We start from the raw sequence: 57,671 nt of genomic DNA on the forward strand, positions 1-57,671 counted from the left end.
CCGATGGTGATGGCGAACGAATTCGCACCAGAGCTGGAACTGCCTACGGTTCATATCGACAACCTGACCGCTGCCTTTGATGCCGTAAATTATCTGTATGAACAAGGGCATAAACTGATTGGCTGTATTGCCGGTCCCGAAGAGATGCCATTGTGTCATTACCGTCTACAAGGCTACGTTCAGGCACTGCGTCGCTGCGGCATTATGGTTGATCCGCAATATATCGCCCGGGGCGACTTCACCTTCGAAGCCGGAAGTAAAGCCATGCAACAGCTGCTCGACCTTCCGCAACCGCCAACTGCCGTCTTCTGTCATAGTGATGTAATGGCGCTCGGCGCACTTTCTCAGGCGAAACGCCAGGGGCTGAAAGTCCCTGACGACCTTTCCATAATCGGTTTTGACAACATCGACCTGACGCAATTTTGCGATCCGCCGCTGACAACCATTGCACAGCCGCGCTACGAAATTGGTCGGGAAGCTATGCTGTTACTGCTTGATCAAATGCAGGGGCAAACGGTCGGAAGCGGCTCACGTTTAATGGACTGCGAGCTTATTATCCGGGGATCGACGCGCACGTTATCTTAAAGTAAACCTTTAAGGCTTCCGTGACTGGTCAAAGGCCCGCCGCTTAAGTAACATGGCGGGCTGACGAACGAATAAATACAGCGAAACGATAGTGGCACAACGAGATTATGTACGCCGCAGCCAACCGGCACCTTCGCGGCGAAAAAAGAGCACCTCACGGAAAAAGCAACGAAATATGCCTGCGGTTTCTCCCGCAATGGTCGCTATTGCTGCAGCCGTTCTTGTGACCTTTATCGGGGGTCTGTACTTCATTACGCACCACAAGAAAGAAGAGTCTGAGACGCTGCAAAGCCAGAAAGTGACCGGAAACGGACTACCTCCGAAACCGGAAGAACGTTGGCGCTACATTAAAGAGCTGGAAAGTCGCCAGCCGGGCGTGCGTGCGCCAACAGAACCGTCTGCTGGCGGCGAAGTGAAAACGCCGGATCAGCTGACTCCGGAGCAGCGCCAGCTTCTTGAACAAATGCAGGCTGATATGCGTCAGCAACCAACGCAGCTTGCCGAAGTCCCGTGGAATGAGCAGACGCCGGAACAGCGCCAGCAAACGCTGCAACGCCAGCGTCAGGCGCAGCAGTTAGCGGAACAGCAACGTCTGGCTCAGCAGTCGCGTACGACCGAGCAAAGCTGGCAGCAACAGACACGTACGTCGCAAGCCGCGCCGGTACAGGCGCAACCGCGCCAGTCTAAACCGGCTTCTACCCAGCAACCGTACCAGGATCTGCTGCAAACGCCTGCGCATACAACCTCGCAGCCGAAGCCACAGCAGGCCGCACCAGTAGCACGCGCGGCTGAAGCGCCGAAACCAACAGCGGAGAAGAAAGATGAACGTCGCTGGATGGTTCAGTGCGGTTCATTTAAAGGTGCTGAACAGGCTGAGACTGTACGTGCGCAGTTGGCTTTCGAAGGCTTTGACTCGAAAATTACCACCAACAATGGCTGGAATCGTGTGGTCATCGGGCCGGTGAAAGGCAAAGAGAACGCTGACAACACCCTCAATCGTTTGAAGATGGCAGGCCATACAAACTGCATTCGGCTCGCCACCGGGGGTTGAAACCCTCAAAATCTCCCCCATCTATACTTGCATTATGCCCCGCACAATTGTGCGGGGCTTGAATTCTGTATTCCTAACCAAGGGGTCTGCTCGTGACAACTATAGTAAGCGTACGCCGTAATGGCCACGTAGTAATCGCCGGTGATGGTCAGGCCACACTGGGTAACACCGTAATGAAAGGCAACGTTAAAAAAGTTCGCCGCCTGTATAACGATAAAGTGATCGCAGGCTTTGCCGGCGGCACGGCGGATGCCTTCACGTTGTTCGAACTGTTTGAACGTAAACTGGAAATGCATCAGGGCCATCTGGTTAAAGCGGCAGTTGAGCTGGCAAAAGACTGGCGTACCGATCGCATGTTGCGCAAACTTGAAGCATTGTTGGCGGTCGCGGACGAAACTGCATCGCTGATCATCACCGGTAACGGTGACGTGGTACAGCCAGAAAACGATCTTATTGCTATCGGCTCCGGCGGCCCTTACGCCCAGGCTGCGGCACGCGCTCTGTTAGAAAACACAGAACTTAGCGCCCGTGAAATTGCTGAAAAGGCGTTGGATATTGCAGGCGATATTTGCATCTATACCAACCATTTCCATACCATCGAAGAATTAAGCTACAAAGCGTAAGGATCTCCCATGTCTGAAATGACCCCACGCGAAATCGTCAGCGAACTTGATAAGCACATTATCGGCCAAGATAACGCTAAGCGTTCCGTGGCGATTGCACTGCGTAACCGCTGGCGCCGCATGCAGCTCAACGAAGAGTTGCGCCATGAAGTGACCCCGAAAAACATTCTGATGATCGGCCCGACCGGCGTCGGTAAAACTGAAATCGCCCGTCGTCTGGCTAAGCTGGCGAATGCGCCGTTCATCAAAGTTGAAGCAACCAAATTCACCGAAGTCGGTTATGTAGGTAAAGAAGTCGATTCTATTATCCGCGACCTGACCGATGCCGCAGTGAAAATGGTGCGTGTACAAGCTATCGAGAAAAACCGTTATCGCGCTGAAGAACTGGCAGAAGAACGTATTCTCGACGTGCTGATCCCACCGGCTAAAAACAACTGGGGACAGACCGAGCAGCAGCAGGAACCTTCCGCTGCCCGTCAGGCATTCCGCAAAAAACTGCGTGAAGGCCAACTCGATGACAAAGAAATCGAGATCGATCTTGCCGCAGCACCGATGGGCGTTGAAATTATGGCGCCTCCGGGAATGGAAGAGATGACCAGTCAGCTGCAGTCTATGTTCCAGAACCTGGGCGGTCAGAAGCAAAAAGCGCGTAAGCTGAAAATCAAAGACGCCATGAAGCTGCTGATTGAAGAAGAAGCGGCGAAACTGGTCAATCCGGAAGAATTGAAGCAAGACGCTATCGACGCCGTAGAACAGCACGGGATCGTGTTCATCGACGAAATCGACAAAATCTGTAAGCGCGGCGAATCCTCCGGTCCGGACGTTTCCCGTGAAGGTGTTCAGCGTGACCTGCTGCCGCTGGTAGAAGGTTGCACCGTTTCCACCAAACACGGGATGGTCAAAACTGACCACATTCTGTTCATCGCTTCTGGCGCATTCCAGGTTGCGAAACCGTCTGACCTGATCCCAGAACTGCAAGGTCGTCTGCCGATCCGCGTTGAGCTGCAGGCCCTGACCACCAGCGACTTTGAGCGTATTCTGACCGAGCCGAATGCCTCTATCACCGTGCAGTACAAAGCACTGATGGCGACCGAAGGCGTGAGTATTGAGTTCACCGACTCCGGTATCAAACGCATTGCAGAAGCGGCATGGCAGGTAAACGAATCTACCGAAAACATCGGTGCGCGTCGTTTACATACCGTTCTGGAGCGTTTGATGGAAGAGATTTCCTACGACGCCAGCGATTTAAGCGGTCAAACCATCACTATTGACGCAGATTATGTGAGCAAACATCTGGATGCGTTGGTGGCAGATGAAGATCTGAGCCGTTTTATCCTATAATCGCGTTCAATCATTTTCATCATTGTTTGATGGGGCTGAAAGGCCCCATTTTTATTGGCGCGTATTATGACTGAACAACAAATTAGCCGAACTCAGGCGTGGCTGGAAAGTTTACGACCTAAAACCCTCCCCCTCGCCTTTGCTGCAATTATCGTCGGGACGGCGCTGGCATGGTGGCAAGGTCACTTCGATCCGCTGGTCGCTCTGCTGGCACTCATTACCGCCGGGCTATTACAGATCCTCTCTAACCTCGCCAATGACTACGGTGATGCTGTCAAAGGTAGCGACAAACCTGACCGTATTGGACCGCTGCGCGGCATGCAAAAAGGGGTCATTACCCAGCAAGAGATGAAACGGGCGCTCATTATTACCGTCGTGCTCATCTGCCTCTCTGGACTGGCGCTGGTCGCGGTGGCGTGTCATAACCTGGCGGATTTTGTCGGCTTCCTGATTCTTGGTGGGTTATCAATTATCGCCGCTATCACCTATACCGTGGGCAATCGTCCTTATGGTTATATCGGCCTGGGTGATATTTCCGTACTGGTTTTCTTTGGCTGGTTGAGCGTGATGGGCAGCTGGTATTTGCAGGCGCATACGCTGATTCCGGCGCTGATCCTTCCGGCAACGGCCTGTGGTCTGCTGGCAACGGCGGTGCTCAACATTAACAATCTGCGCGATATCAATAGCGACCGCGAAAATGGCAAAAACACACTGGTAGTGCGCTTAGGTGAAGTGAACGCCCGTCGTTACCATGCTTGCCTGCTGATGGGCTCGCTGGTGTGTCTGGCGCTGTTTAATCTCTTTTCACTGCATAGCCTGTGGGGTTGGCTGTTCCTGCTGGCAGCACCGTTGCTGGTGAAGCAAGCCCGTTATGTGATGCGTGAAATGGACCCGGTGGCGATGCGTCCGATGCTGGAACGCACCGTCAAAGGAGCATTACTAACTAACCTGCTGTTTGTTTTGGGAATATTCTTAAGCCAGTGGGCTACATAACTGACAAATATCAATTAACAATTGATGATTTTGCCAACAACCCACATAGCGCGATATACTGAAAATTCTCGCAGCAACTGAATGTTAAGCCTATGAAATACGATACTTCCGAGCTTTGTGACATCTATCAAGAAGATGTCAACGTCGTGGAACCGCTGTTCTCCAACTTTGGTGGACGGGCGTCGTTTGGCGGACAAATCATCACGGTAAAATGTTTCGAGGACAACGGGTTGCTGTACGATCTGCTCGAACAGAATGGCCGGGGTCGTGTCCTTGTCGTCGATGGCGGTGGTTCTGTTCGTCGCGCACTGGTCGATGCTGAACTGGCGCGTCTGGCAGTACAAAATGAATGGGAAGGCCTGGTCATTTACGGCGCGGTGCGTCAGGTAGATGATCTGGAAGAACTGGACATCGGCATCCAGGCGATGGCGGCAATTCCGGTTGGTGCCGCTGGCGAAGGCATTGGCGAAAGCGATGTCCGCGTCAATTTTGGCGGCGTCACCTTCTTCTCCGGCGACCATCTCTATGCCGACAATACCGGGATTATTCTTTCTGAAGATCCGCTGGATATTGAATAACTCTCTGCCATGCGTTAAAAGGGGAATTAAATTCCCCTTTTTTATACATGGACGTATTCATGCAAAATATTATTCTTTTAATTTTATATTTATTTCTTATAGCCGTTAACCATTTCCGCTACAAATTCCTTTTATCTGGCAACACCGGTGAAATGATTTTATATTTTGCTAACGTATTTTTTAACCCACTTGCCCTATCATTTATTATCGCCACAATCATCTGTATAACGATAAAAAAAAGAAGCGGCCGCAGCTTTATTCGCGGCACTTGTTGGTTAATGGGATTATTTCTTATCTATAGCAGCTATACGGTGTGGGAACGACACAGCACATGGGATTATACTTTCTCGGGGCCAGGTATCACCGTCACGGTTCCGAGCAAACAGTGGGTTGCCAATATAGTAAAACAAGGACCAACCCTGGTGACTCGGGATGCCCATGCTATTTTAGCTATTGTTGCCTTCTCACAAAATGAAGTCGGTGTGCATTCAATCGAGGAACTTACCGCGACTCAAAACGGAACTGCAGAAATGCATGTTTGTGATGTTCAGGGATTTGCCTGCGCTTATCAGGAAGGAGTGCAAACAATGAGTGATGGCAAAGTTAGACATGCTATTTTCATGACTCTACTGGATAACACTAATTTGATACAACTGGTCGCAGCCATCGACCCAGATTATTTGGACGAATATCAAGAAGAAGTAATGAAAATGATGCTTTCTGCCCGTCAATGATCTGATTGATATATTATTGATACGAGATGCATTATCTTATTAATACTATAGATATTACTTGTTTTTCTTAGCCATCTTCAGCACAGCAATCTGTGGTACGGGGTCCCTGGCATGGCTGGAAAATATATCAGTTCAGTCTTTCTGGGGTCACTATTACGTCCCGTGCTTGTGTCAGGTCTTTTATGCGCATTCGCTCAAAAACACTGAAGTAAAAAATAAGGCGCCTTGCGGCGCCTCTGCGTGGAAGAGATTAAACCTCTTCCATACGACCCAGCAGGGCCTGCAGACGTTCCTGCCAGCCGTTCTGCTGTTCTTTCAGATGGTTGTTCTCACGCTCCAGCTCTTCGCGCTGATGCTGGGCATTTTGAACTTCCTGCGACAGTGAGTTGTTTTTTTCTTTCAGCTCTTCGATTTCCATCTGCAACAGAGTGATGGTATCAATCGCCTGCTGTACTTTTGCTTCCAGTTTCTCAAACACTTCTAATGACATTGTCATACCTCTCCTGAATTGCAAGGCGTTGATGGATAAAAATCCTCGTCCCGATTACCGGTGACGCCTTAATAAATACGAGCGCATTTTAGTTAGCTCCGATTGTATGAAGCCGCGCCATCGCTGTCCAGCGGCACGCCTTGTAGATTACGGTTTGCCACACTTTTCATCCTTCTCCTGGTGACATAATCCACACCAATCGAAAATGTTAACAAAATTGTTGCGCGAATGATCTAACAAACATGCATCATGTATAAACAGATGAAATAAATAGCGCGATAACGCTCATTTTATGACGAAGCACACACATTTTAAGTTCGATATTTCTCGTTTTCGCTCGTTAACGATAAGTTTACAGCATGCCTACAAGCATCGTGGAGGTCCGTGACTTTCACGCATACAACAAACATTAACTCTTCAGGATCCGATTATGAGTCAAACATCAACCTTGAAAGGCCAGTGCATTGCTGAATTCCTCGGTACCGGGTTGTTGATTTTTTTCGGTGTCGGTTGCGTTGCTGCACTTAAAGTCGCTGGCGCGTCTTTTGGTCAGTGGGAAATCAGTGTTATTTGGGGGCTGGGGGTGGCGATGGCCATCTATCTAACCGCAGGGGTTTCCGGCGCACATCTTAATCCAGCTGTCACCATTGCGCTGTGGCTGTTTGCCTGTTTCGACAAGCGCAAGGTTATTCCTTATATCGTTTCACAAGTCGCCGGAGCTTTCTGCGCTGCGGCATTAGTTTACGGGCTTTACTACAATTTATTCTTCGACTTCGAGCAGACCCATCATATTGTTCGCGGAAGCGTCGAAAGTGTTGATCTGGCGGGTACTTTCTCTACTTATCCTAATCCTCATATCAATTTTGTGCAGGCCTTCGCAGTTGAGATGGTGATTACCGCTATTCTGATGGGGCTGATCCTGGCGTTAACGGACGATGGTAACGGCGTACCGCGCGGCCCTTTGGCTCCCTTGCTGATTGGTCTACTGATTGCGGTCATTGGCGCATCTATGGGTCCATTAACGGGCTTTGCCATGAACCCAGCACGTGATATCGGTCCGAAAGCCTTTGCCTGGCTGGCGGGCTGGGGCAATGTCGCCTTTACCGGCGGCAGAGACATTCCTTACTTCCTGGTGCCGCTTTTTGGCCCTATCGTTGGCGCGATTGTAGGTGCATTCGCCTACCGCAAACTGATTGGCCGCCATTTGCCTTGCGATATCTGTGTTGTGGAAGAAAAGGAGATCACAACTCCTTCAGAACAAAAAGCTTCGCTGTAATGTGACTACGGGACAATTAAACATGACTGAAAAAAAATATATCGTTGCGCTCGACCAGGGCACCACCAGCTCCCGCGCGGTCGTGATGGATCACGATGCCAATATCATTAGCGTGTCACAGCGCGAATTTGAGCAAATTTACCCAAAACCAGGCTGGGTAGAACACGACCCAATGGAAATCTGGGCCACCCAAAGCTCCACACTGGTAGAAGTGCTGGCGAAAGCAGATATTAATTCCGATCAAATTGCAGCTATCGGTATTACGAACCAGCGTGAAACCACCATCGTCTGGGAAAAAGAAACCGGCAAGCCTATCTATAACGCTATTGTCTGGCAGTGCCGTCGTACCGCCGAGATTTGCGAGCATCTCAAGCGTGACGGCATGGAAGAGTACATTCGTAACAACACCGGTCTGGTGATTGACCCGTACTTCTCTGGCACCAAAGTGAAGTGGATCCTCGACCATGTGGAAGGCTCCCGCGAGCGTGCACGCCGTGGTGAACTGCTGTTTGGTACGGTTGATACCTGGCTTATCTGGAAAATGACTCAGGGCCGCGTTCACGTCACTGATTACACTAATGCGTCTCGTACCATGTTGTTCAACATCCATACTCTGGACTGGGACGACAAAATGCTCGACGCGCTGGATATCCCGCGTGAGATGCTGCCAGAAGTACGTCGTTCTTCCGAAGTGTACGGTCAGACCAACATTGGCGGCAAAGGCGGCACGCGTATTCCGATCGCCGGGATTGCGGGCGACCAGCAGGCGGCACTCTTCGGCCAGTTGTGCGTGAAAGAAGGGATGGCGAAGAATACCTACGGTACCGGCTGCTTTATGCTGATGAACACCGGCGAGAAAGCGGTGAAATCAGAAAACGGTCTGCTGACCACCATCGCCTGCGGCCCGAGCGGAGAAGTAAACTATGCGCTGGAAGGTGCGGTGTTTATGGCGGGCGCCTCCATTCAGTGGCTGCGCGATGAAATGAAGCTGATTAACGACGCCTACGATTCCGAATACTTTGCCACTAAAGTACAAAACACCAACGGTGTGTATGTCGTTCCGGCGTTTACCGGACTGGGTGCGCCCTACTGGGATCCGTATGCGCGCGGGGCCATTTTCGGCTTAACGCGTGGGGTGAACGCCAACCACATCATCCGTGCGACGCTGGAGTCTATTGCTTATCAGACGCGTGACGTACTGGAAGCGATGCAGGCCGACTCCGGTATTCGTCTGCACGCACTGCGCGTGGACGGCGGCGCGGTGGCGAATAACTTCCTGATGCAGTTCCAGTCCGATATTCTTGGTACCCGTGTTGAGCGCCCGGAAGTTCGCGAAGTGACTGCGTTGGGTGCGGCCTATCTTGCTGGTCTGGCGGTTGGCTTCTGGCAAAATCTCGACGAACTGCAAGAGAAAGCAGTGATTGAACGCGAGTTCCGTCCTGGCATCGAAACCACCGAGCGTAATTACCGTTACGCTGGCTGGAAAAAAGCGGTCAAACGCGCGATGGCCTGGGAAGAACACGACGAGTAATGTCAGGCACCTGAACCGATTGCCTGATGCTGATCGCCTGATGCGACGCTTACGCGTCTTATCAGGCCTACGAGCCGATGCCATCTTGTGTAGATCGGATAAGGCGTTCACGCCGCATCCGGCATGTCGCAGACTCTGAAATCGTGCGGGGGCAACCCCCGCACACATCAATAATCCGCTCCCTCCCCTGTGCTACACTTCGCGCCATTCCTTACTGCTTAGAGTTTGCTATGAGACGAGAACTTGCCATCGAATTTTCCCGCGTCACCGAATCTGCGGCGCTGGCTGGCTACAAATGGTTAGGACGCGGCGATAAAAATACCGCTGACGGCGCAGCGGTTAACGCCATGCGCATAATGCTCAACCAGGTCAACATTGACGGCACCATCGTCATTGGTGAAGGTGAAATCGACGAAGCACCGATGCTCTACATTGGTGAAAAAGTCGGTACTGGTCGCGGTGATGCAGTGGATATTGCTGTTGATCCGATTGAAGGCACGCGCATGACGGCGATGGGCCAGGCTAACGCGCTGGCGGTGCTGGCAGTAGGCGATAAAGGCTGCTTCCTCAACGCGCCAGATATGTATATGGAAAAGCTGATCGTCGGACCGGGAGCCAAGGGCGCCATTGATCTGAATCTGCCGTTGGCGGATAACCTGCGCAATGTTGCCGCTGCGCTCGGCAAACCATTGAGCGAACTGACGGTAACGATTCTGGCGAAACCGCGCCACGATGCCGTTATCGCAGAAATGCAGCAACTCGGCGTACGCGTATTTGCTATTCCAGACGGCGACGTTGCGGCCTCAATTCTCACCTGTATGCCAGACAGCGAAGTTGACGTGCTGTACGGCATTGGCGGCGCGCCGGAAGGCGTAGTTTCTGCGGCGGTGATTCGGGCGTTAGATGGCGATATGAATGGCCGTCTGCTGGCGCGTCATGACGTTAAAGGCGACAACGCAGAAAATCGCCGCATTGGTGAACAGGAACTGGCACGCTGCAAAGCAATGGGCATCGAAGCGGGTAAAGTGTTGCGTCTGGGCGATATGGCGCGCAGCGATAACGTCATCTTTTCCGCAACCGGTATCACCAAGGGCGATCTACTGGAAGGTATTAGCCGCAAAGGCAATATCGCCACCACCGAAACGCTGCTGATCCGTGGTAAGTCACGCACTATTCGTCGCATTCAGTCGATTCACTATCTGGATCGTAAAGACCCGGATATGCAGGTGCACATTCTCTGAGTTATTTGATCGATTGAGCCTTCCAGTCCTTCGGGACTGGAATTTTTTTGTTCGGAGAACGAAGATAAGGCAAGTCAATCAAAACAGGAGAAAAACATGGCTGATTGGGTAACAGGCAAAGTCACTAAAGTGCAGAACTGGACCGACGCCCTGTTTAGTCTCACCGTTCACGCTCCCGTGCTTCCGTTTACCGCCGGGCAATTCACTAAACTTGGCCTTGAAATTGACGGCGAACGCGTCCAGCGCGCTTACTCCTACGTTAACTCGCCCGATAATCCCGATCTGGAGTTTTACCTGGTCACCGTTCCCGATGGCAAATTAAGCCCGCGACTGGCGGCGCTAAAACCGGGTGATGAAGTGCAAGTGGTTAGTGAGGCGGCAGGCTTCTTTGTGCTGGATGAAGTGCCGGACTGCGAAACACTGTGGATGCTGGCGACTGGCACGGCGATTGGCCCTTATTTATCAATTCTGCAATTGGGCAAAGATTTAGATCGCTTCAAAAACCTGGTGCTGGTTCACGCCGCACGATATGCCGCCGACTTAAGCTATCTGCCGCTGATGCAAGAACTGGAAAAACGCTACGAAGGGAAACTGCGCATTCAGACGGTGGTCAGTCGGGAAACGGCTGCGGGTTCGCTCACCGGGCGAATACCGGCGTTAATTGAAAGCGGTGAACTGGAAAACGCGGTTGGCCTGGCAATGGATAAAGAAACCAGTCATGTGATGCTGTGTGGTAATCCGCAAATGGTGCGCGATACGCAACAGCTGCTAAAAGAAACCCGGCAGATGACGAAACATTTACGTCGTCGACCGGGCCACATGACAGCGGAGCATTACTGGTAAGCGGTTACTTATCGATAAACGGCACGATGAGCAGGTCCGCATTCAACTTATTGATCATCCCGCGGTATGCCGGCATCAAACGGTTGATAAATGAGTGGTGATGACCACAGACAAGGAGGTCGCACTGCTCTTGTTGCATAATTTCCAGCAGTGTTTCCGGCATTTCTCCGCGTTCAATACGCAGTTTGGTCTTCGGCCACTGAATATTTTTCGTCAGTTTATACAGCTTGTTATCTGACTTATCTTTCAATAGTTGAAGAATATCTTCTGTTGCAGGGAAGTAAATGCCCGGATACAACTCGCTTAAGCCATCATCAATATGAATCAATGTCAGGTGAGCGTCATTATGTCTGGCGAGATCCAGGGCTTTGTTCACCAGTAAGGCATCTTCTTCATTTCCGGAAATTGCCACGCCAATGTGTTTATAAGCCATGTTTAACTCCTTCTAAAGCGACTCCATCAAGCTAACGAACGCAGGGATAACTCAAAAATAATCATCTCGGCCTGGCATGAGAAGGTGAAGGCCGCATCAAGCTCAACTTGCCCCTCCAGATCCTTAATCTTATAGGCCACACTGGCCCCTTCATCCGCAGAGGATGCAGTGGCGGCAAGCTCTTTCAGTTTGGTCATAAAGGACTCTGCTTCTTCGCGGGTGGCAAAAAAGCGCGAAAACTTACTGGTACAGTTGTCGTTATCAATCACCGTACCGATATCAATCGCACATCCTTTAGTACTGCATTTATCTACGACATCTTTCATAGGGCACCTCTGTATATTCGCCTCTCTGTCGATTACGACTTAAGAATAATGCGCCGTTAAGAGAAGAACAAACAAGTAATGATCTTATGGATTACCATTTTTTTTGATATTGCTTAAGGTGAGGAAATGAGGAGGATTTTCCGGGCATTGTCATTTCCAGCGTGGAAATAACAATCCCGGAAAAAAATAGCAATAAGAGATATATTAAAGGTTAATTACTTGATTTATTGTCGGCTTTATACTTCACATCCAGAGTATCTTTGCCAAATTTATTTTCGCCCTGCGTACCGACAAATGCGCCAAGATCAATAAGCATCATCACCAGAATCAACGTCGGGACAAAACGCCCCACCGTCCATTGCCAGACGCCCGGTAAAATCGCCCAATTACCCGCCAGCAGCATCCACGCTACAATCATTAAAAATGCCCATGCGCCGGAACGCCCGCGATCGTGCAGTCGTTTGACCGTTACTGCTGCGGTCGGCCAAAGTAAGCACACCAGGCAAAACGCGGCGGTCTGGATATCGAGTAAGTTTTTACCTGCCAGTGAGAAAAGCACCAGCATGCCAACGAACCAGAGGCCAATCCAAATCCAGAAATCACGGCGCCCAATACGCCCTTTAAACGAGAATAACCATTGCTGTATGGTCATGTAAGTTCCTTGATGGTTGTCTTTTCCAGGATTCTACCCTTTTGACAAGGGAGACAGATATCGTTTTAATCGGAGCCAGTCATAACAAAAGGTACTGTCGATGAAGCCAGGGTTTACGCTGTTTTTTCTCTTATGTTCTGCATCAGCCGTTAGCACAACGGTGCATGCACAAACACCAGGTACGGCGACCACTGCGCCCTATCTGCTTGCTGGCGCCCCTACCTTCGATCTCTCCATCAGCCAGTTTCGAGAAAACTTTAACAGCCAGAACCCCAACCTGCCACTGAACGAGTTTCGCGCCATCGACAGCAGCCCCGACAAAGCCAATCTGACTCGCGCCGCCAGTAAAATTAACGAGAACTTGTATGCCTCTACGGCGCTGGAGCGTGGCACTTTAAAAATCAAAAGCATTCAAATTACCTGGCTACCAATCCAGGGACCAGAGCAAAAAGCCGCCAAAGCAAAAGCTCATGAATACATGGCGGCGGTGATCCGCACACTCACCCCGCTGATGACCAAAACACAAAGCCAGAAAAAGCTACAGTCGCTCCTTACTGCGGGGAAAAACAAACGTTATTACACAGAGACAGAAGGCGCACTGCGCTATGTTGTCGCGGACAACGGCGAAAAGGGACTGACCTTCGCTGTTGAACCGATTAAGCTTGCGCTATCTGAATCGCTTGAAGGGTTGAATAAATGACAAAAAGCAAAGCCTTTCCAGTGATGAATCTCTATACTGTTTCACAGACCTGCTGCCCCGCGGGGCGGCCATCTTCCTTTATTCGCTTATAAGCGTGGAGAATTAAAATGCGACATCCTTTAGTGATGGGTAACTGGAAACTGAACGGCAGCCGCCACATGGTTCACGAGCTGGTTTCTAACCTGCGTAAAGAGCTGGCAGGCGTTGATGGCTGTGGCGTTGCAATCGCGCCACCAGAAATGTACATCGATATGGCGAAGCGTGAAGCTGAAGGCAGCCACATCATGCTGGGTGCGCAGAACGTGGACCTGAACCTGTCCGGCGCATTCACTGGTGAAACCTCTGCTGCTATGCTGAAAGACATCGGCGCACAGTACATCATCATCGGTCACTCTGAACGTCGTACTTACCACAAAGAGTCTGACGAACTGATCGCGAAAAAATTCGCGGTGCTGAAAGAGCAGGGTCTGACTCCGGTTCTGTGCATCGGTGAAACCGAAGCTGAAAACGAAGCGGGCAAAACTGAAGAAGTTTGCGCACGTCAGATCGACGCGGTACTGAAAACTCAGGGTGCTGCGGCATTCGAAGGTGCGGTAATCGCTTACGAACCAGTATGGGCAATCGGTACTGGCAAATCTGCAACTCCGGCGCAGGCACAGGCTGTTCACAAATTTATCCGTGACCACATCGCTAAAGTTGACGCTAACATCGCTGAACAAGTGATCATCCAGTACGGCGGTTCTGTAAACGCGTCTAACGCCGCAGAACTGTTCGCTCAGCCGGACATCGACGGCGCGCTGGTTGGCGGTGCTTCTCTGAAAGCTGACGCCTTTGCAGTGATCGTTAAAGCTGCTGAAGCGGCTAAACAGGCTTAAGTCTGACTGGTGCCGGATATCGCATCCGGCACTTAGCTTTCCTTAACAACTCCTCGCTTTAACGCAAAATCTCACACTGATGATCCTGAAGTTCCTCGGCTGAAGCACGATTCAGCGTCAGCAGATTGCGCTGCGTCGCCAGCAATACAAACGAGTTATCACTCTGTCGCACCATTGCCAGCGCGTAACTGCCCATATGTTCCCGTGCCTCTGGTACTTCTTCTGCCAGCATCATAAACGGACTCCGTTTTACCAGCTCGCTTTCAGTTACCCTACGTGCCAGGTATTCATGCCCACGCAGCCCACCGGGCAGCGGTAACCAACGGGTGCTGATATTCGCCAGATTATTATCCAGTTGTTCGCGCACATCAGGACGAATACAAGAGATATGGATATGAAAATGGTTTTGCGTGCGCCCAGTACGGGAGTTAATCGCCAGAGATACCGCGCGATCGGGGACTGGCTGGCCGTATTTTTTGCTCATAAAATCACGCGCCTGCCAGGCTAACCAGAAGAAATTAGGCGTTGAAGGATCGGTTAACAATGGACTTTCAGTGCCGTTAATACGATACGTTGGCATCAACAAATATTGCAGAGGACCGTTAAGGTCTTTTAAAACCACATATCCGGCATTGGGTTTGACTTCCGCACATGGCGAAGGGTTTTGGTTTTGCTGCTGGTTGGGTAAACATTGCTCAAGGGCAATCTGGCGCAACGTGTCCGACTCTTCACCGGTCAATTTCCAGTAACCAATGCCTGCGGCAGCAACAGCGATAACCATCATCGCTAAAAAAAGAAGACCTGCTTTTTTCATCTTTTTTTCCCTGTACCTCAAAGAGATGCAAGGGTAACGCAAAATCGTGACAAATAAAAAACCCGGTCGCGAGATGCCACCGGGTCTGATTGCCTTCAACAAATTAACGTTTGCTGATTTGGTCAAACGTACCGCCGTTAGAGAAATGCTCTTTTTGCGCTTTCGTCCAGCCACCGAACTCTTCATCAATGGTGAATAACTTCAGCTTCGGAAAGGCATTTTCATATTTTTTCGCTACCTGAGGATCGCGCGGACGATAGTAGTTTTTAGCCGCAATCTCCTGGCCTTCTGGCGAGTAGAGATAGTTCAGGTAAGCTTCCGCCACCTCTTTAGTGCCTTTTTTCTCTACCACTTTATCGACAACTGACACCGTAGGCTCTGCGAGAATAGACTCGCTCGGCGTGACGATTTCGAATTTATCTTTCCCCAGTTCATTCGCCGCCAGCAGAGCTTCGTTTTCCCAGGCAATCAGCACGTCGCCAATGCCGCGCTCAACAAAGGTATTCGTTGAACCGCGCGCGCCGGAATCCAGTACTTCGACGTTTTTATACAACGACTGCACGAATTCCTGCGCTTTTGCCTGATCGTTGTTGTTGTGATGCAGGGCGTATCCCCAGGCTGCCAGGTAGTTCCAGCGTGCACCACCAGAACTTTTCGGGTTCGGGGTGATCACCGAAACACCTGGCTTAATCAAATCGTTCCAGTCGTGAATCTGCTTCGGATTCCCCTTACGCACCAGGAAGACAATGGTAGAAGTATAAGGTGCGGAGTTATCCGGCAGACGCTTGATCCACTCTTTATCGATACGACCACGTTCAGCAATGGCATCCACGTCATAGGCTAGCGCCAGCGTGACGACATCAGCTTCTATGCCATTGATTACCGACGTCGCCTGTTTACCCGAACCGCCGTGCGACTGGCGAATCACCACGTTATCGCCGGTTTGCTGTTTCCAGTGGGCGCTGAAGGCTTTGTTGTACTGCTCGTACAGTTCGCGTGTTGGATCATACGAAACGTTAAGAAGCTGAATATCCTTTGCCATAACGCTGGTCGCTGCCAGTAATAAAGTTAACCCTACGCCCCACTTGTTCATCGCCCGGCTCTCTTATGTTGTGTTGTGATGAACAAAGCGTGCCAGAAAGGGATTCAAACATTAAAGAATAAAAAAAGATTGGCTATAACTTGCGGGTATATATGGGGGAGTTAAAAAGGCGGAAGAAATCCGCCTCATATTGTTGACAAAGTGCGCTTTGTTCATGCCGGATGCAGCTTATCCGACCTACAAAAGCTTGCAAACTCAATAGATTGCAGAATTCATGTAGGCCTGATAAGCGAAGCGCATCAGGCATTTTTGCCTCTGTCATCGGTTTCAGGCTAAAGAAATCTGCCTTTTTCCGAAATCATTAATACAGTTTTTTCGCGCAGTCCAGCCAGTCACCTTTGAACGGACGCTTCATGTTTTCGATAGCATCGATGATGTCGTGGTGAACCAGCTGTTCGTTCTGGATACCTACGCAACGACCGCCGTAACCTGCCAGCAGCAGATCGATAGCGTAAGCGCCCATACGGGAAGCCAGAATACGATCGTAAGGCACCGGAGAACCACCGCGCTGGATGTGGCCCAGCACAGTTGCGCGGGTTTCACGGCCAGTTTCTTTTTCGATGAAGTGTGCCAGCTCGTCGACGTCACACATATGTTCAGTGATCGCCACAATCGCGTGTTTTTTACCTTTCGCGATACCGGCTTTGATTTCGTTTACCAGATCGTCACGGCTGAATTCAACTTCCGGAACCACAACGAATTCACAGCCACCAGCAATAGCCGCAGCCAGAGTCAGATCGCCACAGTAGCGGCCCATCACTTCCACCACGGAAATACGTTGGTGAGAAGAAGAGGTGTCACGCAGACGGTCGATAGCTTCAACAACGGTGCTCAATGCCGTGAAGAAACCAATGGTGTAGTCAGTACCTTTGATGTCGTTGTCGATGGTGCCCGGCAGGCCGATGCACGGGAAGCCCATTTCGGTCAGACGCATTGCCCCCATGTAGGAACCGTCACCGCCGATAACCACCAGCGCGTCGATACCACGTTTTTTCAGGTTCTCGATAGCCACGGCGCGGATGTTCTCGTCGCGGAATTCCGGGAAGCGCGCAGAACCGAGGAATGTACCACCACGGTTGATCATGTCAGACACGCTGTAACGGTCTAGCTGTACCATACGGTCTTCATACAGACCCAGATAGCCGTCATAAATACCCATTACTTCCAGACCTTCTGTCAGCGCAGAACGAACAACCCCGCGAATTGCGGCGTTCATGCCTGGCGCATCACCGCCGCTTGTCAACACACCGATTTTCTTAATCATGACTACCTCTGAACTTTGGAATGCAAAATGAAATCTGTTGCCGGAAGTCTTCTTGCACATCGAAGTGATCCAACGAATGTACAAATAGTATAACAATCACTTCCTGCTGAATTGATTCAGGTCAGGCCAAATGGCGGTATTTTATACACAAAATGCGGGTCTGGCTCTCTTTTGTACGGATTATGAAAGCGTAGACCGTTTACTCTCCCTGGGTACGACGGAACAAGGATCTTGATGGATAATCACATCTGAACCTGGAAAACGCCGTAAAATAGCCTGCTCTACCTGATCCGCCACCATATGTGCCTGAACCAAAGGCAGAGAGTCTTCCATTTCCAAATGAATCTGAATAAAGCGGGTCGGCCCTGACTGCCGCGTGCGAAGATCGTGAGCGCCGCTAACTCCCGGCCAGGAAGTCACGATATCAATAATTTCCTGTCGTTCGCCATCGGGCAGCGCGCGATCCAATAATGACTGGACCGCCTCATACCCCATGCGTAACGCGCTATATAAAATATAGATGCCGATTCCCAAAGCAAACAGGGCATCAGCACGATGCCAGCCGTACCAGGACAATCCCAGCGCCAGCAAAATCGCGCCGTTCATCATAACATCAGACTGATAATGTAGCATATCTGCCCGCACTGCCTGGCTTTGCGTCCGGCGAACGACCCAACGCTGAAACGAGACAAGAATAATCGTACAAATTAGCGCCACAATAGTCACGATAACCCCAACACCCGGGTCTTTCATCGGTGTCGGAGAAACCAAATGCTGGATACCGGTCAAAAACAGGAACAGCGCGGAGCCGGAGATAAACATACTTTGCGCCAGCGCGGCGAGCGACTCAGCTTTGCCGTGACCAAAGGAGTGATTATCGTCGGCAGGTTGTAGTGAGTAACGCACGACCAATAAGTTAGTTAATGACGCACCGATATCCACCAGCGAATCCACCAGCGCAGCGAGAATACTCACTGATCCGGTATACCACCATGCAAAAATTTTAATCAGTAATAACAGCGAAGCCATCGCCGTTGCAGCAATCGCCGCCCGACTAACCAGCTGCCCATAAGATTGATTCATAAATACTCCCGCTATCAACTGACGGTAGTATAACGGATGCAAATCATCTGCAATGCATCAAGTAACAGGCAAATTGCGGATAAAAAAAAACCCCCACATCATGTGGGGGAAGACAGGGATGGTGTCTATGGCAAGGAAAACAGGGTTTACTACTGGGAACGTGAGTTGCTACTACTCAATAGCTTCAACGATGAACTTTTTTGCCATTGCGTCACGTCGCGCAACTGTTCCATTCGTTGTTGATGTTTCTTGTTTAAAACCGCTTGCTGCTCCGGCGTTAACAGGCGATACATTTGGTTGCGGACTTTTGCCATCTCAACCTGACGAGCTATTTGCTCGTTCGCCATTTTTTCTGCCTGTGCGCGCACAGCGTTTTCATCAAAATTTTCTGCGGTGACAAGGCGATGCATTGTCTCCAGTTCGCTAACATTAACAGGTGGCTGTTCGTGCCGGGCCTGTTGCATAAGATCTCGCATCTGCTGACGCTGATGTTCGGTTAAACTTATGCCGTCGAACATATGGCTCTGCGTACTGCGCTGCGTAAGTTCTTCTCCCGGATGCCAGTTATCGCCTGAACCGACTTCAGCAGCGTGGCTTAATGAACTGACTGCCAGCGTTGAGGCCATGACGGCAGCGGTAACTATGCGCATCATTTGCTCCCAAATCTTTCTGTCGCGATTCAACGATAGAGAGTTTACGATTCAGGCTGCAAACATGCGTCAGGGGGTGTAAAACAACGTAAAGTCATGGATTAGCGACGTCTGATGACGTAATTTCTGCCTCGGAGGTATTTAAACAATGAATAAAATCCTGTTAGTTGATGATGACCGAGAGCTGACATCCCTGTTAAAGGAGCTGCTCGAGATGGAAGGCTTCAACGTGATTGTTGCCCACGACGGGGAACAAGCGCTTGCTCTTCTGGACGACAGCATTGATTTACTTTTGCTTGATGTGATGATGCCGAAGAAAAATGGTATCGACACATTAAAAGCACTTCGCCAGACACACCAGACGCCAGTCATTATGTTGACGGCTCGCGGCAGTGAACTTGATCGCGTCCTCGGCCTTGAGCTGGGTGCGGATGACTATCTCCCGAAACCGTTTAACGATCGTGAACTGGTTGCGCGTATTCGCGCGATCCTGCGCCGTTCGCACTGGAGCGAGCAACAGCAGAACAGCGATAATGGTTCGCCGACGCTGGAAGTTGACGCCTTAGTGCTGAATCCAGGCCGTCAGGAAGCCAGCTTCGACGGGCAAACACTGGAGCTAACCGGTACTGAATTTACCCTGCTCTACCTACTGGCGCAGCATCTGGGTCAGGTGGTTTCTCGCGAGCATTTAAGCCAGGAAGTACTGGGCAAACGCCTGACGCCTTTCGACCGTGCTATCGATATGCATATTTCCAACCTGCGTCGTAAGCTGCCGGATCGTAAAGACGGCCATCCGTGGTTTAAAACATTGCGTGGTCGCGGCTATCTGATGGTTTCCGCTTCATGATAGGCAGCTTAACCGCGCGCATCTTCGCCATCTTCTGGCTGACGCTGGCGCTGGTGTTGATGCTGGTTTTGATGTTACCCAAGCTCGACTCTCGCCAGATGACCGAGCTTCTGGATAGCGAACAGCGTCAGGGGCTGATGATTGAGCAGCATGTCGAAGCGGAACTGGCGAACGATCCACCCAACGATTTAATGTGGTGGCGTCGCCTGTTCCGGGCCATTGATAAGTGGGCGCCACCAGGCCAGCGTTTATTACTGGTGACCACTGAAGGCCGCGTGATCGGCGCTGAACGCAGCGAAATGCAGATCATTCGCAACTTTATTGGTCAGGCCGATAACGCCGATCATCCGCAGAAGAAAAAGTATGGTCGCGTGGAACTGGTGGGTCCGTTCTCCGTGCGTGATGGCGAAGATAATTACCAGCTTTATCTGATTCGTCCGGCCAGCAGTTCTCAATCCGATTTCATAAACTTACTGTTTGACCGCCCGCTATTGCTGCTGATTGTCACTATGTTGGTCAGTACACCACTGCTGTTGTGGTTGGCCTGGAGTCTGGCAAAACCGGCACGTAAGCTGAAAAACGCTGCCGATGAAGTTGCCCAGGGGAACTTACGCCAACACCCGGAACTGGAAGCGGGGCCACAAGAATTTCTTGCCGCAGGTGCCAGTTTTAACCAGATGGTGACCGCGCTGGAGCGCATGATGACCTCTCAGCAGCGTCTGCTTTCTGATATCTCTCACGAGCTGCGCACCCCGCTGACGCGTCTGCAACTGGGTACGGCGTTACTGCGCCGTCGTAGTGGTGAAAGCAAGGAACTGGAGCGTATTGAAACCGAAGCCCAGCGTCTGGACAGCATGATCAACGACCTGTTGGTAATGTCACGTAATCAGCAGAAAAACGCGCTGGTGAGCGAGACAATCAAAGCCAACCAGTTGTGGAACGAAGTGCTGGATAACGCGGCATTCGAAGCGGAACAGATGGGCAAGTCGTTTACGGTTAACTTCCCGCCAGGGCCGTGGCCGCTGTACGGCAACCCGAACGCCCTGGAAAGTGCGCTGGAAAACATTGTTCGTAATGCTCTGCGTTATTCCCATACGAAGATTGAAGTGGGCTTTGCGGTAGATAAAGACGGTATCACCATTACGGTGGACGACGATGGTCCTGGCGTTAGCCCGGAAGATCGCGAACAGATTTTCCGCCCGTTCTATCGTACAGATGAAGCGCGCGATCGTGAATCTGGCGGTACAGGTTTGGGGCTGGCGATTGTCGAAACCGCCATTCAGCAGCACCGTGGTTGGGTGAAAGCGGAAGACAGCCCGCTGGGCGGTTTACGTCTGGTGATTTGGCTGCCGCTGTATAAGCGGAGTTAAACTCCGCATTTGTAGGCAGGATAAGGCGTTTACACCGCATCCAGCATTTGAGCATGATGCCTGATGCGACGCTAGTCACGTCTTATCAGGCCTACTCTCCGGGGGGTTATTTCCCCCACAACCGCCGTGAATTATCTTCAATCTTGCCGCTAAGTCGGCGTTTCTGCATCGTCCGCGTCCAGCTTTTCGATAGCCCGGCTGCGGAAAGCAAACGGTGATACTGCTCATCATCAAACGGCATATGCCATGCGATAGCGGCAGCCTCCTGCACGGTCACATCGCTGACACGGGAAACCAACTCCAGCGGCGCATCCGCAGACACTTTCCCCGGCGCAATCACGCTATACAGCCAGCCCACTTTACCCGTGTTTTGCATCAACTGCGCTATATCACTGATATCAAAGTGGTAATTGAGTTTGTAGCACGGAGAGCGCGGCTGGGTGACCTGAATCAACGCCTCTCCCCAGCGGAAAATATCGCCAATATAAACATTGCTTTCCGTCAGACCGTCGGTTGAGAGGTTTTCACCAAACGCAGGTGCAACAAACAACTCTGCCTGTTCCGGAAATTCCCGCGCCCAGTAGAGATAATGCTCGCGAGGATAATGACACAGCGCCCTGTCTGGCCCGCCGTGAATCTTTTTCTCTGCCTGTTCGTCGCCTTCCAGCCCCAGTTCTGTCAGCATCAACTCACCATCGACCTGCATTTTCGCAATTGCACTTGGACGGCTTTCCGGATAATCCCGAATTTTGCCTGTGTATACATCAACCGGATATCGCATCTGTTCCCTCTCCACCGAGAAATTTCCCCATTAGACCATATTTATTTTATGTCAGGCGCGCAAAATGAGAGCACGGTTCACATGACAAAACTGTAGACATGTTATCAATGAGATGTTTTTGAAACACCATTTCATTATGAGGAGTTTACCGCGTGGCTGATAAATTACAGTTTTCTGGCGTCTGGTGTCCTTCCATCACGCCGATGGATAAAGACGGGAATGTAGACCTTAACGGACTGAAGCAGCATCTGCAGCGACTCACTGACGCTAACATCGATGTGATATTGCTAATGGGAAGCATTGGTGAGTTTGCTTCCTTCACACTGGAAGAGAGGCTCATGCTTATTCGTGAAGCACGAGCCATGAGCACGCTAAAAATGGTGGCCAACGTCTCGTCCACATGCACGCATGATGTACTGATTATGGCGCAAGAAGCGTATCGCACGGGCTATGATGCAGTGATGATCCTCCCGCCTTATTACTACGGCCAGACGGCGAAGCAATTATTAAGCTATTTCCGCCATCTGGGTCGCGAATTACAGGGCAAATGGTTCGCATATAACTTCCCGGCGCGGACCGGTTGTGATTTAACCCCAGACCTGGTCGCCACACTGGCGAGTGAGTTTCCTGAGTTTGCCGGAATTAAAGATACCGTCGATTGTCAGTCACACACCCGCAGCATGATTCAGGCAACTCAGGCTGTGCGTCCTGATTTTGCGGTGCTTTCGGGCTATGACGAGTATTACATTCCTAATTTGCTGGCTGGCGGCGCGGGGATAATCTCTGGCTTAAATAACGTTATGCCAGAGCTGTTTGTCGAAGCCCGCGAAGCCTTCAAACGCGGCGACCTGGCAGCTTTACAAGATATTCAGCAACAGATTGGTACTTATATGTCCATCTACGCCATCGGTGAAGATTTTGTCACTACCATCAAGACGGTGGTATCACGTAAGTTTGGTTACTGCACAGGAGTGTCGCGCAATGCCGGTGGGGAGTTAACAGAAAGCGAATGTCGGACGATTGATGAGGTATTTGTTATTTAAGGTAAAACGCCGGATGAACGTCAATTCATCCGGCGATGATATGGAAAAAGAGAGATTATTTCACCGTACCCAGAATTTCGATCTTCGCCGCTCTGGCTTTGGCTTTACGTGACCAGACAGAGGTAAGAATTGGCACCAGAATCGAAGTCACAATTACCGCCGTCGCCACCAACGAAGTTGCCGCAGGCGCCATCGGTTTAAAGGCCGGGATCATTTCCGCAATCAGTACCGGCGTTGCCACCGCGGCCCCGGCAGAACTGGAGGCGGCAATTCCGGCAGTGCCATCGCCACCGCCAATCAATTTATCGGCAATAATCAACGGAATACCGGTCACGATAATCACCGCCACACCCAACAGGATCCCCAACAAACCTGTCTGGGCAATCACGGTTAAATCAATGGTATTGCCCAGCGCGAAGGCAAAGAACGGAATCAGCGTCTGCACTGCTTTGCTGAAAAACTCGCGCAATTCAGGATCAAGGTTCCCCAGCGCGAAGCCCACCAGGAACGGCAACACTGCGCCAACGAAAACATGCGGTTCAAACGAAGCAATCCCGGCGGTTCCCAGAATAATCATCGTCATTAGCGGACCAGATTCCAGCGACATCAACACAAATGCCCCGGCCTCTTCTTTGGTGCCGTACTGCTGCATGATAGAGGCATACAGACCGCCGTTGGTCATGTCCATTGCCGCCACCAGCGCCAGCGTTGAAAGCCCGGCAAAAAATCCGACTTCGACACCGTGCTCAGGAATAATGCGCGAAGCAATGGCTGCAACCACCCACGCAACGGCAATTTTGGTTACCACCAGCGTACCGGATTTACGCAACACTGTTCCCGTCGCGCTTAATTTGATAGACGCCCCCATGCAGAAAAACCACACCGCCAGGATAGGCACCGTGCCGGTAATCATCCCGTTAGTGAATGATCCAAAATATTTCCCCGCCCCCGGCGAGAAGGTATGACACAGTGCACCAAGGAACAGCGGGATGAGCATCATCCCCCCCCGGGATTTTCTCTATCGTGCGTTTTATCTGCATTTCCATCACCTGTTGGCATATTTTTATAGGCTGATGCGACGTTCCTTAACGGAGCATCAGTGTTGATGGAAACGAAGATAGACATTCATCATGGCAATAAAAGTGATCAACACCACACCAATTGAAACATCGTTTTAATTTTATAGGATCATTGTTTTTCTTTTGAAATTGATCACAAAAAAACCACCGTTATGCACGATGGTTTGTTTTTTATGCTGACACGAGGCGTCAACGCCTCATTACAGCAGACAAGATGCGATTATTTTTTCGCCGCGAAACGTGCCGCAGCTTCATCCCAGTTCACCACGTTCCAGAACTCTTTGATGTAGTCCGGACGACGGTTCTGGAATTTCAGGTAGTAAGCGTGTTCCCACACATCCAGGCCCACAATCGGGAAGCCGGAAGCGCCAGAAATGGCTTCGCCCATCAGCGGGGAGTCCTGGTTAGCAGTAGAAACCACCGCCAGTTTATCGCCTTTCAGCACCAGCCATGCCCAGCCGGAACCAAAGCGGGAAGCTGCCGCTTTTTCAAATTCTGCTTTGAAGTTATCAACGGAACCGAAATCACGTTCGATAGCCGCTTTCAGATCGCCCTGCAGGGTGGTGCCTTTTTTCAGACCTTTCCAGAACAGACTGTGGTTAGCGTGACCGCCAGCGTTGTTGCGCAGAACGGTTTTTTTGTCTGCTGGCAGCTGATCCAGTTTGGTGATCAGCTCTTCAACCGGCAGGTTGGCGAATTCTGGCAGGCTTTCCAGCGCCGCGTTGGCGTTGTTGACGTAGGCCTGATGGTGTTTGGTGTGGTGGATTTCCATGGTCTGCTTATCGAAGTGCGGTTCCAGGGCATCGTAAGCATACGGCAGGGATGGCAGGGTATAGCTCATATTCATCTCCAGTATTGTCGGGCGGCCGATTGTTAATGCCGCGTAAGCAGTTGGTTCATTATAGTTAATTAAATGATATTGAAAATGATTATCAATGCCGTACTTTTCATAGGGGAATGCCCGGGATGATTCCGGTCAGTTTTTCTACCCAGTCAATTAAAAACGCCAGCTCACGCCGGTGACAAAAGTAAAACTTTCATTACGGTCAATCATTGGGCTGTTAGTAATCTCTTCTGGCAGCTCACTGTATCCGGCACTCGCCATTAATACGACGTGTTCTCCGATGGGGTACTTTGCCGTCAGGCTGACATAAGGCACCCAGGCATCTTGCGCGGTATAACTCGCCAGACCGCTGCGACGAGACTCGCTCTCTGAAATGCCATAGTAATAGTCACTGAAATTCTCGTCATAATAGAGAACGCCAAGAGCAGGTGTCAGCGACAGGCGACCTATCTGCATTTTGTGGAATAACGATAACTCACCTACCCAACCGTTACTGTTATCCAGAACATCAGCCGCCGCAGAAGCTTTCACGGTCCCCCAACGCTCATGGTGATACCAGGCAACTCCCGCCATTGCCGTACTGTCACGCTTATCGAGTTGTTGCATAGCATGGTCGTCATTATCGGCAGGATCAAATTCCAGCGGCATCCAGGATGCGGTCAGGCTAAGTTCATTTTTTTCACTTTGCGACAGAATAAAACCTAACGTCGTCTGGCGGACATAAAAAGAATCGCCCTCATAACTGATCAGCGGAATTGCTTTGGTATTTTCATTATAACCGCGATAAGGCGATTCATTATAAACTGCACCAGCACCAACGGATAATTCTGCAGCAGTTGCACTTGCCATAAAAGGCATAAAAAATAACGCCACAATATTGCGGTTAATTAACATGTCCGACATTCCATTTTAAATTAAGATAAAAAAGAGTCGGCATAGTAATGCTTACAATTTCTCCGGTGCAAGATTCATATTTATATAGTAATATATAAAATCATATATAAATTGGACTGTTGCGATGACAAAATTACAACTCAAGTACCGGGAGTTAAAAATTATCTCGGTAATCGCTGCCAGTGAAAATATCAGCCATGCAGCTACCGTGCTTGGCATCGCGCAGGCCAATGTCAGTAAATATCTTGCTGATTTTGAATCAAAAGTGGGTTTAAAAGTCTTTGACAGAACCACACGGCAACTAATGCTGACGCCTTTTGGCGCCGCACTATTACCGTACATTAATGATATGCTCGACAGAAACGAGCAGCTTAATAATTTTATTGCAGATTATAAGCATGAGAAACGTGGTCGGGTTACCATCTACGCACCAACTGGCATTATTACCTATTTATCCAAACACGTTATCGACAAAATTAAAGATATCGGTGAAATCACCTTATCGCTAAAAACCTGCAATCTTGAGCGCAACGCCTTTTATGAAGGTGTCGAATTTCCCGATGATTGTGATGTTTTAATCAGCTACGCGCCACCAAAAGATGAATCGCTGGTTGCCAGTTTTATTACGCAATATGCAGTAACCGCCTATGCCAGCCAAACTTATCTTGGAAAACACCCCATTAGCCGACCAGACGAACTTGAACATCACTCCTGTATTTTGATCGACTCGATGATGATCGATGACGCGAATATCTGGCGCTTCAACGTCGCCGGAAGTAAAGAAGTACGTGATTATCGTGTTAAGGGAAATTACGTCTGTGACAATACTCAGTCGGCGCTGGAGCTGGCGCGAAATCACCTGGGGATTGTGTTTGCGCCAGACAAAAGTGTGCAGAGCGACCTGCAAGACGGCACGCTGATCCCCTGCTTTCAGCAACCGTATGAATGGTGGCTGGATCTGGTGGCTATCTTCCGTAAACGGGAATACCAGCCCTGGCGGGTCCAGTATGTGCTGGATGAAATGCTGCGTGAAATTCGCCACCAGCTTGCTCAGTCGCAGCAACTGCGGCCTGAACAAGCGGCGGAAAACAAAGATTAATGGTCGAGATAAAGGTAATGCACCCAACTGGTCATGCGTAACAGCACTTTGCGCATAACCGAAACATGGCTGAAATGATCAGAGTAGACCGCCACCTGGGCGTAAATACCGTCTGGTAAAGCGCTCAAATCAGTATGCTCATCCAGCTCAATAGTCGCGATAACGCCATCTGAACCCGGCGCTGTGTTTAACGACTGTAAGGTGCCGGTCGACTGATAAGCCCCGCCGGGAACAGCTGGACTGATGGCTGCCAGTTTACCGCTGAATACCTTACCTGGCAGGGCATTAAACACCACTTCCGCATCATCGCCGGGAGCCAGTCGCAGCAAGGAGTTCTGACGGAACTGCGCCACAATTTGTCGTTTCTGATCGGGTATAAACACCATTACCGGACGCAGCGGCAGAGACGCGGCATACGTTCCTGGACGAATCAGTACCTGAGTCACGTAACCGTCGCTCGGCGCACGCACTACCGTCTGCTCAAGGTTATATTTTGCTTCCGCAAGCTGCGCTTTCAGGCTGGCGATTTGTGAATGTTCACCCAACACCAGGCTATCCAGTTGGCTCTGGATCTGTTTTTGTTCCGCCGCCGAAGACTTCACTGAGCTTCCTGCGCCAGATAATTTTGCCGCGCCACATCGATATCCCGTTCTGAAAACGGGTTTACTTTCGCCTGGCTGCCGCGTGCGTAACGCTGATACTCTTTAGCGAATTTATCCCGCGTGACCTTTGCCTGCTGGGTATTCGCCGCCATCTCATCTAACTCTGCGCCCAATGCCCGCTGCTTATGTTCTGCGGTGACGATATCCGCCATCAGCCGATCTACCCGTGCCTGATAACGCGTCGGGTCCAGTCGGAACAGCACCTCACCTTTTTTAATCAGCGTATTTTTCTTGTCCGTCACTTCAATTACTACCCCCGTCACCTGCGGAACAACCGGAATGGAAATAACCGCTTTTTGCGCTTTAAAGGTGTATGGATGGTTATAGTTCATTAATAGAATTAAGCCGCTGACAATAAATATGCCGCCCAGTGCCGCTGTAGGGATGGTCCATTTATTCACGGGGATTTTAAAAATCTTAAACATTGCCCATGCGAAAGCCACATAGGTCAAAATAATCAGTAAATCCATAAATATTACTCGGTAGAAGGAGCTTTCATGTCGGCGAGCTGTTTCTCCAGCCCGGCAATGCGCTGTTGCAGTTGCATAACGGATGAATCATGGCTTTGCATTCCCCATCCCCGCTCCGGGCGGTAAAGCGTGGCCCAAATCCACAAAAAGGGCCAGATAACGTGCAGCGTAAAAAGACTCACCCAACCAGCAACATGAATGGCGTCGGCATGAGGATGATTACGTTTTTTGGCAATAAGGTAGGGAATATCATGTAAAATAATGATCCCATAGAAGATCACCAGAAATACAAAAATAAGCACTCCCAGTGCAAAATAATCCAGAAACATATTTCCCTCAGAGAATATAAAAAAGAACAATTAACGCATATTATGAAATGCCATGAAGCAGTGCAATTTGCTTATTTATATAACGACATATTGTTTTTTATATACTTTCTGAAATGTGCAGTCTGGTTTTCAACAGAACGAGGCTTATCATATTGAAATAATGGAACTATTGGCCAGACTAATGAATAACTCCAGTAAAACATCCACAGTACAGATTAAGCGTATTAAACCTTCAATTATCTACCGTTTATTATTGATTGGTCTCGGAACACCAATGGTGATTTACGGCCTGGTTTGCCCGCTCACCATCGAAACGCGAGATTAAACTCCTGGCAAAACACGCCCCAGAAACGCACTTCTGTTGGCGTAGTCTGGGTTATTGCGCACGTAGGTTTAAAACGTAAATTGTAACAACGTGCGCTTTGTTTATGCCGGATGCGGCGTGTACGCCTTATCCGGCCTACGGTCAGGTCCCCGTAGGCATGATAAGACGCGTAAGCGTCGCATCAGGCAATGAATACCCGATGCGACCCGTTTTTCACATCAGAACAGCCCCAACGGTTTATCCGAGTAGCTCACCAGCAGACACTTGGTTTGCTGATAATGCTCCAGCATCATCTTATGGGTTTCGCGTCCGATGCCCGACTGTTTGTAGCCGCCAAACGCTGCGTGTGCCGGGTAAGCGTGATAACAGTTGGTCCACACGCGCCCGGCCTGAATGCCGCGCCCCATCTTATAGGCCAGATTGCCGTTACGACTCCAGACGCCTGCGCCCAGGCCATATTGCGTGTCGTTCGCCAGCTCCAGCGCCTCGTCCATCGTTTTGAAGGTGGTTACCGCCAGCACCGGGCCAAAAATTTCTTCCTGGAAAACACGCATATTGTTCTGACCAAACAGGATAGTCGGTTCAAGGTAGTAACCGTCTTTCAGCTCGCCTTCCAGCAGCTTGCGCCGCCCGCCGGTGAGCACATCTGCGCCCTCTTTTTTACCGATATCAATGTAATTGAGGATGGTTTCCAGTTGCCCGTGAGAAACCTGCGCGCCCATTTGCGTCACACTGTCGAGCGGGTTACCGCTACGAATGCTTTCAACACGGCGGATGGCGCGTTCCATGAAGCGTTCGTAGATAGACTCCTGCACTAAAGCACGGCTTGGGCAGGTACAGACCTCGCCCTGGTTAAAAGCAAACAATGCAAAGCCTTCCAGCGCCTTATCGAAAAAGGCATCTTCTTCATCCATCACGTCAGCAAAGAAGATATTTGGCGATTTGCCGCCCAGCTCCAGGGTTACTGGAATAATGTTTTGCGTGGCGTACTGCATAATCTGCTGACCCACTTCCGTTGAGCCAGTAAATGCCACTTTGGCAATACGTTTTGAAGTCGCCAGATATTCACCAATTTCGCCGCCCGCACCGTTGACCACGTTCACCACGCCCGGCGGCAGTAAATCACCGACAATTTCCATTAGCAGCAGTACAGAAAGCGGGGTAAGTCGTGCGGGTTTCAGCACCACGCAGTTGCCCGCCGCCAGCGCGGGAGCCATTTTCCAGCTCGCCATCAGCAGCGGGAAGTTCCACGGGATAATCTGCCCCACCACACCTAACGGTTCGTGGAAGTGATAAGCCACGGTTTCGCTATCAACTTCACTGATCCCGCCTTCCTGCGCCCGAATACACGAGGCGAAATAGCGGAAATGGTCAATCGCCAGCGGCACATCGGCAGCACTGGTTTCGCGAATGGGTTTGCCGTTATCCCAGGTTTCAGCCGTCGCTAACAGCTCGAGGTTCTGCTCCATCCGATCGGCAATCTTAAACAGAATCGCTGCGCGATCCTGCACCGAGGTATGCGCCCATTTATCTTTCACTTTATGCGCAGCATCCAGCGCCAGATCGATATCTCGTTTGCCCGAAGACGCCACTTCGCACAACAACTGCCCGGTTACCGGCGTCAGGTTCTGGTAATACTCGCCATCGGCGGGCGCGACCCACTCGCCGCCAATAAAGTTGTCATAGCGGGCTTTTAACTTGAGGGGGAAACCATACTCGCCGGGCTTAATCTGTGCTGAAGGGGGATTGTTGGTCATGATCGTCTCCTTGCGGTGTGAGGTATAACAAGGGTAGACGTGACTGGCGAAATCTTCGCCAGTCGGTAACAGCTTTACGACGGCTATCACGAATTTACTGGCAAGGACTACAGCGGGTAATGTGCGACGTATACTACTTGCTGGTCATTAATTTTCTTCTCTTGCGCAAATCCTTCTTTAACAATCGTCCGTAAATCAGTTCGCGCTGTATTATCAGAGACGCCCAGACTCGCGCTGGTTTCAGAAACTGTGTACTCTTTCCCCGGATTGGCGAGCATCACATTCAGAAGCGTCACCTGACGCGGATTCAGTCGCCTAAGCACACCAGAACTAAACAATAGGCGGTCAAGTTTTGCGCTTCGTTGCATAATTTCATCAATATGCTGCTGCCAGTTTTGCACAGCACGTTTAATGACACCCGCCTGATATTCAAGGAAATAAGTCAGATCCATACCATCTGATTCAGTGTACTGGTAGCTGGCGGCATATTTGACTGGTGCAACATGAAGCAAACGGCTGATGGAAATATATTTAAAGACATCGTAGCCCGATTTCAGCATATACCAGTAAAACAGCGCCCGACTGGTGCGCCCGTTGCCATCGCGAAACGGATGTTCATGGGCCAGCATAAAATGCAGAATGCAGGCGCGGACCAGCGGATGAATATACCCTTCATGGCTGTTTAACCACTGGCAAACTTTTTCCAGTCGTTCCGGCAACAATGCCGCAGCGGGCGGTTGATGCACAATATTGCCGTCATAATCGGCGATCACGACATCATCTGTTTCACGAAATTCACCCGGACGATATTTCGCGTCATTTATTCCTCCCATACCAATAGCATGTAACTGACGTATAAGCGCAGGTGTAAGCGGTTCTGTCAGTAATTGCGGAATTTCCGCCATCAGCCGGGCATTTCCCGCAATCATATGCTCGTCTTCAGTGCGCGGTGCCCGCCCTGTTTCCAGCATTTTTCTCGCCACCAGCGTCGTGGTATTCGCACCTTCCAGTTGGGAACTGGTAATCGGCTCTTCCAGGCGTAACTGGCTTAACTCGGCGCCCGCCCCGCGTAACCGTTCAGTCTGATCTTTCAGCGCCAGCGCGGTTGCATGTTTGTCGACAAGCTCGCACGCTTCTGCAATCACTGGCGTAATGTTGAATCCGGCCTGCTCACCCGCTTCATTGCAATAATTGATTCGCTGGATCGCCGCGTTGCGCGCCAGTCGGGTAAGCGTCCACGCCACTTCAATGTTTTCCCCTTTTTTGATGCGGTACTGCAACTCATCAAAAGGCAGATAACGTCCTTTTTCATCGGTAACCCGGTTAAAGCGCAAGTGGGCCTGGAGTTCCTCACCCGATAAGTGTGATAAAGGAATCAGTCTGGGAGGTGATTTGATAGCCATTTACTTATCTCAAAAAAGCGCAATATTGAGATAGTGTATAGCAGACTAAAGAAACTATCTCAAAAATCGCAAATTTTGAGATAGCGGCTGACAACACGCCAGCCGCAGGAGAATGGGGATTACATTGCGGCGCGATAAATCGCCACAATTTCTTCGTGAGTTGCCTGGATCGGGTTAGTAAAGCCACAGGCATCTTTCAGGGCATTAGTCGCCAGAACCGCGAAATCTTCTTCTTTCACGTTCAGGTCGCGTAGGCCTGCCGGGATATCCACTTTCTTCGCCAGTTCACGGATGGCGTTAATGCAGGCTTCAGCACCTTCCGCGTCGTTTTTACCTGTCACGTTCACGCCCATTGCAGCGGCGCAGTCACGCAGACGTGCAGCAGCGACTTTGCTATTGAATACCTGAACGTGCGGCAGCAGAACGGCGTTACATACACCGTGTGGCAGGTTGTAGAAACCGCCCAGCTGGTGCGCCATCGCATGAACATAACCCAGAGAAGCATTATTGAACGCCATACCTGCGAGGAACTGGGCATAAGCCATTGCTTCACGCGCTTTCGCATTACTGCCATCTTCAACGGCTAACGGCAGGTTTTCGGCAATCATGGTCACGGCTTTCAGTGCACAAGCGTCAGTGATCGGCGTGGCGGCAATAGAAACATACGCTTCGATAGCGTGCGTTAAGGCATCCATACCCGTTGCGGCGGTCAGTGACTTCGGCATACCGACCATCAGAGAGGAGTCATTGACAGAAAGTAGCGGAGTTACATGTTTATCAACAATCGCCATTTTGATGTGACGCGCTTCGTCAGTGATGATGCAGAAACGAGTCATTTCAGAGGCCGTACCCGCCGTGGTATTGATGGCGATCATCGGCAGTTGCGGTTTTGCAGAGCGGTCAACGCCTTCGTAATCGCGAATATCGCCGCCATTGGCTGCCACCAGCGCAATACCTTTTGCGCAGTCGTGCGGAGAACCGCCGCCTAAGGAAATCACGCTATCGCAATTATTTTCTTTAAGTAATTTCAAACCTGCGGCGACGTTTTCCGTGGTGGGGTTAGGTTGGGTGCCATCATAAATAACGCTAAAAATATTGCGTTCTTCCAGTGCTTTTTGCACATCGCCCGCCATACCTAATTTCGTTAACATACTGTCAGTGACAATCAATGTACGGCGAAACCCATATTCTGCCATCATATTCATTGCATCAGCCAATGAATCAGCGCCGATGACATTCACAGAAGGAATAAAAAAGGTTGAAGCTGCCATAACACACTCCTGAAAGTGTAAAAAAGGGCGGGCAGCTTACTGAGGATTTTCATTCGAAAATATGATCAGTATTATTATTTAGCAAAATTAATCTAATAAAAAGCACATTGTATTCATTAAACAATGTGCTTTTTTAAATTCATAAGAATTTTGTATTAATTTATTTTAAAACTTAATTAATCATTTCCTTATTTTTCCGGAAATAATAATGCGTCACGCAATAGATGATCATTTCCCCGACGACGCGTAAAACCAATGCGGTCAAAATATTCCAGAATCTGAATTGCCAGCTTTCGACCAACACCTAAACGATCGCGGAAATCCGCCGCGCAGGTTGAACCACACTCCTGATCGAGATCGCGGATCATATTGGCAAACTCGACAATCCGATCGTTACGGTAATAACGATCTTTAACGATCGCCGTAATTATCCCCTGCTGCGCCGCCTGGCGTAGCGTCAGACGCATTGCCTGTTCGTCAGTTCCCGTCTCTTTTGCCAGGTCACGCACCCACCACGGCTCGTTGCCAAACAGCGGTTCCACTTTTTGCCAGATTGCTTGCTGCTCTTCGCTAAATCCCGCTTTGTGGTCCGGCAGATGCAGCCAACCATGATGGCTGTGAATGTCGCCGCTTTCGCGCATCTTTTCAATCAGCAACAGCACCAGTGCTTCATCTTCCATCGGCAACGCCATGCGCCGCAGACGCTCGCGTCCTGGACCAGGTTCATCGCGATGTTGCTCATGATAAGTTGCTAATGTGTCGAGAATTTTACGTTGCCAGCGGGCGGCAACTGGAGCGTTCAACAAACTGTAACCAGCCTGAATATAGCCCGGCTGTTGCAGTAATTCGCGCATCCCTTCACCATTGAGCTGACGCGCCCAGGCGAAATCGGCAAGGTTAACCGCACCGCGCTCCAGATGAACGGTCAGTGCGTCGGCATCGCTTTGTGTGCGTGCCAGTGACGCCAGCCATTGCAGATATTCCGGCTTACGTTTACCGCGACGCGGCGGGTTAAGCATCACCACGCGCGCCCCCGCCAACGTGTTGCGGGCAGAGATATCGCGCAGCACCAGGCGATCGTTATCCGCCAGCCACAGCGGCGTGTCGAACACCAGTTCGGCAAGGTTATCTTCCAGCAGCGAAACGTGTCCCGTAACGTGGCTGGCGGCGTGGTGAATATGCAGCGGCTGCCACTGGGTCAGCGGCGTATGGGTTTGTAACTCGACAATCACTCGTGTGAACGGCTCTGGCGGCACATCGGCAAGCAGCCAGTCGCCACGGTTAATCTGTTCTTTTTCCGCATCACCAGCGATGTTAAGCGCGATACGCTGCCCGGCATGGGCGGTTTCAGTTGGCTGGTTTTGCGCATGCAGTGCACGCACGCGCATCGGTTTATTTACACCCGTCAGCCATAGTGAATCGCCTACCTTCACTTCCCCGCTTAACGCCGTACCGGTGACCACCAGCCCGGCACCTTTTACGGTAAATGCGCGGTCGATAGCGAGGCGGAAACTATGTTGGCTGGCGTGTTCACGTTCTGGCAACTGAAGCAGATGTTCGCGCAGGGCATCAATTCCCCGTCCTTCGGTCGCTGCGGTGATAAACAGTTTTGCCTCAGCAAAACCGTATTCCCGCAGCACCTCCTTTACCTGGCGTTCAACCTCATCAACACGCGCTTCGTCCACGCGATCGGCTTTAGTCAGGGCCACTGTCAGCATCGGGTTACCGGTAAGCTGCAAAATCGCCAGATGCTCACGGGTCTGTGCCATCACGCCGTCATCGCACGCCACCACCAGCAACGCGTGATCGATACCTCCGACGCCCGCCAGCATATTAGAAAGAAACTTTTCATGGCCGGGTACGTCGATAAAACCAGGCACGCGTCCATCCGGCTGCGGCCAGTAGGCATAGCCGAGATCGATGGTCATCCCACGTTTCTTTTCTTCCGGCAGACGGTCGGCATTTACGCCCGTAATCGCCTGCAATAAGGTTGTTTTGCCGTGGTCAACGTGTCCGGCAGTCGCAATAATCATTTCAACAACATCTCCAAAAACCGTTGCTCATCTTCAAGGCAGCGTAAATCCAGCCACAATCGTCCGTCATAAATACGACCAATCACCGGAATCGGCAATTCACGCCAGCGGGCGGCTAATGACTCAAGGTGACTACCGCGTCCGTCATGAGGCGTAAACGTCAACGCCGCGCTCGGCAGACGATCCACCGGCAGCGAACCACTGCCAATCTGCGAAAGGCATGGCATAACCTGTACCGCAAACTCCGCGCCATAGTGAGCGGCAAGGGGTGCCTGTAACCGTTGCGCCTGGATTTGAATGACCTCTGCGCTGCGAGTAAGCAGACGCAGGGTCGGTAATTTTTCACTCAGTGCTTCAGGGTGTAAATAAAGACGCAACGTGGCTTCCAGCGCCGCGAGAGTCATTTTATCTGCACGTAATGCACGTTTCAGCGGGTGACTCTGCAAACGCGCGATCATCTCTTTTTTACCAACGATAATCCCTGCCTGCGGCCCGCCTAACAGCTTGTCGCCGGAGAAGCTCACCAGGCTGACGCCCGCCGCAATCAACTCCTGCGGCATCGGCTCTTTTGGCAAACCATACTGACTGAGATCCACCAGCGAACCACTGCCTAAATCAGTCACCACGGGAACATCCAGTTCTTTGCCGAGCGCCACCAGTTCCGCTTCGTCTATCGCTTTGGTGAACCCCTGAATGCTGTAGTTACTGGTATGTACTTTCATCAACAGTGCGGTATTTTCATTCACCGCCTGACGATAATCATTCGCGTGCGTGCGGTTGGTGGTCCCTACTTCGTGTAGGGTGCAGCCCGCCTGGCGCATGACATCAGGAATACGAAACGCGCCGCCAATCTCCACCAGTTCGCCGCGAGAAACCACCACTTCTTTACCACTGGCAGTTGCTGCCAACATCAGCAGCACCGCCGCCGCATTGTTATTGACGATACAGGCATCTTCTGCGCCGGTGATGCGACATAACAACTGCGCCAGCGCACGATCGCGATGCCCGCGTCCGGCGTCATCCAGATCGTACTCGAGGGTCACTGGCGAACGCATAGCCTGCGCAACGGCTTCCACCGCGGCTTCCGCCTGTAAAGCTCGCCCAAGGTTGGTATGCAGCACGGTTCCCGTCAGGTTGATCACCGGACGCAGCGCGCTCTGCGCCTCTTTCGCCAGACGAGCATCAACCTCTTGCGCCCAGTTTTCACACCATGCAGGCAGCGACTGGCTGTCACGAATCATTTCCCGCGCTTCGTCGAGCATCTGACGCAGCAGCTCCACGACACGGGTATGGCCATAAGTATCACGCAAAGAAAGGAAAGAACTATCACGCAATAAGCGATCGATAGCTGGAAGCTGACTATAGAGGGAACGCGTTTCGGTTGTCATAGGAAACCAGGCTCATCAAGGCCCTCTCGCACGGAGAAGGGCGTTTAACATAACCACGGATTGTAACGTGAGAAGCGTCAGGAGGACATATCGCGCATCAAGCCTTTGGCGGTTCGGTGCGAGCGAAGCTTTCGCGGCTAAAGAGATTCTCGACCAGTTTGACTAAGTGTGGGCGGTCGACACACCAGCCTGGCGCAACGCGGCGGAAATTGAGATATCCAACGGCGCAGGCAATGGCGATAGTCGCCAGATTGACCGTATCGGTTTTGAGCGTGCCATCGACCAGATATCCTTCCAGCACATCCAGGCTGCGGTTGATTTTCTCTCGCTGACGTAACAATTCATCTTCAGACTGCTGCGCCGCCGGACGCGCCTGTTCACGCACCGACACCAGCCCGGCATCCATAATGCCGTCGGCCAGCGCCTCAATTTTGCGCACCCGCAACGACTCCAGCGGATCGCGCGGCAACATCGCCGGAGCGACATTCATTAATTCAATATATTCAGCGATGATCGGCGAATCAAACCAGCATTCGCCATCTTCGGTCACCAGCACCGGCACTTTCCCTAACGGGTTAAATTGCGCCACGCCATTGTCCGCGTTATAGGGCAGTTCATTAATAAATTCGAAAGTTATGCCCTTTTCTAACAACAGAATAGAAAGTTTGCGTACAAACGGGCTGGTGTAGCTACCGACGAGTTTCATGCCGAGTCCTTTGTGCGAGGAAAAATATCAGTATGGCCCAGGCTCACGCAAAACACAGGTGATATAAGTCTCAATGATCCAAATAAAGATAATGCATCCAACTGGTCATTCTTAGCAGTACCTTCCGCATCACCGAAACATGGCTGAAATGGTCGGAGTAAACTGCCACCTGGGCGTAGATGCCGTCGGGTAAGGCATCGATATCATCGTTAGGATCCAGTTCAATGGTTCCCAGCACACCGTCCGTGCCGGGCACGACCGTTAATGATTGCAGTACCCCCTGCGCCTGATACGAACCGCCAGGCACGACAGGTAAAATACTGGTCAGTTTGCCGTGGAACACCTGCCCAGGTAGCGCGTTAAACACTACTTCCGCATCATCGCCGGGTTTCAGACGTAACAGCGAGTTTTGCCGAAATTGGGCGACAATTTGCCGTTTTTGCTCGGGGATGAAAACCATCACCGGACGCAGCGGCAAGGCAGCTGCGTATGTACCTGGGCGGATCAGTACCTGAGTAACGTAGCCGTTGCTCGGCGCGCGAATGACAGTCTGCTCAAGATTATATTTTGCTTCAGTAAGTTGCGCTCTTAAGCTCACAATCTGCGATTGCTCGCCGTTAACCATGCTGTCGAGCTGGCTCTGGATCTGCGCCTGCTCCGCCACCGAGCCTTTCACTAACGCATCCTGCGCGAGAAAATTCTGCCGCGCATCGTCGATGTCACGTTCCGAGAACGGATTCACTGCCGCCTGGCTACCTTTCAGGTAGCGTTGATAATTTTTAAACAGCCGATCGCGCTCCGCTGAAACCTGAGTGGTGTTAGCCTGCGCTTCAGTGAGCTGCGCCCGCAGCGTTTTGATGTTATGCGTCGCCGTCATCAGATCAGCCTGAAGTCTGTCTACTCGCGCCTGGTAACGTACCGGGTCGAGCTTAAAAAGCACCTCGCCCTTCTGAATAAGCTGATTATTTTTATCGGTGACTTCAGTCACGATCCCCGTCACCTGTGGCGTAATGGGGATAGCTATCACTGCCTTTTGCGCCGTAAAAGTGTAGGGATGGTTATAATTCATCAATAAAATCAAACCACTCACCAAAAACACACCGCCGAGCGCCGCCGTCGCCAGCGTCCACTGATTCACCGGAATGCGGAAGATTTTAAAGACCGCCCACGCCAGCGCCACGTAAGTTAAGACAATCAACAGATCCATGATTAGATCTCCGGAAACGTGGAGTAGTCAGGTTTTTTCTCGGCGGCGAGTTGATGTTCCAGCCGGGAGATACGGTCAGAAAGCGCAGCGATGTCCGGGTCAGGCGCCCTCTCTTGCGGCGTAGTATGCGACTGCATGCCCCAGCCGCGCTCTGGCTGGTAGAGCGTCGCCCAGATCCACAGGAACGGCCAGATAACGTGCAGAGTAAACAGGCTCACCCAGCCCGCCGTATGAATAGCGTCGGCATGGGGATGGTTGCGCTTTTTGGCAATCAGATAAGGGATGTCATGTATCGCGATGATTCCATAAAAAATCACCAGAAAGACGAAGATCAGCACTCCCAACGCGAAATAGTTTAGAAACATAGCTGCCTCGAATTCACGCTTATCAGAGTTGTTATGGGCTGGCAGCCAGAGGGGAGTCAGGCTGATTATTTGACAATAATCCGGGTTTGCGATTCTCGCCATAACACCGAAGAATAATTTTTAGATGTGATGAGTTGCTTAGTTACATAACGAATTTATGACTAAGGAATAACATGCTGTAGATCACATCAGGTAAACGCCGTAAGAAAATATCTTGTGACTTAGATCACAAAGATTCAACAAACCGTCAAAACAAAAATGTGACGTTACTCACATTTAAATGCCATTTTTAGCGAAAATCACCGTCTTGTTGCTTTTTTACACAAGCGTTTTGTGATGAACATCACGTCAATTACCTCTCTACCCCCTATATTTATGTGACTGACATCACACAAAAGACCATCAACTGGACAGTTAACCGATTCAGTGCCAGATTTCGCAGTATCTACAAGGTCCGGCTACCTCTGCCGCCACATTAACAAAAAACCTCGGGCTTCCAGCCTGCGCGACAGCAAACATAAGAAGGGGTGTTTTTATGTCATCCGATATTAAGATCAAAGTGCAAAGCTTTGGTCGTTTCCTCAGCAACATGGTGATGCCGAATATCGGCGCGTTTATCGCGTGGGGTATCATCACCGCGTTATTTATTCCAACAGGGTGGTTACCGAACGAAACGCTGGCGAAGCTGGTCGGGCCGATGATCACCTATCTCCTGCCGCTGCTGATCGGTTATACCGGTGGTAAGCTGGTAGGCGGCGAACGTGGCGGCGTAGTCGGTGCCATCACCACCATGGGCGTTATCGTCGGCGCAGATATGCCGATGTTCCTCGGTTCTATGATTGCAGGTCCGCTGGGTGGCTGGTGCATTAAGCATTTCGACCGCTGGGTAGACGGTAAAATCAAATCCGGTTTTGAGATGCTGGTGAACAACTTCTCTGCCGGTATCATGGGGATGATCCTCGCTATTCTGGCATTCATGGGGATTGGTCCGCTGGTTGAAGCCCTGTCCAAAATGCTGGCTGCGGGCGTAACTTCATGGTTGTCCATGACATGCTGCCGCTGGCGTCCATCTTTGTTGAGCCAGCGAAAATCCTGTTCCTCAACAACGCCATTAACCACGGTATCTTCTCGCCGCTGGGTATTCAGCAGTCCCATGAACTGGGTAAATCCATATTCTTCCTGATTGAAGCTAACCCAGGTCCAGGTATGGGCGTGCTGCTGGCGTACATGTTCTTTGGTCGTGGTAGCGCTAAACAGTCTGCGGGCGGTGCGGCAATCATCCACTTCCTGGGTGGTATCCACGAAATTTACTTCCCGTATGTGTTGATGAATCCGCGTCTGATTCTGGCCGTTATCCTCGGCGGTATGACTGGCGTGTTCACGCTGACTATTCTGGGCGGTGGTCTGGTTTCTCCGGCATCTCCGGGTTCTATCCTCGCGGTACTGGCGATGACGCCAAAAGGTGCTTACTTCGCTAACATCGCGGGTGTGTGTGCGGCGATGGCAGTGTCCTTCGTTGTCTCTGCTATTTTGCTGAAAACCAGCAAAGTAAAAGAAGAGGATGACATTGAAGCTGCTGCACGTCGCGTTCAGGAAATGAAAGCTGAGTCTAAAGGCGCGTCTCCGCTGTCTGCTGGCGATGTGACTAACGACCTGAGCCACGTACGTAAAATCATCGTTGCCTGTGACGCCGGTATGGGTTCCAGTGCGATGGGCGCAGGTGTGCTGCGTAAGAAAATTCAGGATGCAGGTCTGTCGCAGATTTCTGTTACTAACAGCGCGATCAACAACCTGCCGCCGGATGTGGATCTGGTCATCACTCACCGTGACCTGACTGAACGCGCTATGCGCCAGGTGCCGCAGGCACAGCATATTTCGCTGACTAACTTCCTCGACAGCGGCCTGTACACCAGCCTGACCGAACGTCTGGTTGCTGCCCAGCGTCATACTGAAAACGAAGAGAAAGTAAAAGACAGCCTGAAAGACAGCTTTGACGATTCCAGCGCCAACCTGTTTAAGCTCGGTGCAGAGAACATCTTCCTCGGTCGCAAAGCGGCAACCAAAGAAGAAGCGATTCGTTTTGCTGGCGAGCAGCTGGTGAAAGGCGGTTATGTTGAGCCGGAATACGTACAGGCGATGCTGGACCGTGAAAAACTGACCCCGACTTATCTGGGTGAGTCTATCGCAGTGCCGCACGGTACGGTTGAAGCGAAAGATCGCGTACTGAAAACGGGCGTGGTGTTCTGCCAGTACCCGGAAGGCGTGCGCTTCGGTGAAGAAGAAGATGACATTGCCCGTCTGGTGATTGGTATTGCAGCCCGTAACAACGAGCACATTCAGGTTATCACCAGTCTGACCAACGCACTGGATGATGAGTCCGTCATCGAGCGTCTGGCACACACCACCAGTGTGGATGAAGTGCTGGAACTGCTGGCAGGTCGTAAGTAATCCAATCCCACCCTCTCCACATGGAGAAGGTGGGGCTGATTGCCTGATGCGCTTCGTTTATCAGGCCTACAAAACAAAGCGCAGTTTGTTGAATTTGCACATTCTTGTAGGCTGGATAAGGCGTTTACGCCGCATCCGGCACTGCCTCCTCTCCACATGGAGACGGTGGGGCTGATTGCCTGATGCGCTTCGCTTATCAGGCCTACAAAACAAAGCGCAATTTGTTGAATTTGCACGTTCTTGTAGGCCGGATAAGGCGTTTACGCCGCATCCGGCGCTGCCCCTCTCCTCACGGAGAGGGTTTGGGTGAGGGAAATGCCTCACCCCAGCCTCTCGGGTAAAAACATTGATGAAGGTTAATACTATGAAAGCATTACATTTTGGCGCAGGTAATATCGGTCGTGGCTTTATCGGTAAACTGCTGGCAGACGCGGGTATCCAACTGACGTTTGCCGATGTAAATCAGGTGGTGCTTGATGCCCTGAATGCCCGTCATAGCTATCAGGTTCATGTGGTCGGCGAAACCGAGCAGGTGGATACCGTTTCCGGTGTAAATGCCGTCAGCAGCATTGGTGATGATGTCGTTGATCTGATTGCTCAGGTTGATTTAGTCACTACCGCCGTTGGCCCGGTCGTGCTGGAACGTATAGCTCCTGCCATCGCTAAAGGGCTGGTGAAACGTAAAGAACAAGGTAATGAATCCCCGCTGAACATCATCGCCTGTGAAAACATGGTACGCGGCACCACGCAGCTGAAAGGCCATGTGATGAACGCCCTGCCGGAAGATGCCAAAGCGTGGGTAGAAGAGCATGTTGGCTTTGTCGATTCCGCCGTTGACCGCATCGTACCGCCTTCCGCTTCTGCAACTAACGATCCGCTGGAAGTCACGGTAGAAACCTTCAGCGAATGGATTGTTGATAAAACCCAGTTCAAAGGCACACTACCGAACATCCCAGGTATGGAATTAACAGACAACCTGATGGCATTTGTCGAGCGTAAACTCTTCACCCTGAACACAGGTCATGCTATAACCGCGTACCTCGGAAAACTGGCGGGCCATCAGACCATTCGTGATGCAATTCTCGACGAGAAAATCCGTGCAGTGGTAAAAGGTGCGATGGAAGAAAGCGGCGCTGTACTGATCAAGCGCTATGGCTTTGATGCTGACAAACATGCAGCATACATCCAGAAAATCCTCGGTCGTTTTGAAAATCCGTATCTGAAGGATGATGTGGAGCGTGTAGGGCGTCAGCCGCTGCGTAAACTGAGCGCTGGCGATCGTTTGGTAAAACCGCTGTTGGGTACGCTGGAGTACGGTTTGCCGCACAAAAATCTGATTGAAGGTATCGCCGCCGCGATGCATTTCCGTAGTGAAGATGATCCGCAGGCCCAGGAACTGGCGGCACTGATTACCGAGAAAGGCCCGCAGGAAGCGCTGGCGCAAATTTCTGGGCTTGATGCTAACAGCGAGGTAGTCGCCGAAGCAGTCACGGCTTATAACGCAAAATAATGGTAGACCAGGCGCAGAAAACCCTGCGCCTGAACAACAGATTGTCAGATATGCAGGCAACAATGGAACAAACCCAGGCCTTTGAAAACCGTGTGCTTGAGCGTCTGAATGCTGGCAAAACCGTGCGAAGCTTTTTGATCACCGCCGTTGATCTCCTGACCGAGGCGGTGAATCTTCTGGTGCTTCAGGTATTCCGCAAAGACGATTACGCGGTGAAGTATGCTGTAGAACCGTTACTCGACGGCGATGGTCCGCTGGGCGACCTTTCCGTGCGCTTAAAGCTGATTTATGGGCTTGGCGTGATTAGCCGCAACGAATATGAAGATGCGGAACTCTTGATGGCGCTACGTGAAGAGCTGAATCACGACGGTAACGAGTACGCCTTTACCGATGATGAAATTATTGGGCCATTTGGCGAGCTGCACTGCGTGGCGGCGATCCCTCCGCCGCCACAATTTGAACCAACGGATTCCAGTTTGTACGCGATGCAAGTTCAGCGTTACCAACAAGCTGTGCGATCAACAATGGTCCTTTCACTGACAGAGCTGATTTCCAAAATCAGCTTAAAAAAAGCCTTTCAAAAGTAAGCGATTACTGCTTCTCAACCTGCTTCGGCTGATAAAGTCGGCGATAATATTCCAGACGCTGGAGATATAACGGCACGCTTTCCTCAGGTATATCGGACGGAATCGCGTTACGAGGGGGAAGTTTATTCAGATACTCCCGAAACGCCTGGCTTGATGCCATGAAATCTACGGCTTTATCGATAAAAAGCGGAACGTTTTCACCTATTTTGCCCATCATAATATCTCCGTATTACCCCGCGCTGGGAATGCGCGGCCGCCAATTTTAGTTTAGATCCCGAACTGAATGACATTAAGGAAAACGTGCGAAATCCACAACGCCCTCCCCCAACAACAAAGAATACTCTTATTAATCAATAAATTATGAAATTTACGAACACAAGATTTGTTGCCCAACAAAACTATTACAACACCATCAGTTGTGAACAAAGCACCCCGTCGCGCATACTAGGGACTATAAATTTATCTTTATCAGAAGCCATCACATGAAAGAAGTCGAAAAAAACGAAATCAAAACGTCTCAGCGATCGTCTGGACGCCATCCGCCACCAGCAGGCTGACCTGTCGCTGGTTGAAGCCGCAGACAAATATGCCGAGCTGGAAAAAGAGAAAGCCACGCTGGAAGCTGAAATTGCCCGTCTGCGCGAAGTTCATAGCCAGAAACTCAGTAAAGAAGCACAAAAGCTGATGAAGATGCCGTTCCAGCGCGCGATTACCAAAAAAGAACAAGCTGATATGGGCAAGCTGAAGAAGAGTGTTCGCGGACTGGTGGTTGTGCACCCAATGACCGCACTGGGCCGTGAAATGGGCCTGGAAGAGATGACCGGGTTCTCAAAGACTGCGTTTTAAGTTCCCTTCAGCGCCATGTAACCACTGTTCCCACATTTCTACAGGCTCTTGCTGGCATATGCAGGAGCCTGTTTCAAATACCAAACATTCTTACCATTGCATGCTCCATGTTGCCCGATTGCTTGCATAAGCGTCGCAAGTCAAATTCTGAAAATATGTTGCGTAATAAAAGCGCTATATATAAATATTAAATATGATTACTCATATATCAATGCTTAATTATTTGTATTTCTCAACAAAAATCACATTTATTTTCTCAAAACATCCACCATATAAATATTAACGCCTTACCCTCTTCGCTTTTACTCCGTTAACCATTTGACATTGATTGACACTGATCATTAAAATTCGCGCGATTTACTCATTATCATCGACAAAACCAAACAATTTGACATTTAATAACATATTCTCAATGCTCATTAACTCAAAAATTCTCTCATACATTTTCATTGTGAATGCGAAACATTAAATCATTCATATAAAAAATAATTATATCGTAGTCATTAACACATCAGGATTATGAAAAGGAATTCATCCTATGAGCATAAGAAAAGCACTATCAAGCATGTTAACAATATCATCACTCTGCGCATTAACGGGGTGTGACTATATTGAAAAAGTAAACTCAATCGACCAGTTTGCCAAACAGCAAGCGTTGCAACAAAGTCAAATAGACGCGCTAAAAACGCAGCAAGAGCAATATAAAAGTAAAATTGAAATTTTTGAAAAACAACAAAATAGCATCATAACCAGTACCCAAACGCTTGCCAGCGTCGTGAAATCAGTCAAGGACAAGCAGGATGAATTCGTCTTCACTGAATTTAACCCAGCACAAACACAATACTTCATTTTAAATAACGGCTCAGTCGGTTTAGCAGGACGCATATTGTCTATTGATGCCGTGGAAAATGGCAGCGTCATTCGTATTTCACTGGTCAACTTATTAAGCGTTCCCGTATCTAATATTGGTTTCCATGCCACGTGGGGAAATGAAAAACCTGCCGACGCTAAAGACTTAGCAAAATGGCAGCAATTACTTTTCAGCACTTCAATGAACTCCTCACTGAAATTATTACCAGGTCAATGGCAAGACATTAACCTGACGCTGAAAGGCGTATCACCCAATAATTTGAAATACCTGAAACTCGCCATCAATATGGCAAATCTTCAGTTCGACGACCTTCACTCTGCTGCATCTCAGCAGCGAAAAAGCAAAAAATAAATGCAGCTTCTGCGCTTATATCAAGGAATAGAGAGCATCAATAATGAACAAAATATTTAAAGTTATCTGGAATCCGGCAACGGGCAGTTACAGCGTCGCCAGCGAAACGGCAAAAAGCCGTGGCAAGAAATCTGGGCGCAGTAAGCTGTTAATTTCTGCACTGGTTGCGGGTGGGTTGTTGTCGTCGTTTGGGGCGCTGGCAACAGGTAATGAACCTGGTACACCTGTTGGAACAGGAACTGGCTGGGTTACTATAGGCCAGGAGTCACGGGCAAATGCCTTTACAAGCGCCGATGGGGCCAGTACTGCTGTAGGTTATAAATCTTTCGCTGAAGGAGCCTGGAGTTCTGCTATTGGCGCAATGACCCATGCAATTGGCGATGCTTCAATGGCATTCGGCGTTAATGCCGTCTCAACAGGTCAACGAAGTATCGCTATGGGCGCATCGTCAAGTGCTGGTGGGGGATTTTCGATAGCGTTCGGGCGATATGCGAATTCGGGTGGTGATTATTCGATCGCGCAAGGGGATAAATCCAATGCTGCTGGTTTGAATGCCATTGCAGTGGGGAGAGGCAGTAGTGCGGCAGGCGAGAAAGCCATTGCACTGGGAAATGCCACTAAAGCTACAGAGATTATGAGCATCGCCCTCGGTGACTCTGCCAATGCGTCAAAAAAATATTCAATGGCGCTGGGAGCAAGTAGCGTCGCATCTGAAGAAAACGCGATTGCCCTGGGACGCAGCAGTGTAGCTAGCGGCACAGACAGCCTCGCTTTAGGCAGACAATCACTTGCCAGTGCAGCGAATGCCATTACGATTGGCGCAGAAAGCGAAGCCGCTGAAAATGCGACGGCTGTAGGTACTAACGCGAAAGCTCGAGGCAAAAACAGTCTGGCATTAGGTGCAAACAGTAATTCAACAGGTGAAGGTTCTGTTGCCCTGGGATATACAGCAGCGGCTACTGGGGCAAATGCTCTTGCCTTTGGGCAAAATGCGCAAGCATCAAACACAAACACCATCGCATTAGGCCAGAACAGCAGCGCATCAACCGCAAATGCTATTGCGATCGGGACAGGAAGTTCTGCGGATGGATCAAACAGTCTTGCATTGGGAAGTTCATCCTCTGCAGGAGGGAATAATTCCGTCGCGATTGGTGCAAACTCTACAGCAGGTGAGGACAATGTTGTGTCGGTCGGCTCTGGTTCAGCACAGCGTCGCATCGTCAATATGGCGGCAGGTACAATCTCAACGGACAGTAAAGAAGCCATTAACGGTTCACAGCTTTACGCCATTAGCCGCTCGGTAGCAGACAGGCTGGGAGGCGGAGCAGATGTAGCCAGTAACGGAACAATAATGGGGATGTCTTATCAACTGAAGAAAAAGAATTTCAATAACGTTGGTGAAGCACTCCAGTACCTTGACAATGAAACCCTGCACTGGGACTCATCTAATGGGGCTTTCAGCGCCAGTTATATTGTCAAAAATGCCGATGGTACGATTGCCAGTACCGTAGCAGAAAACAAAATCATCAATGTGAAAGATGGCGCCATTTCAGAAACCAGTAAAGATGCGGTTAACGGCTCGCAATTGTATGACCTGAAGCAGGACTCTTTGCTTTGGAATGATACCAAAAACGCCTTCAGCGCAGCACACGGCACTGATGCAGAGAGCAAAATCACCAACGTCAAAGCCGGTGACCTGACGGCTAACAGTACCGATGCCGTTAACGGCTCTCAGCTGAAAACCACCAACGATAACGTGGCGACGAATACCACCAATATCGCCACTAACACCACCAATATCACCAACCTGACTGACGCTGTTGACAGTCTCGGTGATGACTCTCTGCTGTGGAGTGATGCAGCGAAAGCATTCAGCGCCGCGCACGGCACCGAGGCCACCAGCAAAATCACCAACGTCAAAGCCGGTGACCTGACGGCTAACAGTACCGATGCCGTTAACGGCTCTCAGCTGAAAACCACCAACGATAACGTGGCAGCCAACACCACCAATATCGCCACTAACACCACCAATATCACCAACCTGACTGACGCTGTTGACAGTCTCGGTGACGATTCACTGCTGTGGAGTGATACAGCGGGTGCATTCAGTGCTGCACACGGAACACTCAAAACCGCCAGCAAAATTACCAACGTTGCAAATGGTGACATCTTAGCCAACAGTTCTGATGCTATTAATGGCTCACAACTTTATAGTTTAGCTGATTCCTTTACGACCTATCTTGGCGGTGGTGCCGATATCAGCGATACGGGCGAATTAACCGGACCAACCTACACTATTGGTGGTAAGCCCTACACTAACGTCGGTGCTGCACTGGAAGCCATTAACACGTCATTTAGCGCTTCGCTCGGTGATGCTCTGCTCTGGGATACTACCGCCAATAAATTTAGCGCCAAACACGGTGGCACCGCCAGCGTCATTACTGACGTCGCAGATGGTGTAGTTTCTAATACCAGCAGCGATGCCATTAACGGTTCGCAACTCTACGACACCAATAAGTACATTGCTGATGCCCTGGGGGGTAACGCAAAAGTTAACGCTGACGGTTCTATCGCTGCGCCAACTTATACAATCGCGGGTGGAAGTTACAACAACGTCGGTGAAGCTCTGGATGCGCTCGATGATAATGCCCTGCTGTGGGATGACGCTGCGGGTGCCTACAGCGCCAACCATAAAGGCAACGCCAGCAAAATCACCAATGTGGCTGATGGTCTGATTGAAGCGGGTAGCACCGACGCCGTCAACGGTTCCCAACTGAATGCCGCTAACCTGCTGATCGAGCAGAATAGCCAAATCATCAATCAGCTTGCCGGAAACACCGACACGACGTACATCGCAGAGAATGGTGCAGGTATTAACTATGTGCGTACCAACGACGACGGCTTAGCGTTCAACGACGCCAGCGCCTCTGGTATTGGTGCTACCGCAGTAGGCTATAACGCTGTTGCCTCTGGTGCCAGCAGTGTAGCTATTGGTCAGGACAGCATCAGCGAAGTTGACACGGGTATCGCCCTGGGTAGCAGCTCTGTTTCCGACCGTGTAATTGTTAAAGGTTCTCGTAACACCAGCGTAACGGAAAATGGCGTAGAGATTGGCTACGACACCACTGACGGTGAATTACTCGGCGCATTGTCGATTGGTGATGATGGCAAGTACCGTCAAATCATCAACGTAGCCGATGGTTCCGAAGCCCATGACGCCGTTACGGTTCGCCAGTTGCAGAATGCCATTGGTGCAGTCGCTACCACGCCGACCAAATACTTCCACGCTAACTCAACGGCTGAAGATTCACTGGCAGTCGGTGAAGACTCGCTGGCAATGGGTGCGAAAACCATCGTTAATGGTAACGCCGGTATTGGTATCGGCTTGAACACTCTGGTTCTGGCAGATGCGATCAACGGTATTGCTATCGGCAGTAACGCACGCGCAAACCATGCAAACAGTATTGCAATGGGTAATGGTTCTCAGACTACCCGTGGCGCGCAGACTGGCTACACCGGTTACAACATGGATGCACCGCAGAACTCTGTGGGCGAATTCTCTGTGGGCAGTGAAGACGGTCAACGCCAGATCACCAACGTCGCAGCAGGTTCGGCTGATACTGATGCGGTTAACGTTGGGCAGCTGAAAGTCACCGACGAGCGTGTGGCGCAAAACACCCAGAGCATTACTAACCTGAATACCCAGGTCACGAATCTGGATACACGCGTCACCAATATCGAAAACGGTATTGGCGATATCGTGACTACCGGTAGCACCAAATACTTCAAGACCAACACGACAGGTGTTGATGCCAACGCGCAGGGTCAAGATAGTGTCGCGATTGGTTCCGGTTCCATTGCTGCCGCTGATAACAGCGTCGCACTGGGTACGGGTTCCGTGGCAGATGAAGAAAATACGATCTCTGTCGGTTCTTCTACCAATCAGCGTCGTATCACCAACGTAGCCGCCGGTAAAAATGCTACCGACGCCGTTAACGTTGCGCAGTTGAAATCTTCTGAAGCAGGCGGTGTACGTTATGACACCAAAGCTGATGGTTCTATCGACTATAGCAACATCACCCTCGGTGGTGGCAACGGCGGTACGACTCGTATCAGCAACGTTTCCGCTGGCGTGAACAACAACGACGCGGTGAACTACGCGCAGTTGAAGCAAAGCGTGCAGGAAACAAAGCAATACACCGATCAGCGCATGGTTGAGATGGATAACAAACTGTCCAAAACCGAAAGCAAGCTGAGTGGTGGTATCGCTTCTGCAATGGCGATGACCGGCCTGCCGCAGGCTTACACGCCGGGCGCCAGCATGGCCTCTATTGGTGGCGGTACCTACAACGGTGAATCAGCTGTTGCTTTAGGTGTGTCGATGGTGAGCGCCAATGGTCGTTGGGTCTACAAATTACAAGGTAGTACCAATAGCCAGGGTGAATACTCCGCCGCACTCGGTGCCGGTATTCAGTGGTAATCATCCATTAACGAATGGGTAAACGCCAAATTGCCTGATGCGTTACGCGCATCAGGCCTACAGGAGGATGCTGCACATTCCTGTAGGCCTGATAAGGCGCTCACGCCGCATCCGGCAATGGTGACAAATGCCTGATGCAACGCTTGCGCGTCTTATCAGGCCTACAAATTCTCGCGCCATCCGTAGGCCGGATAAGCGCACCGGGTCAACAATCTAAGGGCAATTCTCTGATGAGGATTGCCCTTTTCTTTACCAGACATCTCCTCCTACAAAAATTGGCCCTACCAATTCTTCGCTTATCTGACCTCTGGTTCACAGTTCCCCAATTAAAACTCACATAACCGTTGCCAATTAATAACATTTGGTTAACCATTCATTGTCATTATCCCTACACTACAAAATTGGCAGTGCCACTTTTACACAACGTGTGACAAGGAGATGAGCAACAGACTCATTACACGATGTGCGTGGACTCCAGGAGACCTGCAATGAATCTCTGGCAACAAAACTATGATCCCGCCGGGAATATCTGGCTTTCCAGCCTGATAGCATCGCTTCCCATCCTGTTTTTCTTCTTTGCGCTGATTAAGCTCAAACTGAAAGGATACGTCGCCGCCACCTGGACGGTTGCCATCGCCCTGGCCGTGGCTTTGCTGTTCTATAAAATGCCGGTCGCCAACGCGCTGGCCTCGGTGGTTTATGGCTTCTTCTACGGTTTGTGGCCAATCGCGTGGATCATTATTGCGGCGGTGTTCGTCTATAAGATCTCGGTGAAAACCGGACAGTTTGACATTATCCGCTCGTCGATTCTTTCGATAACCCCAGACCAGCGTCTGCAAATGCTGATCGTCGGTTTCTGTTTCGGCGCATTTCTCGAAGGGGCTGCGGGCTTCGGCGCACCGGTGGCAATTACCGCCGCATTGCTGGTCGGCCTGGGCTTTAAACCGCTGTACGCCGCCGGACTGTGCCTGATTGTTAACACCGCGCCAGTGGCATTTGGTGCGATGGGTATTCCAATTCTGGTTGCCGGACAGGTAACGGGCATCGACAGCTTTGAGATCGGCCAGATGGTGGGTCGTCAGCTACCGTTTATGACCATTATCGTCCTGTTCTGGATCATGGCGATTATGGACGGCTGGCGCGGTATTAAAGAGACGTGGCCTGCGGTCGTGGTTGCAGGTGGTTCGTTTGCCATCGCACAGTATCTCAGCTCCAACTTCATTGGGCCGGAACTGCCGGACATTATCTCTTCGCTGGTATCGCTGCTCTGCCTGACACTGTTCCTCAAGCGCTGGCAGCCAGTACGCGTTTTCCGCTTCGGCGATCTGGGTGCATCGCAGGTTGATATGACGCTGGCTCACACAGGTTACACGGCGGGTCAGGTGCTGCGAGCCTGGACACCGTTCCTGTTCCTGACCGCCACCGTAACACTTTGGAGTATCCCGCCGTTTAAAGCACTTTTCGCTTCGGGCGGCGCACTTTATGAATGGGTGATCAACATTCCGGTGCCGTATCTCGACAAACTGGTTGCCCGTATGCCGCCAGTGGTCAGCGAGGCTACAGCCTATGCCGCCGTGTTTAAGTTTGACTGGTTCTCTGCCACCGGCACCGCCATTCTGTTTGCTGCGCTGCTCTCGGTTGTCTGGCTGAAGATGAAACCATCTGACGCTCTCAGCACCTTCGGCAGCACGCTGAAAGAACTGGCGCTGCCCATCTACTCCATCGGTATGGTGCTGGCGTTCGCCTTTATCTCGAACTATTCCGGGCTGTCGTCAACACTGGCGCTGGCACTGGCGCACACCGGTCATGCATTCACCTTCTTCTCGCCGTTCCTCGGCTGGCTGGGGGTATTCCTGACCGGGTCGGATACGTCATCTAACGCTCTGTTTGCCGCTCTGCAAGCCACGGCCGCACAACAAATTGGCGTCTCTGACCTGTTGCTGGTTGCCGCCAATACCACCGGCGGTGTTACCGGGAAGATGATCTCCCCGCAATCCATCGCTATCGCCTGTGCGGCGGTAGGCCTGGTTGGCAAAGAGTCAGACCTGTTCCGCTTTACCGTCAAACACAGCCTGATATTCACCTGTATGGTGGGCGTGATCACCACGCTTCAGGCTTACGTCTTAACGTGGATGATTCCTTAATGATTGCTACACCCAGACGCCTGTCAGACGAAGTTGCCTCCCGTGTGCGGGCGCTGATTGATGAAAAACAGCTGGAGGCGGGCATGAAGTTGCCCGCTGAACGCCAACTGGCGATGCAACTCGGCGTGTCGCGTAATTCACTGCGCGAAGCGCTGGCAAAACTGGTGAGCGAAGGCGTACTTCTTAGTCGTCGCGGTGGTGGCACATTTGTGCGCTGGCGTCATGACGCGTGGTCGGAGCAAAACATCGTCCAGCCGCTAAAAACGCTGATGGCCGATGATCCGGATTACAGTTTCGATATTCTGGAAGCCCGCTACGCCATTGAAGCCAGCACCGCATGGCATGCAGCGATGCGCGCCACGCCTGGTGACAAAGAGAAAATTCAGCTTTGCTTTGAGGCAACGCTCAGCGAAGACCCGGACCTCGCTTCGCAAGCGGACGTTCGTTTTCATCTGGCGATTGCCGAAGCCTCGCATAACATCGTGCTGCTACAAACCATGCGTGGTTTCTTTGATGTTCTGCAATCCTCGGTGATGCAAAGCCGTCAACGGATGTATCTCGTGCCGCCCGTTTTTTCACAACTGACCGAGCAGCATCAGGCGGTCATTGACGCCATTTTTACCGGGGATGCCGACGGTGCGCGTAAAGCGATGATGGCGCATCTCAGTTTTGTCCACAGCACCATGAAAAGATTCGATGAAGATCAGGCGCGCCGTGCACGTATTACCCGCCTGCCCGGTGAGCATAATGAGCATTCGAGGGAGAAAAACGCATGATTATTTCTGCAGCCAGCGATTATCGCGCCGCAGCACAACGCATTCTGCCGCCGTTCCTGTTCCACTATATGGATGGCGGCGCATATTCTGAATATACCCTGCGTCGTAACATGGAAGATTTATCAGAAGTGGCGCTGCGCCAGCGTATTCTGAAAAACATGTCCGACTTAAGTCTGGAAACGACGCTGTTTAATGAGAAATTGTCGATGCCGGTAGCGCTGGCTCCAGTGGGCTTGTGCGGCATGTATGCGCGACGCGGCGAAGTTCAGGCCGCAAAAGCGGCGGATGCGCATGGCATTCCGTTTACCCTCTCGACGGTTTCCGTTTGCCCGATTGAGGAAGTCGCACCCGCCATCAAGCGCCCAATGTGGTTCCAGCTTTACGTACTGCGCGATCGCGGTTTTATGCGTAACGCACTGGAACGAGCAAAAGCCGCGGGGTGTTCGACGCTGGTTTTCACCGTGGATATGCCAACACCGGGCGCACGTTACCGTGATGCGCACTCGGGGATGAGCGGCCCAAATGCGGCAATGCGCCGCTACCTGCAGGCGGTGACTCACCCACAATGGGCGTGGGATGTGGGCCTGAATGGTCGTCCACATGATTTGGGTAATATCTCGGCTTACCTTGGCAAACCGACCGGGCTGGAAGATTACATCGGCTGGCTGGGGAATAACTTCGATCCGTCCATCTCATGGAAAGACCTTGAGTGGATCCGCGATTTCTGGGATGGCCCGATGGTGATCAAAGGGATCCTCGACCCAGAAGATGCGCGTGATGCGGTACGTTTTGGCGCTGACGGGATTGTGGTTTCTAACCACGGCGGTCGTCAGTTAGATGGCGTGCTCTCTTCTGCCCGCGCACTGCCTGCTATTGCGGATGCGGTGAAAGGTGATATCGCCATTCTGGCAGATAGCGGCATTCGTAACGGGCTTGATGTCGTGCGTATGATTGCGCTCGGTGCCGATACCGTACTGCTGGGTCGTGCTTTCCTGTATGCGCTGGCAACAGCGGGCCAGGCGGGCGTGGCTAACCTACTGAATCTGATTGAGAAAGAGATGAAAGTGGCGATGACGCTGACGGGCGCGAAATCGATCAGTGAAATTACGCAAGATTCGTTGGTGCAGGGACTGGGTAAAGAGTTGCCTGCGGCGCTGGCTCCGATGGCGAAAGGGAATGCGGCATAGTCGTTTGAGCCCCCTCGCCCCTCTGGGGAGAGGGCCGGGGTGAGGGGAAAAGGCCGCACGGCTCACCAATTTTCTGCTATCCTGCCCCCGCACTAAGGGGGCAGTATGCTAAACATCGTACTTTACGAACCAGAAATTCCGCCAAATACTGGCAACATCATCCGTCTTTGCGCTAATACCGGCTTTCGTCTGCATATCATCGAACCAATGGGATTTGCCTGGGACGATAAGCGCCTGCGCCGCGCAGGGCTGGACTACCACGAATTTACCGCCGTTACGCGCCATCATGACTACAGCGCGTTCCTCGAAGCAGAAAATCCCCAGCGCCTGTTTGCTCTCACTACAAAAGGTACGCCCGCACATAGCGCCGTAAGCTATCAGGATGGCGACTATCTGATGTTCGGCCCGGAAACACGCGGCCTGCCAGCGAGCATTCTTGATGCCCTGCCCGCTGAACAAAAAATTCGGATTCCAATGGTGCCGGACAGCCGCAGTATGAACCTGTCCAATGCGGTGTCGGTAGTGGTGTATGAAGCCTGGCGGCAGCTGGGGTATCCGGGAGCGGTGTTGAGAGATTAGTTACTGTATGCCGGATAGATGATTACATCGCATCCGGCACAATCACAGGACGTCAGATCCCATCACCATACTCAAACGTATGGTTAATACCGTTGAAATGCTGATCCATATCCATCGACGGCTTATCGCTGTCTGGTTTACCGACAATGCGTGCCGGAACGCCAGCGGCGGTAGTATGCGGCGGCACCGGTTGCAGCACCACGGAACCTGCGCCAATCTTCGCGCCGCGCCCAACTTCAATATTGCCGAGAATTTTCGCGCCCGCGCCAATCATCACGCCTTCACGAATTTTCGGGTGACGGTCACCGCTGGTTTTCCCAGTACCGCCAAGGGTGACGGATTGCAGAATCGACACGTCGTTTTCAATCACCGCCGTTTCACCAACGACAATGCCCGTCGCATGGTCGAGCATAATGCCACGGCCAATTTTTGCTGCCGGGTGAATATCGACCTGGAACGTCACAGAAACCTGGTTTTGCAGAAAAATAGCCAGTGCGCGACGGCCCTGATTCCACAGCCAGTGACCGATGCGATACGCCTGCAAGGCATGAAAACCTTTCAGGTATAACAACGGCGTTGAGTATTTATCCACCGCCGGGTCGCGGGTACGCACCGCCTGAATATCGCAGGCCGCAGAAGCGATCATTTCCGGGTCGGCGGCATAGGCTTCTTCCACCACTTCACGGATAGCAATGGCAGGCATGATTGGCGATGACAGCTTGTTCGCCAGCATGTAGCTCAGCGCACTGCCAAGGTTTTCGTGCTTGAGTAGTGTCGCGTGGTAAAAACTGGCCAGCATTGGCTCACAGTCCGCCAGCGTTCTGGCTTCAGCTTTAATATTGTTCCAGACAATTTCCAGTTCTTCACACGACATTGCTTACTCCACACGATGAGATAATGACCGGCCCGTTCTGCGCGGGCCGGGTCATAGCGGTAACAAAGGTTCCCTGGGTTTAGTGGCTGCTGCGCTCGTCCTTGCGTGCACGACCTAGTAAAGTCAATGCTGCCTCGCGCGCGTTTTTTCCGCAATATAATACTTGATAAATTTCCTCGGTTATTGGCATTTCAACGCCGAAGCGATGCGCCAACTCGCGGACTTCTTTCGTATTGCGGTAGCCTTCCACCACCTGACCAATCTTCTCCTGCGCGCTTTGTACATCCATGCCCTGACCGAGCATCATGCCAAAACGGCGGTTACGCGACTGGTTGTCGGTACAGGTAAGCACCAGATCGCCCAGCCCCGCCATGCCCATAAAGGTGGCAGGATCGGCACCCAGCGCCGCGCCAAGACGCGACATCTCAGCCAGACCACGGGTAATTAGCGCCGTTCGTGCATTCGCGCCAAAACCGATACCGTCGGACATCCCCGCGCCAATGGCAATGACGTTTTTCACCGCGCCGCCAAGCTGCACGCCAATGAAATCCGGATTGCTGTAAACGCGGAAACTTTTGCCACAGTGCAGCAACTGCTGGAGATCATCGGCGAAGGTCTGGTCGGTAGAGGCCAGCGAAATAGCCGTCGGTAAACCTGCTGCCAGTTCTTTCGCAAATGTTGGGCCAGAGATAACCGCTAGCGGAATTTGATCGCCTAACGCCTCACGCGCCACGTCCTGTAACAGACGCCCGGTTTCCGCTTCCAGACCTTTAGTCGCCCACACCAGACGCGCATCAGAACGCATCAGCGGTTTAATCTGGCGCAGCACTTCACCAAAGACATGGCTGGGTACGACGACGAGAATATTACGGCTGGCTGCCAGCGCGGTGGCGAGATCGCTTTCAAGATGGAGCGTATCGGGAAAAGGCACATCGGGGAGAAACGCGGCGTTACAGCGGTCGCGTTCAAGCGTTGCGATATGTTCAGGGTCATGGCCCCAGAGGACAACCTCGTGGCCATTTCTTGCCAGGGTGATGGCAAGAGCGGTGCCGTACGAGCCGGCACCGATCACAGTCATTGAAGCATTACGTTGATTCATCAGGCATCCTGATGTTCTTCAGTACCTTCGCCAGCCTGCTGCTGCAAATAGTTCATGAACAGCGCATCGAAGTTAACCGGCGCAAGGTTCAGTTGCGGGAATGTACCGCGGGATACCATGCTGGTGATGCATTCACGAGCATACGGGAACAGAATGTTCGGGCAGTATGCGCCCAGGCAATGTGCCAGCTGGGTGCCTTCGATACCCGCGATGGAGAAAATACCGCCCTGCTGAACTTCACACAGGAACGCAGTTTCTTCGCCCAGGGATGCCGTTACGGTAACACGCAGTACCACTTCGTAAACGTCATCTGCCAGTTGAGAAGATGCCGTATCCAGATCAAGTTTAACTTCTGGCTGCCAATCTTTCTGGAAAACGTGCGGCGCGTTCGGCGCTTCGAAAGAAATATCCTTGGTATAAATACGTTGGATCTGGAAAGTCATTTCGGTGTTGTTTTGTTCTGACATGTGTAGAAAACCCTTAAGTGTTGTCCTTAAATACTGCGCAATGTAATGCCAACGTTCACACGTTATTTCAGCAGGGGATCCAGTCCACCACGTGCATCCAATGCATACAAGTCATCACAGCCGCCAATGTGCTGTGCGTCAATAAAAATCTGGGGAACCGTGGTGCGACCGCTGCGTTTGATCATCTCTTCACGCTTAGCGGCGTTGCCATCGATCGGCAGCTCCTGAAAACTCACGCCCTTGCTGCTCAACAGTGCTTTTGCACGATGGCAATACGGGCAGGTTTCTTTGGTATAGATTTCAACATTGGCCATAACTTAGCTCCTGTTTTTTACCCTGAAATTTCATGTTGCAGGGCGGCAGCAAAATGGAGTGTCCCCAGAAGCTTATAACA

At 51.2% G+C, this 57,671-nt stretch carries 51 protein-coding genes and 5 pseudogenes (1 of these 56 only partly in view); 27 read left to right on the forward strand and 29 right to left on the reverse strand.

Annotation, left to right across the window (positions count from 1 at the left end; translation table 11 throughout):
- From cytR to CRI63_RS08635, 7 genes are all read left to right on the forward strand, one after another.
- Nucleotides 1-585: the 3' portion of a DNA-binding transcriptional regulator CytR gene (cytR, locus tag CRI63_RS08605; protein ID WP_130215268.1), read on the forward strand. Its footprint begins 441 nt before the window's first position; the window shows 585 of its 1,026 coding nt (coding positions 442-1,026); the start codon falls outside the window, past its left edge; the stop codon is at nucleotides 583-585.
- 91 nt (nucleotides 586-676) lie between these two features.
- Nucleotides 677-1,636 (forward strand): cell division protein FtsN, encoded by a 960-nt coding sequence (ftsN, locus tag CRI63_RS08610; RefSeq protein ID WP_130215266.1) that lies wholly within the window; start codon nucleotides 677-679, stop codon nucleotides 1,634-1,636.
- Nucleotides 1,637-1,728: 92 nt separating this feature from the next.
- Nucleotides 1,729-2,259, forward strand: a complete 531-nt coding sequence (hslV, locus tag CRI63_RS08615; protein ID WP_000208242.1) for an ATP-dependent protease subunit HslV — start codon at nucleotides 1,729-1,731, stop codon at nucleotides 2,257-2,259.
- A gap of 9 nt (nucleotides 2,260-2,268) precedes the next feature.
- Nucleotides 2,269-3,600 carry an HslU--HslV peptidase ATPase subunit gene (hslU, locus tag CRI63_RS08620; RefSeq protein ID WP_135519240.1) on the forward strand — a complete coding sequence of 444 codons (1,332 nt, stop codon included), beginning with the start codon at nucleotides 2,269-2,271 and terminating at the stop codon, nucleotides 3,598-3,600.
- A gap of 66 nt (nucleotides 3,601-3,666) precedes the next feature.
- Nucleotides 3,667-4,593, forward strand: coding sequence for a 1,4-dihydroxy-2-naphthoate polyprenyltransferase (gene menA / locus CRI63_RS08625; protein WP_135385237.1), 927 nt, complete (start codon nucleotides 3,667-3,669; stop codon nucleotides 4,591-4,593).
- A 92-nt stretch (nucleotides 4,594-4,685) separates the two neighbouring features.
- Nucleotides 4,686-5,171, forward strand: coding sequence for a ribonuclease E activity regulator RraA (rraA, locus tag CRI63_RS08630; protein ID WP_000872908.1), 486 nt, complete (start codon nucleotides 4,686-4,688; stop codon nucleotides 5,169-5,171).
- 59 nt (nucleotides 5,172-5,230) lie between these two features.
- Entirely contained in the window at nucleotides 5,231-5,905 is a 675-nt protein-coding gene (locus tag CRI63_RS08635; RefSeq protein ID WP_135519242.1) for a hypothetical protein, read from the forward strand.
- 250 nt (nucleotides 5,906-6,155) lie between these two features.
- Here the strand turns inward: CRI63_RS08635 and zapB are convergent, their stop codons facing one another.
- Nucleotides 6,156-6,401 (reverse strand): septal ring assembly protein ZapB, encoded by a 246-nt coding sequence (zapB, locus tag CRI63_RS08640; RefSeq protein WP_001296623.1) that lies wholly within the window; start codon nucleotides 6,399-6,401, stop codon nucleotides 6,156-6,158.
- Between the two features lie 424 nt (nucleotides 6,402-6,825).
- Between zapB and glpF the strand changes: the two genes are divergently transcribed.
- From glpF to fpr, 4 genes are all read left to right on the forward strand, one after another.
- Nucleotides 6,826-7,671 carry a glycerol uptake facilitator protein GlpF gene (glpF, locus tag CRI63_RS08645; RefSeq protein ID WP_130206614.1) on the forward strand — a complete coding sequence of 282 codons (846 nt, stop codon included), beginning with the start codon at nucleotides 6,826-6,828 and terminating at the stop codon, nucleotides 7,669-7,671.
- A 22-nt stretch (nucleotides 7,672-7,693) separates the two neighbouring features.
- A complete protein-coding gene (gene glpK / locus CRI63_RS08650) occupies nucleotides 7,694-9,202 on the forward strand; it encodes a glycerol kinase GlpK (protein ID WP_130206616.1) in 1,509 nt (502 codons plus the stop codon).
- 230 nt (nucleotides 9,203-9,432) lie between these two features.
- The gene (gene glpX, locus CRI63_RS08655) at nucleotides 9,433-10,443 is read left to right on the forward strand and encodes a class II fructose-bisphosphatase (protein ID WP_130206618.1); all 1,011 of its coding nucleotides are present in this window, start codon (nucleotides 9,433-9,435) and stop codon (nucleotides 10,441-10,443) included.
- Nucleotides 10,444-10,539: 96 nt separating this feature from the next.
- Nucleotides 10,540-11,286 carry a ferredoxin--NADP(+) reductase gene (fpr, locus tag CRI63_RS08660; RefSeq protein ID WP_130258344.1) on the forward strand — a complete coding sequence of 249 codons (747 nt, stop codon included), beginning with the start codon at nucleotides 10,540-10,542 and terminating at the stop codon, nucleotides 11,284-11,286.
- A gap of 4 nt (nucleotides 11,287-11,290) precedes the next feature.
- Here the strand turns inward: fpr and uspD are convergent, their stop codons facing one another.
- The 3 genes from uspD to CRI63_RS08675 form a co-directional block, all read right to left on the reverse strand.
- Nucleotides 11,291-11,719, reverse strand: a complete 429-nt coding sequence (gene uspD / locus CRI63_RS08665; protein WP_130259284.1) for a universal stress protein UspD — start codon at nucleotides 11,717-11,719, stop codon at nucleotides 11,291-11,293.
- Between the two features lie 26 nt (nucleotides 11,720-11,745).
- On the reverse strand, nucleotides 11,746-12,045 hold the full coding sequence (locus CRI63_RS08670) for a DUF406 domain-containing protein (protein WP_032204720.1): 300 nt from the start codon (nucleotides 12,043-12,045) through the stop codon (nucleotides 11,746-11,748).
- Between the two features lie 211 nt (nucleotides 12,046-12,256).
- Nucleotides 12,257-12,697, reverse strand: coding sequence for a DUF805 domain-containing protein (locus tag CRI63_RS08675; protein ID WP_064530283.1), 441 nt, complete (start codon nucleotides 12,695-12,697; stop codon nucleotides 12,257-12,259).
- Nucleotides 12,698-12,797: 100 nt separating this feature from the next.
- Between CRI63_RS08675 and CRI63_RS08680 the strand changes: the two genes are divergently transcribed.
- A complete protein-coding gene (locus CRI63_RS08680) occupies nucleotides 12,798-13,397 on the forward strand; it encodes a YiiQ family protein (protein ID WP_130206624.1) in 600 nt (199 codons plus the stop codon).
- A gap of 107 nt (nucleotides 13,398-13,504) precedes the next feature.
- The gene (gene tpiA, locus CRI63_RS08685; RefSeq protein ID WP_130206626.1) at nucleotides 13,505-14,272 is read left to right on the forward strand and encodes a triose-phosphate isomerase; all 768 of its coding nucleotides are present in this window, start codon (nucleotides 13,505-13,507) and stop codon (nucleotides 14,270-14,272) included.
- A 58-nt stretch (nucleotides 14,273-14,330) separates the two neighbouring features.
- Here tpiA and cdh read toward each other — a convergent pair whose 3' ends face one another.
- From cdh to cpxP, 5 genes are all read right to left on the reverse strand, one after another.
- Nucleotides 14,331-15,086, reverse strand: a complete 756-nt coding sequence (gene cdh, locus CRI63_RS08690; protein WP_130215256.1) for a CDP-diacylglycerol diphosphatase — start codon at nucleotides 15,084-15,086, stop codon at nucleotides 14,331-14,333.
- 103 nt (nucleotides 15,087-15,189) lie between these two features.
- On the reverse strand, nucleotides 15,190-16,179 hold the full coding sequence (sbp, locus tag CRI63_RS08695) for a sulfate/thiosulfate ABC transporter substrate-binding protein Sbp (protein ID WP_130215254.1): 990 nt from the start codon (nucleotides 16,177-16,179) through the stop codon (nucleotides 15,190-15,192).
- A gap of 310 nt (nucleotides 16,180-16,489) precedes the next feature.
- On the reverse strand, nucleotides 16,490-17,452 hold the full coding sequence (gene pfkA / locus CRI63_RS08700) for a 6-phosphofructokinase (protein ID WP_032185626.1): 963 nt from the start codon (nucleotides 17,450-17,452) through the stop codon (nucleotides 16,490-16,492).
- A gap of 180 nt (nucleotides 17,453-17,632) precedes the next feature.
- Nucleotides 17,633-18,535: a CDF family cation-efflux transporter FieF gene (gene fieF, locus CRI63_RS08705; RefSeq protein WP_064530279.1), complete on the reverse strand. Its 903-nt coding sequence runs from the start codon at nucleotides 18,533-18,535 to the stop codon at nucleotides 17,633-17,635.
- Nucleotides 18,536-18,684: 149 nt separating this feature from the next.
- The gene (cpxP, locus tag CRI63_RS08710) at nucleotides 18,685-19,185 is read right to left on the reverse strand and encodes a cell-envelope stress modulator CpxP (protein WP_130206850.1); all 501 of its coding nucleotides are present in this window, start codon (nucleotides 19,183-19,185) and stop codon (nucleotides 18,685-18,687) included.
- Between the two features lie 148 nt (nucleotides 19,186-19,333).
- Here cpxP and cpxR point away from each other — a divergent pair, with 148 nt between their 5' ends.
- Both cpxR and cpxA read left to right on the forward strand, forming a co-directional pair.
- Nucleotides 19,334-20,032 carry an envelope stress response regulator transcription factor CpxR gene (cpxR, locus tag CRI63_RS08715; protein ID WP_130206632.1) on the forward strand — a complete coding sequence of 233 codons (699 nt, stop codon included), beginning with the start codon at nucleotides 19,334-19,336 and terminating at the stop codon, nucleotides 20,030-20,032.
- The gene (gene cpxA / locus CRI63_RS08720; RefSeq protein ID WP_000580414.1) at nucleotides 20,029-21,402 is read left to right on the forward strand and encodes an envelope stress sensor histidine kinase CpxA; all 1,374 of its coding nucleotides are present in this window, start codon (nucleotides 20,029-20,031) and stop codon (nucleotides 21,400-21,402) included. The genes cpxR and cpxA overlap by 4 nt, the downstream gene beginning before the upstream one ends.
- 106 nt (nucleotides 21,403-21,508) lie before the next feature.
- Here cpxA and yiiM read toward each other — a convergent pair whose 3' ends face one another.
- Nucleotides 21,509-22,183, reverse strand: coding sequence for a 6-hydroxyaminopurine reductase (gene yiiM, locus CRI63_RS08725; RefSeq protein WP_135519245.1), 675 nt, complete (start codon nucleotides 22,181-22,183; stop codon nucleotides 21,509-21,511).
- Nucleotides 22,184-22,335: 152 nt separating this feature from the next.
- On the opposite strand from yiiM, the gene CRI63_RS08730 reads away from it, so the two are divergent.
- Nucleotides 22,336-23,226 (forward strand): dihydrodipicolinate synthase family protein, encoded by an 891-nt coding sequence (locus CRI63_RS08730; protein WP_135519248.1) that lies wholly within the window; start codon nucleotides 22,336-22,338, stop codon nucleotides 23,224-23,226.
- 55 nt (nucleotides 23,227-23,281) lie between these two features.
- On the opposite strand, the pseudogene kdgT reads toward CRI63_RS08730, so the two are convergent.
- From kdgT to CRI63_RS08745, 3 genes and pseudogenes are all read right to left on the reverse strand, one after another.
- Nucleotides 23,282-24,266, reverse strand: a pseudogene (kdgT, locus tag CRI63_RS08735) (2-keto-3-deoxygluconate transporter).
- Nucleotides 24,267-24,525: 259 nt separating this feature from the next.
- Complete coding sequence (sodA, locus tag CRI63_RS08740; RefSeq protein WP_135403683.1) at nucleotides 24,526-25,146, reverse strand: superoxide dismutase [Mn]; 621 nt, start codon at nucleotides 25,144-25,146, stop codon at nucleotides 24,526-24,528.
- A gap of 156 nt (nucleotides 25,147-25,302) precedes the next feature.
- Nucleotides 25,303-26,043 carry a MipA/OmpV family protein gene (locus CRI63_RS08745; RefSeq protein WP_130206640.1) on the reverse strand — a complete coding sequence of 247 codons (741 nt, stop codon included), beginning with the start codon at nucleotides 26,041-26,043 and terminating at the stop codon, nucleotides 25,303-25,305.
- 124 nt (nucleotides 26,044-26,167) lie between these two features.
- Here CRI63_RS08745 and CRI63_RS08750 point away from each other — a divergent pair, with 124 nt between their 5' ends.
- The gene (locus tag CRI63_RS08750) at nucleotides 26,168-27,142 is read left to right on the forward strand and encodes a LysR family transcriptional regulator (protein ID WP_135519251.1); all 975 of its coding nucleotides are present in this window, start codon (nucleotides 26,168-26,170) and stop codon (nucleotides 27,140-27,142) included.
- On the opposite strand, the pseudogene CRI63_RS23910 reads toward CRI63_RS08750, so the two are convergent.
- From CRI63_RS23910 to CRI63_RS08810, 10 genes and pseudogenes are all read right to left on the reverse strand, one after another.
- Nucleotides 27,139-28,274: pseudogene (locus CRI63_RS23910) on the reverse strand (HlyD family secretion protein). The gene CRI63_RS08750 and the pseudogene CRI63_RS23910 overlap by 4 nt on opposite strands.
- A gap of 5 nt (nucleotides 28,275-28,279) precedes the next feature.
- Entirely contained in the window at nucleotides 28,280-28,603 is a 324-nt protein-coding gene (locus CRI63_RS08765; RefSeq protein ID WP_130258353.1) for a DUF3302 domain-containing protein, read from the reverse strand.
- A gap of 543 nt (nucleotides 28,604-29,146) precedes the next feature.
- Entirely contained in the window at nucleotides 29,147-30,685 is a 1,539-nt protein-coding gene (aldB, locus tag CRI63_RS08775) for an aldehyde dehydrogenase AldB (RefSeq protein ID WP_000183976.1), read from the reverse strand.
- A 107-nt stretch (nucleotides 30,686-30,792) separates the two neighbouring features.
- Nucleotides 30,793-32,088: a Fic family protein gene (locus CRI63_RS08780; RefSeq protein WP_135487038.1), complete on the reverse strand. Its 1,296-nt coding sequence runs from the start codon at nucleotides 32,086-32,088 to the stop codon at nucleotides 30,793-30,795.
- A gap of 119 nt (nucleotides 32,089-32,207) precedes the next feature.
- Nucleotides 32,208-33,359 (reverse strand): L-threonine dehydrogenase, encoded by a 1,152-nt coding sequence (gene yiaY / locus CRI63_RS08785; protein ID WP_135487037.1) that lies wholly within the window; start codon nucleotides 33,357-33,359, stop codon nucleotides 32,208-32,210.
- Between the two features lie 188 nt (nucleotides 33,360-33,547).
- The gene (gene selB, locus CRI63_RS08790; protein WP_135519254.1) at nucleotides 33,548-35,392 is read right to left on the reverse strand and encodes a selenocysteine-specific translation elongation factor; all 1,845 of its coding nucleotides are present in this window, start codon (nucleotides 35,390-35,392) and stop codon (nucleotides 33,548-33,550) included.
- Complete coding sequence (gene selA, locus CRI63_RS08795) at nucleotides 35,389-36,780, reverse strand: L-seryl-tRNA(Sec) selenium transferase (protein WP_135403690.1); 1,392 nt, start codon at nucleotides 36,778-36,780, stop codon at nucleotides 35,389-35,391. Before selA ends, selB begins: the two co-directional genes overlap by 4 nt.
- A gap of 97 nt (nucleotides 36,781-36,877) precedes the next feature.
- Nucleotides 36,878-37,486, reverse strand: coding sequence for a glutathione S-transferase (locus tag CRI63_RS08800; RefSeq protein WP_135385259.1), 609 nt, complete (start codon nucleotides 37,484-37,486; stop codon nucleotides 36,878-36,880).
- A gap of 70 nt (nucleotides 37,487-37,556) precedes the next feature.
- Entirely contained in the window at nucleotides 37,557-38,693 is a 1,137-nt protein-coding gene (locus CRI63_RS08805) for an HlyD family secretion protein (RefSeq protein ID WP_000364939.1), read from the reverse strand.
- 2 nt (nucleotides 38,694-38,695) lie between these two features.
- Entirely contained in the window at nucleotides 38,696-39,058 is a 363-nt protein-coding gene (locus CRI63_RS08810) for a DUF3302 domain-containing protein (RefSeq protein ID WP_130215208.1), read from the reverse strand.
- Nucleotides 39,059-39,593: 535 nt separating this feature from the next.
- On the opposite strand from CRI63_RS08810, the pseudogene mtlA reads away from it, so the two are divergent.
- The 3 genes and pseudogenes from mtlA (at nucleotide 39,594) to mtlR (ending at nucleotide 43,603) form a co-directional block, all read left to right on the forward strand.
- Nucleotides 39,594-41,506, forward strand: a pseudogene (gene mtlA, locus CRI63_RS08815) (PTS mannitol transporter subunit IICBA).
- 364 nt (nucleotides 41,507-41,870) lie between these two features.
- A complete protein-coding gene (mtlD, locus tag CRI63_RS08820) occupies nucleotides 41,871-43,016 on the forward strand; it encodes a mannitol-1-phosphate 5-dehydrogenase (RefSeq protein WP_130206670.1) in 1,146 nt (381 codons plus the stop codon).
- The gene (mtlR, locus tag CRI63_RS08825; RefSeq protein ID WP_130215204.1) at nucleotides 43,016-43,603 is read left to right on the forward strand and encodes a mannitol operon repressor MtlR; all 588 of its coding nucleotides are present in this window, start codon (nucleotides 43,016-43,018) and stop codon (nucleotides 43,601-43,603) included. The genes mtlD and mtlR overlap by 1 nt, the downstream gene beginning before the upstream one ends.
- Before the next feature lie 4 nt (nucleotides 43,604-43,607).
- On the opposite strand, the gene yibT is transcribed toward mtlR, so the two are convergent.
- Nucleotides 43,608-43,817, reverse strand: a complete 210-nt coding sequence (gene yibT / locus CRI63_RS08830; RefSeq protein WP_130215337.1) for a protein YibT — start codon at nucleotides 43,815-43,817, stop codon at nucleotides 43,608-43,610.
- Between the two features lie 268 nt (nucleotides 43,818-44,085).
- Between yibT and CRI63_RS08835 the strand changes: the two are divergent.
- From CRI63_RS08835 to CRI63_RS08845, 3 genes and pseudogenes are all read left to right on the forward strand, one after another.
- Nucleotides 44,086-44,449 (forward strand): annotated as a pseudogene (locus CRI63_RS08835) (YibL family ribosome-associated protein).
- Nucleotides 44,450-44,987: 538 nt separating this feature from the next.
- Nucleotides 44,988-45,671: a DUF3251 domain-containing protein gene (locus CRI63_RS08840; protein WP_135403693.1), complete on the forward strand. Its 684-nt coding sequence runs from the start codon at nucleotides 44,988-44,990 to the stop codon at nucleotides 45,669-45,671.
- A gap of 43 nt (nucleotides 45,672-45,714) precedes the next feature.
- A complete protein-coding gene (locus CRI63_RS08845; RefSeq protein ID WP_135519256.1) occupies nucleotides 45,715-50,151 on the forward strand; it encodes a YadA-like family protein in 4,437 nt (1,478 codons plus the stop codon).
- Between the two features lie 80 nt (nucleotides 50,152-50,231).
- Here the strand turns inward: CRI63_RS08845 and CRI63_RS24675 are convergent.
- Nucleotides 50,232-50,346, reverse strand: a pseudogene (locus CRI63_RS24675) (hypothetical protein); the annotation flags it as partial.
- A gap of 293 nt (nucleotides 50,347-50,639) precedes the next feature.
- On the opposite strand from CRI63_RS24675, the gene lldP reads away from it, so the two are divergent.
- From lldP to trmL, 4 genes are all read left to right on the forward strand, one after another.
- Nucleotides 50,640-52,295 (forward strand): L-lactate permease, encoded by a 1,656-nt coding sequence (gene lldP / locus CRI63_RS08850; RefSeq protein WP_130215198.1) that lies wholly within the window; start codon nucleotides 50,640-50,642, stop codon nucleotides 52,293-52,295.
- Complete coding sequence (gene lldR / locus CRI63_RS08855; RefSeq protein ID WP_130222408.1) at nucleotides 52,295-53,071, forward strand: transcriptional regulator LldR; 777 nt, start codon at nucleotides 52,295-52,297, stop codon at nucleotides 53,069-53,071. Before lldP ends, lldR begins: the two co-directional genes overlap by 1 nt.
- Entirely contained in the window at nucleotides 53,068-54,258 is a 1,191-nt protein-coding gene (gene lldD, locus CRI63_RS08860; RefSeq protein WP_130206682.1) for a quinone-dependent L-lactate dehydrogenase, read from the forward strand. Before lldR ends, lldD begins: the two co-directional genes overlap by 4 nt.
- 105 nt (nucleotides 54,259-54,363) lie before the next feature.
- Nucleotides 54,364-54,837 carry a tRNA (uridine(34)/cytosine(34)/5-carboxymethylaminomethyluridine(34)-2'-O)-methyltransferase TrmL gene (gene trmL / locus CRI63_RS08865; protein WP_000932351.1) on the forward strand — a complete coding sequence of 158 codons (474 nt, stop codon included), beginning with the start codon at nucleotides 54,364-54,366 and terminating at the stop codon, nucleotides 54,835-54,837.
- A gap of 52 nt (nucleotides 54,838-54,889) precedes the next feature.
- Here trmL and cysE read toward each other — a convergent pair whose 3' ends face one another.
- The 4 genes from cysE to grxC form a co-directional block, all read right to left on the reverse strand.
- Entirely contained in the window at nucleotides 54,890-55,711 is an 822-nt protein-coding gene (gene cysE, locus CRI63_RS08870) for a serine O-acetyltransferase (protein ID WP_001277565.1), read from the reverse strand.
- A 79-nt stretch (nucleotides 55,712-55,790) separates the two neighbouring features.
- Entirely contained in the window at nucleotides 55,791-56,810 is a 1,020-nt protein-coding gene (gene gpsA / locus CRI63_RS08875) for an NAD(P)H-dependent glycerol-3-phosphate dehydrogenase (protein WP_112914747.1), read from the reverse strand.
- Nucleotides 56,810-57,277: a protein-export chaperone SecB gene (secB, locus tag CRI63_RS08880; protein WP_130206686.1), complete on the reverse strand. Its 468-nt coding sequence runs from the start codon at nucleotides 57,275-57,277 to the stop codon at nucleotides 56,810-56,812. The genes gpsA and secB overlap by 1 nt, the downstream gene beginning before the upstream one ends.
- A gap of 62 nt (nucleotides 57,278-57,339) precedes the next feature.
- On the reverse strand, nucleotides 57,340-57,591 hold the full coding sequence (grxC, locus tag CRI63_RS08885) for a glutaredoxin 3 (RefSeq protein ID WP_000024392.1): 252 nt from the start codon (nucleotides 57,589-57,591) through the stop codon (nucleotides 57,340-57,342).
- Nucleotides 57,592-57,671: the final 80 nt, after the last annotated feature.

Source organism: Escherichia sp. E2661, assembly GCF_004745185.1.
In the GTDB taxonomy this organism is placed as follows: domain Bacteria; phylum Pseudomonadota; class Gammaproteobacteria; order Enterobacterales; family Enterobacteriaceae; genus Escherichia.

Excerpts from the sequence above, each read along its gene's own strand:
- hslU (WP_135519240.1), top strand. The coding sequence starts at position 2,269 with ATGTCTGAAATGACCCCACGCGAAATCGTCAGCGAACTTGATAAGCAC.
- menA (WP_135385237.1), top strand. The coding sequence starts at position 3,667 with ATGACTGAACAACAAATTAGCCGAACTCAGGCGTGGCTGGAAAGTTTA.
- rraA (WP_000872908.1), top strand. The coding sequence starts at position 4,686 with ATGAAATACGATACTTCCGAGCTTTGTGACATCTATCAAGAAGATGTC.
- CRI63_RS08635 (WP_135519242.1), top strand. The coding sequence starts at position 5,231 with ATGCAAAATATTATTCTTTTAATTTTATATTTATTTCTTATAGCCGTT.
- zapB (WP_001296623.1), bottom strand. The coding sequence starts at position 6,401 with ATGACAATGTCATTAGAAGTGTTTGAGAAACTGGAAGCAAAAGTACAG.
- glpF (WP_130206614.1), top strand. The coding sequence starts at position 6,826 with ATGAGTCAAACATCAACCTTGAAAGGCCAGTGCATTGCTGAATTCCTC.
- glpK (WP_130206616.1), top strand. The coding sequence starts at position 7,694 with ATGACTGAAAAAAAATATATCGTTGCGCTCGACCAGGGCACCACCAGC.
- glpX (WP_130206618.1), top strand. The coding sequence starts at position 9,433 with ATGAGACGAGAACTTGCCATCGAATTTTCCCGCGTCACCGAATCTGCG.
- fpr (WP_130258344.1), top strand. The coding sequence starts at position 10,540 with ATGGCTGATTGGGTAACAGGCAAAGTCACTAAAGTGCAGAACTGGACC.
- uspD (WP_130259284.1), bottom strand. The coding sequence starts at position 11,719 with ATGGCTTATAAACACATTGGCGTGGCAATTTCCGGAAATGAAGAAGAT.
- CRI63_RS08670 (WP_032204720.1), bottom strand. The coding sequence starts at position 12,045 with ATGAAAGATGTCGTAGATAAATGCAGTACTAAAGGATGTGCGATTGAT.
- CRI63_RS08675 (WP_064530283.1), bottom strand. The coding sequence starts at position 12,697 with ATGACCATACAGCAATGGTTATTCTCGTTTAAAGGGCGTATTGGGCGC.
- CRI63_RS08680 (WP_130206624.1), top strand. The coding sequence starts at position 12,798 with ATGAAGCCAGGGTTTACGCTGTTTTTTCTCTTATGTTCTGCATCAGCC.
- tpiA (WP_130206626.1), top strand. The coding sequence starts at position 13,505 with ATGCGACATCCTTTAGTGATGGGTAACTGGAAACTGAACGGCAGCCGC.
- cdh (WP_130215256.1), bottom strand. The coding sequence starts at position 15,086 with ATGAAAAAAGCAGGTCTTCTTTTTTTAGCGATGATGGTTATCGCTGTT.
- sbp (WP_130215254.1), bottom strand. The coding sequence starts at position 16,179 with ATGAACAAGTGGGGCGTAGGGTTAACTTTATTACTGGCAGCGACCAGC.
- pfkA (WP_032185626.1), bottom strand. The coding sequence starts at position 17,452 with ATGATTAAGAAAATCGGTGTGTTGACAAGCGGCGGTGATGCGCCAGGC.
- fieF (WP_064530279.1), bottom strand. The coding sequence starts at position 18,535 with ATGAATCAATCTTATGGGCAGCTGGTTAGTCGGGCGGCGATTGCTGCA.
- cpxP (WP_130206850.1), bottom strand. The coding sequence starts at position 19,185 with ATGCGCATAGTTACCGCTGCCGTCATGGCCTCAACGCTGGCAGTCAGT.
- cpxR (WP_130206632.1), top strand. The coding sequence starts at position 19,334 with ATGAATAAAATCCTGTTAGTTGATGATGACCGAGAGCTGACATCCCTG.
- cpxA (WP_000580414.1), top strand. The coding sequence starts at position 20,029 with ATGATAGGCAGCTTAACCGCGCGCATCTTCGCCATCTTCTGGCTGACG.
- yiiM (WP_135519245.1), bottom strand. The coding sequence starts at position 22,183 with ATGCGATATCCGGTTGATGTATACACAGGCAAAATTCGGGATTATCCG.
- sodA (WP_135403683.1), bottom strand. The coding sequence starts at position 25,146 with ATGAGCTATACCCTGCCATCCCTGCCGTATGCTTACGATGCCCTGGAA.
- CRI63_RS08745 (WP_130206640.1), bottom strand. The coding sequence starts at position 26,043 with ATGTTAATTAACCGCAATATTGTGGCGTTATTTTTTATGCCTTTTATG.
- CRI63_RS08750 (WP_135519251.1), top strand. The coding sequence starts at position 26,168 with ATGACAAAATTACAACTCAAGTACCGGGAGTTAAAAATTATCTCGGTA.
- CRI63_RS08765 (WP_130258353.1), bottom strand. The coding sequence starts at position 28,603 with ATGTTTCTGGATTATTTTGCACTGGGAGTGCTTATTTTTGTATTTCTG.
- aldB (WP_000183976.1), bottom strand. The coding sequence starts at position 30,685 with ATGACCAACAATCCCCCTTCAGCACAGATTAAGCCCGGCGAGTATGGT.
- CRI63_RS08780 (WP_135487038.1), bottom strand. The coding sequence starts at position 32,088 with ATGGCTATCAAATCACCTCCCAGACTGATTCCTTTATCACACTTATCG.
- yiaY (WP_135487037.1), bottom strand. The coding sequence starts at position 33,359 with ATGGCAGCTTCAACCTTTTTTATTCCTTCTGTGAATGTCATCGGCGCT.
- selB (WP_135519254.1), bottom strand. The coding sequence starts at position 35,392 with ATGATTATTGCGACTGCCGGACACGTTGACCACGGCAAAACAACCTTA.
- selA (WP_135403690.1), bottom strand. The coding sequence starts at position 36,780 with ATGACAACCGAAACGCGTTCCCTCTATAGTCAGCTTCCAGCTATCGAT.
- CRI63_RS08800 (WP_135385259.1), bottom strand. The coding sequence starts at position 37,486 with ATGAAACTCGTCGGTAGCTACACCAGCCCGTTTGTACGCAAACTTTCT.
- CRI63_RS08805 (WP_000364939.1), bottom strand. The coding sequence starts at position 38,693 with ATGGATCTGTTGATTGTCTTAACTTACGTGGCGCTGGCGTGGGCGGTC.
- CRI63_RS08810 (WP_130215208.1), bottom strand. The coding sequence starts at position 39,058 with ATGTTTCTAAACTATTTCGCGTTGGGAGTGCTGATCTTCGTCTTTCTG.
- mtlD (WP_130206670.1), top strand. The coding sequence starts at position 41,871 with ATGAAAGCATTACATTTTGGCGCAGGTAATATCGGTCGTGGCTTTATC.
- mtlR (WP_130215204.1), top strand. The coding sequence starts at position 43,016 with ATGGTAGACCAGGCGCAGAAAACCCTGCGCCTGAACAACAGATTGTCA.
- yibT (WP_130215337.1), bottom strand. The coding sequence starts at position 43,817 with ATGGGCAAAATAGGTGAAAACGTTCCGCTTTTTATCGATAAAGCCGTA.
- CRI63_RS08840 (WP_135403693.1), top strand. The coding sequence starts at position 44,988 with ATGAGCATAAGAAAAGCACTATCAAGCATGTTAACAATATCATCACTC.
- CRI63_RS08845 (WP_135519256.1), top strand. The coding sequence starts at position 45,715 with ATGAACAAAATATTTAAAGTTATCTGGAATCCGGCAACGGGCAGTTAC.
- lldP (WP_130215198.1), top strand. The coding sequence starts at position 50,640 with ATGAATCTCTGGCAACAAAACTATGATCCCGCCGGGAATATCTGGCTT.
- lldR (WP_130222408.1), top strand. The coding sequence starts at position 52,295 with ATGATTGCTACACCCAGACGCCTGTCAGACGAAGTTGCCTCCCGTGTG.
- lldD (WP_130206682.1), top strand. The coding sequence starts at position 53,068 with ATGATTATTTCTGCAGCCAGCGATTATCGCGCCGCAGCACAACGCATT.
- trmL (WP_000932351.1), top strand. The coding sequence starts at position 54,364 with ATGCTAAACATCGTACTTTACGAACCAGAAATTCCGCCAAATACTGGC.
- cysE (WP_001277565.1), bottom strand. The coding sequence starts at position 55,711 with ATGTCGTGTGAAGAACTGGAAATTGTCTGGAACAATATTAAAGCTGAA.
- gpsA (WP_112914747.1), bottom strand. The coding sequence starts at position 56,810 with ATGAATCAACGTAATGCTTCAATGACTGTGATCGGTGCCGGCTCGTAC.
- secB (WP_130206686.1), bottom strand. The coding sequence starts at position 57,277 with ATGTCAGAACAAAACAACACCGAAATGACTTTCCAGATCCAACGTATT.
- grxC (WP_000024392.1), bottom strand. The coding sequence starts at position 57,591 with ATGGCCAATGTTGAAATCTATACCAAAGAAACCTGCCCGTATTGCCAT.